Annotated in this window: 48 protein-coding genes (2 of these 48 running past the window's edge); 23 read left to right on the top strand and 25 right to left on the bottom strand. The window is 67.4% G+C overall.

Annotated elements, in window-relative coordinates; genetic code table 11:
• Together dksA and ACG3SL_RS06235 are read right to left on the bottom strand one after the other, a co-directional pair.
• On the bottom strand, nucleotides 1-288 hold the 5' portion of the coding sequence (gene dksA, locus ACG3SL_RS06240; protein WP_448665081.1) for an RNA polymerase-binding protein DksA. 177 nt of this gene lie to the left of the window's left edge; 288 of the gene's 465 nt are visible here — the first part of the coding sequence; the start codon lies at nucleotides 286-288; the stop codon falls past the left edge of the window.
• A gap of 1,457 nt (nucleotides 289-1,745) precedes the next feature.
• Nucleotides 1,746-2,189 (bottom strand): host attachment family protein, encoded by a 444-nt coding sequence (locus ACG3SL_RS06235; protein ID WP_448664274.1) that lies wholly within the window; start codon nucleotides 2,187-2,189, stop codon nucleotides 1,746-1,748.
• A gap of 93 nt (nucleotides 2,190-2,282) precedes the next feature.
• Here ACG3SL_RS06235 and serS point away from each other — a divergent pair, with 93 nt between their 5' ends.
• The 11 genes from serS to ACG3SL_RS06180 all read left to right on the top strand — a co-directional run bounded on the left by serS (nucleotide 2,283) and on the right by ACG3SL_RS06180 (nucleotide 13,958).
• The gene (gene serS, locus ACG3SL_RS06230) at nucleotides 2,283-3,557 is read left to right on the top strand and encodes a serine--tRNA ligase (RefSeq protein WP_448664273.1); all 1,275 of its coding nucleotides are present in this window, start codon (nucleotides 2,283-2,285) and stop codon (nucleotides 3,555-3,557) included.
• A complete protein-coding gene (gene surE / locus ACG3SL_RS06225) occupies nucleotides 3,557-4,321 on the top strand; it encodes a 5'/3'-nucleotidase SurE (RefSeq protein ID WP_448664272.1) in 765 nt (254 codons plus the stop codon). The genes serS and surE overlap by 1 nt, the downstream gene beginning before the upstream one ends.
• A 124-nt stretch (nucleotides 4,322-4,445) precedes the next feature.
• Nucleotides 4,446-5,453 (top strand): peptidoglycan DD-metalloendopeptidase family protein, encoded by a 1,008-nt coding sequence (locus ACG3SL_RS06220; RefSeq protein WP_448664271.1) that lies wholly within the window; start codon nucleotides 4,446-4,448, stop codon nucleotides 5,451-5,453.
• A complete protein-coding gene (locus ACG3SL_RS06215) occupies nucleotides 5,453-6,463 on the top strand; it encodes a potassium channel family protein (protein WP_448664270.1) in 1,011 nt (336 codons plus the stop codon). Before ACG3SL_RS06220 ends, ACG3SL_RS06215 begins: the two co-directional genes overlap by 1 nt.
• Before the next feature lie 30 nt (nucleotides 6,464-6,493).
• Complete coding sequence (locus ACG3SL_RS06210) at nucleotides 6,494-6,856, top strand: DMT family protein (protein ID WP_448664269.1); 363 nt, start codon at nucleotides 6,494-6,496, stop codon at nucleotides 6,854-6,856.
• Between the two features lie 69 nt (nucleotides 6,857-6,925).
• Complete coding sequence (gene rimO, locus ACG3SL_RS06205) at nucleotides 6,926-8,263, top strand: 30S ribosomal protein S12 methylthiotransferase RimO (protein WP_448664268.1); 1,338 nt, start codon at nucleotides 6,926-6,928, stop codon at nucleotides 8,261-8,263.
• Between the two features lie 6 nt (nucleotides 8,264-8,269).
• Nucleotides 8,270-8,608 carry a DUF6481 family protein gene (locus tag ACG3SL_RS06200; RefSeq protein WP_448664267.1) on the top strand — a complete coding sequence of 113 codons (339 nt, stop codon included), beginning with the start codon at nucleotides 8,270-8,272 and terminating at the stop codon, nucleotides 8,606-8,608.
• A 143-nt stretch (nucleotides 8,609-8,751) separates the two neighbouring features.
• Nucleotides 8,752-10,164, top strand: a complete 1,413-nt coding sequence (locus ACG3SL_RS06195; protein WP_448664266.1) for a serine hydrolase domain-containing protein — start codon at nucleotides 8,752-8,754, stop codon at nucleotides 10,162-10,164.
• A 2-nt stretch (nucleotides 10,165-10,166) separates the two neighbouring features.
• The gene (locus ACG3SL_RS06190) at nucleotides 10,167-11,084 is read left to right on the top strand and encodes a hypothetical protein (protein ID WP_448664265.1); all 918 of its coding nucleotides are present in this window, start codon (nucleotides 10,167-10,169) and stop codon (nucleotides 11,082-11,084) included.
• A gap of 86 nt (nucleotides 11,085-11,170) precedes the next feature.
• Nucleotides 11,171-12,565 (top strand): leucyl aminopeptidase family protein, encoded by a 1,395-nt coding sequence (locus ACG3SL_RS06185; protein ID WP_448664264.1) that lies wholly within the window; start codon nucleotides 11,171-11,173, stop codon nucleotides 12,563-12,565.
• Complete coding sequence (locus ACG3SL_RS06180) at nucleotides 12,558-13,958, top strand: MFS transporter (RefSeq protein ID WP_448665080.1); 1,401 nt, start codon at nucleotides 12,558-12,560, stop codon at nucleotides 13,956-13,958. Before ACG3SL_RS06185 ends, ACG3SL_RS06180 begins: the two co-directional genes overlap by 8 nt.
• Here the strand turns inward: ACG3SL_RS06180 and tpiA are convergent.
• Complete coding sequence (gene tpiA / locus ACG3SL_RS06175) at nucleotides 13,927-14,676, bottom strand: triose-phosphate isomerase (protein WP_448664263.1); 750 nt, start codon at nucleotides 14,674-14,676, stop codon at nucleotides 13,927-13,929. The genes ACG3SL_RS06180 and tpiA overlap by 32 nt on opposite strands.
• Before the next feature lie 117 nt (nucleotides 14,677-14,793).
• On the opposite strand from tpiA, the gene ACG3SL_RS06170 reads away from it, so the two are divergent.
• A complete protein-coding gene (locus ACG3SL_RS06170; protein WP_448664262.1) occupies nucleotides 14,794-16,743 on the top strand; it encodes a SurA N-terminal domain-containing protein in 1,950 nt (649 codons plus the stop codon).
• A 2-nt stretch (nucleotides 16,744-16,745) separates the two neighbouring features.
• Nucleotides 16,746-18,251, top strand: coding sequence for an anthranilate synthase component I family protein (locus tag ACG3SL_RS06165; protein WP_448664261.1), 1,506 nt, complete (start codon nucleotides 16,746-16,748; stop codon nucleotides 18,249-18,251).
• A 42-nt stretch (nucleotides 18,252-18,293) separates the two neighbouring features.
• Here ACG3SL_RS06165 and ACG3SL_RS06160 read toward each other — a convergent pair whose 3' ends face one another.
• Complete coding sequence (locus ACG3SL_RS06160) at nucleotides 18,294-18,713, bottom strand: hypothetical protein (RefSeq protein ID WP_448664260.1); 420 nt, start codon at nucleotides 18,711-18,713, stop codon at nucleotides 18,294-18,296.
• A 141-nt stretch (nucleotides 18,714-18,854) separates the two neighbouring features.
• On the opposite strand from ACG3SL_RS06160, the gene ACG3SL_RS06155 reads away from it, so the two are divergent.
• Together ACG3SL_RS06155 and ACG3SL_RS06150 are read left to right on the top strand one after the other, a co-directional pair.
• Nucleotides 18,855-19,439: an anthranilate synthase component II gene (locus ACG3SL_RS06155; protein ID WP_448665079.1), complete on the top strand. Its 585-nt coding sequence runs from the start codon at nucleotides 18,855-18,857 to the stop codon at nucleotides 19,437-19,439.
• A 112-nt stretch (nucleotides 19,440-19,551) separates the two neighbouring features.
• Nucleotides 19,552-20,760 carry an MFS transporter gene (locus ACG3SL_RS06150; RefSeq protein ID WP_448664259.1) on the top strand — a complete coding sequence of 403 codons (1,209 nt, stop codon included), beginning with the start codon at nucleotides 19,552-19,554 and terminating at the stop codon, nucleotides 20,758-20,760.
• 23 nt (nucleotides 20,761-20,783) lie between these two features.
• Here ACG3SL_RS06150 and ACG3SL_RS06145 read toward each other — a convergent pair whose 3' ends face one another.
• Nucleotides 20,784-21,023, bottom strand: a complete 240-nt coding sequence (locus ACG3SL_RS06145) for a hypothetical protein (protein ID WP_448664258.1) — start codon at nucleotides 21,021-21,023, stop codon at nucleotides 20,784-20,786.
• A gap of 124 nt (nucleotides 21,024-21,147) precedes the next feature.
• On the opposite strand from ACG3SL_RS06145, the gene ACG3SL_RS06140 reads away from it, so the two are divergent.
• A complete protein-coding gene (locus ACG3SL_RS06140) occupies nucleotides 21,148-22,308 on the top strand; it encodes an aminotransferase (protein WP_448664257.1) in 1,161 nt (386 codons plus the stop codon).
• On the opposite strand, the gene ACG3SL_RS06135 is transcribed toward ACG3SL_RS06140, so the two are convergent.
• The 6 genes from ACG3SL_RS06135 to ACG3SL_RS06110 form a co-directional block, all read right to left on the bottom strand.
• On the bottom strand, nucleotides 22,305-22,505 hold the full coding sequence (locus ACG3SL_RS06135; RefSeq protein ID WP_448664256.1) for a hypothetical protein: 201 nt from the start codon (nucleotides 22,503-22,505) through the stop codon (nucleotides 22,305-22,307). The two genes, ACG3SL_RS06140 and ACG3SL_RS06135, sit on opposite strands and share 4 nt — an antisense overlap.
• A gap of 73 nt (nucleotides 22,506-22,578) precedes the next feature.
• Nucleotides 22,579-23,628, bottom strand: a complete 1,050-nt coding sequence (gene mtnA, locus ACG3SL_RS06130; RefSeq protein WP_448664255.1) for an S-methyl-5-thioribose-1-phosphate isomerase — start codon at nucleotides 23,626-23,628, stop codon at nucleotides 22,579-22,581.
• The gene (mtnC, locus tag ACG3SL_RS06125) at nucleotides 23,625-24,254 is read right to left on the bottom strand and encodes an acireductone synthase (RefSeq protein WP_448664254.1); all 630 of its coding nucleotides are present in this window, start codon (nucleotides 24,252-24,254) and stop codon (nucleotides 23,625-23,627) included. Before mtnC ends, mtnA begins: the two co-directional genes overlap by 4 nt.
• Nucleotides 24,251-24,808, bottom strand: a complete 558-nt coding sequence (locus ACG3SL_RS06120) for a 1,2-dihydroxy-3-keto-5-methylthiopentene dioxygenase (protein WP_448664253.1) — start codon at nucleotides 24,806-24,808, stop codon at nucleotides 24,251-24,253. Before ACG3SL_RS06120 ends, mtnC begins: the two co-directional genes overlap by 4 nt.
• On the bottom strand, nucleotides 24,805-25,437 hold the full coding sequence (mtnB, locus tag ACG3SL_RS06115; RefSeq protein ID WP_448664252.1) for a methylthioribulose 1-phosphate dehydratase: 633 nt from the start codon (nucleotides 25,435-25,437) through the stop codon (nucleotides 24,805-24,807). Before mtnB ends, ACG3SL_RS06120 begins: the two co-directional genes overlap by 4 nt.
• Before the next feature lie 41 nt (nucleotides 25,438-25,478).
• A complete protein-coding gene (locus ACG3SL_RS06110) occupies nucleotides 25,479-26,237 on the bottom strand; it encodes a L,D-transpeptidase family protein (RefSeq protein ID WP_448664251.1) in 759 nt (252 codons plus the stop codon).
• A 314-nt stretch (nucleotides 26,238-26,551) separates the two neighbouring features.
• Here ACG3SL_RS06110 and ACG3SL_RS06105 point away from each other — a divergent pair, with 314 nt between their 5' ends.
• Complete coding sequence (locus tag ACG3SL_RS06105) at nucleotides 26,552-27,205, top strand: murein L,D-transpeptidase catalytic domain family protein (protein WP_448665078.1); 654 nt, start codon at nucleotides 26,552-26,554, stop codon at nucleotides 27,203-27,205.
• Here ACG3SL_RS06105 and ACG3SL_RS06100 read toward each other — a convergent pair.
• On the bottom strand, nucleotides 27,187-28,722 hold the full coding sequence (locus ACG3SL_RS06100) for a hypothetical protein (RefSeq protein WP_448664250.1): 1,536 nt from the start codon (nucleotides 28,720-28,722) through the stop codon (nucleotides 27,187-27,189). The genes ACG3SL_RS06105 and ACG3SL_RS06100 overlap by 19 nt on opposite strands.
• An 87-nt stretch (nucleotides 28,723-28,809) precedes the next feature.
• Between ACG3SL_RS06100 and ACG3SL_RS06095 the strand changes: the two genes are divergently transcribed.
• A complete protein-coding gene (locus tag ACG3SL_RS06095; protein ID WP_448664249.1) occupies nucleotides 28,810-30,855 on the top strand; it encodes an NAD(+) synthase in 2,046 nt (681 codons plus the stop codon).
• 24 nt (nucleotides 30,856-30,879) lie between these two features.
• Here the strand turns inward: ACG3SL_RS06095 and ACG3SL_RS06090 are convergent, their stop codons facing one another.
• The 3 genes from ACG3SL_RS06090 to ACG3SL_RS06080 all read right to left on the bottom strand — a co-directional run bounded on the left by ACG3SL_RS06090 (nucleotide 30,880) and on the right by ACG3SL_RS06080 (nucleotide 34,424).
• Nucleotides 30,880-32,478 carry a response regulator gene (locus tag ACG3SL_RS06090; RefSeq protein WP_448664248.1) on the bottom strand — a complete coding sequence of 533 codons (1,599 nt, stop codon included), beginning with the start codon at nucleotides 32,476-32,478 and terminating at the stop codon, nucleotides 30,880-30,882.
• Nucleotides 32,479-32,641: 163 nt separating this feature from the next.
• Complete coding sequence (locus ACG3SL_RS06085; protein WP_448664247.1) at nucleotides 32,642-33,664, bottom strand: oxidoreductase; 1,023 nt, start codon at nucleotides 33,662-33,664, stop codon at nucleotides 32,642-32,644.
• 37 nt (nucleotides 33,665-33,701) lie between these two features.
• Complete coding sequence (locus tag ACG3SL_RS06080; RefSeq protein WP_448664246.1) at nucleotides 33,702-34,424, bottom strand: GDSL-type esterase/lipase family protein; 723 nt, start codon at nucleotides 34,422-34,424, stop codon at nucleotides 33,702-33,704.
• Between the two features lie 226 nt (nucleotides 34,425-34,650).
• Between ACG3SL_RS06080 and ACG3SL_RS06075 the strand changes: the two genes are divergently transcribed.
• Nucleotides 34,651-36,102: a L,D-transpeptidase family protein gene (locus ACG3SL_RS06075; protein WP_448664245.1), complete on the top strand. Its 1,452-nt coding sequence runs from the start codon at nucleotides 34,651-34,653 to the stop codon at nucleotides 36,100-36,102.
• Nucleotides 36,103-36,113: 11 nt separating this feature from the next.
• Nucleotides 36,114-36,443: a hypothetical protein gene (locus tag ACG3SL_RS06070; protein ID WP_448664244.1), complete on the top strand. Its 330-nt coding sequence runs from the start codon at nucleotides 36,114-36,116 to the stop codon at nucleotides 36,441-36,443.
• 25 nt (nucleotides 36,444-36,468) lie between these two features.
• On the opposite strand, the gene ACG3SL_RS06065 is transcribed toward ACG3SL_RS06070, so the two are convergent.
• The 4 genes from ACG3SL_RS06065 to ACG3SL_RS06050 form a co-directional block, all read right to left on the bottom strand.
• On the bottom strand, nucleotides 36,469-37,962 hold the full coding sequence (locus tag ACG3SL_RS06065; protein ID WP_448664243.1) for a tryptophan halogenase family protein: 1,494 nt from the start codon (nucleotides 37,960-37,962) through the stop codon (nucleotides 36,469-36,471).
• A complete protein-coding gene (locus ACG3SL_RS06060) occupies nucleotides 37,959-38,996 on the bottom strand; it encodes a cupin-like domain-containing protein (protein WP_448664242.1) in 1,038 nt (345 codons plus the stop codon). The genes ACG3SL_RS06065 and ACG3SL_RS06060 overlap by 4 nt, the downstream gene beginning before the upstream one ends.
• A complete protein-coding gene (locus tag ACG3SL_RS06055; RefSeq protein WP_448664241.1) occupies nucleotides 38,993-39,712 on the bottom strand; it encodes a SapC family protein in 720 nt (239 codons plus the stop codon). Before ACG3SL_RS06055 ends, ACG3SL_RS06060 begins: the two co-directional genes overlap by 4 nt.
• Nucleotides 39,713-39,840: 128 nt before the next feature.
• Entirely contained in the window at nucleotides 39,841-42,978 is a 3,138-nt protein-coding gene (locus ACG3SL_RS06050) for a TonB-dependent receptor (RefSeq protein WP_448664240.1), read from the bottom strand.
• 454 nt (nucleotides 42,979-43,432) lie between these two features.
• Here ACG3SL_RS06050 and ACG3SL_RS06045 point away from each other — a divergent pair, with 454 nt between their 5' ends.
• Nucleotides 43,433-43,630, top strand: coding sequence for a hypothetical protein (locus ACG3SL_RS06045; protein WP_448664239.1), 198 nt, complete (start codon nucleotides 43,433-43,435; stop codon nucleotides 43,628-43,630).
• A gap of 12 nt (nucleotides 43,631-43,642) precedes the next feature.
• Here ACG3SL_RS06045 and ACG3SL_RS06040 read toward each other — a convergent pair whose 3' ends face one another.
• The 6 genes from ACG3SL_RS06040 to ACG3SL_RS06015 form a co-directional block, all read right to left on the bottom strand.
• Entirely contained in the window at nucleotides 43,643-44,299 is a 657-nt protein-coding gene (locus ACG3SL_RS06040) for a peptidylprolyl isomerase (protein ID WP_448664238.1), read from the bottom strand.
• Between the two features lie 121 nt (nucleotides 44,300-44,420).
• A complete protein-coding gene (locus ACG3SL_RS06035) occupies nucleotides 44,421-47,138 on the bottom strand; it encodes a M16 family metallopeptidase (protein WP_448664237.1) in 2,718 nt (905 codons plus the stop codon).
• Nucleotides 47,139-47,211: 73 nt separating this feature from the next.
• Nucleotides 47,212-50,634 carry a TonB-dependent receptor gene (locus ACG3SL_RS06030; protein WP_448664236.1) on the bottom strand — a complete coding sequence of 1,141 codons (3,423 nt, stop codon included), beginning with the start codon at nucleotides 50,632-50,634 and terminating at the stop codon, nucleotides 47,212-47,214.
• Nucleotides 50,635-50,743: 109 nt separating this feature from the next.
• Nucleotides 50,744-51,727 (bottom strand): FecR family protein, encoded by a 984-nt coding sequence (locus ACG3SL_RS06025; protein WP_448664235.1) that lies wholly within the window; start codon nucleotides 51,725-51,727, stop codon nucleotides 50,744-50,746.
• Nucleotides 51,721-52,197: an RNA polymerase sigma factor gene (locus ACG3SL_RS06020; RefSeq protein WP_448664234.1), complete on the bottom strand. Its 477-nt coding sequence runs from the start codon at nucleotides 52,195-52,197 to the stop codon at nucleotides 51,721-51,723. The genes ACG3SL_RS06025 and ACG3SL_RS06020 overlap by 7 nt, the downstream gene beginning before the upstream one ends.
• Before the next feature lie 104 nt (nucleotides 52,198-52,301).
• Complete coding sequence (locus ACG3SL_RS06015; protein WP_448664233.1) at nucleotides 52,302-52,901, bottom strand: TetR/AcrR family transcriptional regulator; 600 nt, start codon at nucleotides 52,899-52,901, stop codon at nucleotides 52,302-52,304.
• A gap of 285 nt (nucleotides 52,902-53,186) precedes the next feature.
• Between ACG3SL_RS06015 and ACG3SL_RS06010 the strand changes: the two genes are divergently transcribed.
• Nucleotides 53,187-54,272 carry an efflux RND transporter periplasmic adaptor subunit gene (locus tag ACG3SL_RS06010; RefSeq protein ID WP_448664232.1) on the top strand — a complete coding sequence of 362 codons (1,086 nt, stop codon included), beginning with the start codon at nucleotides 53,187-53,189 and terminating at the stop codon, nucleotides 54,270-54,272.
• A gap of 10 nt (nucleotides 54,273-54,282) precedes the next feature.
• Nucleotides 54,283-57,375, top strand: the 5' portion of a protein-coding gene (locus ACG3SL_RS06005) for an efflux RND transporter permease subunit (protein WP_448664231.1). Its footprint extends 99 nt past the window's final position; the window shows 3,093 of its 3,192 coding nt (coding positions 1-3,093); it begins with the start codon at nucleotides 54,283-54,285; its stop codon lies off the right edge, out of view.

Genomic DNA, 57,375 nt, shown 5'->3' with positions numbered 1-57,375 from the left:
CTTGCGCTGGCGATCGCGCGTGCGCAGCTCGATCGACCAGTCGGTTTCGCTCGAAGCGCGATCGGTAAGATCGGCCTCGCGCAGCGAATCGGACTGTAGCTGGTTCAGCGTATCTGCCGCTTCGCGATAGATCGCATCTTTCCAGGCAATAAGCTTGTTACGGAAATACTCGGCCTGCCGAGGATTCATGAACGGTTCGTCGTTGCTCGGCCGATAGCCATCGCCGTCAATTGCGGCCGGAGGAACGTCTTTACCAGATTCGTCTACACGATCCAAAACTGTTGCCATCCCACTCTCCACCCGGTCGCCCAGTGGCCAAGCCGCTGAAAGGACCGCTCTGCCCGGGGCGCTATACTTACGCGCGCGTCCATAAACAAGCGCATCAATTGCCCCCAATGCGCTTCTAATATCCCATAAAGAGGGGGAATTTAGTCGAGACCGCACCGAACCGATTGCAACACCGACCGATTGCCGGCGCAGAAACCCCCGCGGGATCGTTACGGGGCCGATATCTGTACCGTTGTCGGACATTAACCATGTCCCCGCGCGCGCCGCCCGTAGAAACCGCCCAATATCAAGGTAAATGGCCGTTAAGACGCTTGCGCTTAATAGTTTGTTTTGCACTTTCACGCATTGAGGGCGCGATAGCTGCTGACGATCCCGTGGGGGGCGCGCGCCAGCAACGGAAGAGTGGGACAACATGTCGGTTCGCATGGCATTGGCCAAACTCTGCGCCTGCACTTGCGGTGGCGCAGTAATCGGCGGCGGGGGCGTATACGTCAGCGAACGCGTGCAGCAGCCGCGCGTCGTGAAGCAGCACATCGTCGCGAAGAAGCGCGTCGTTCGCAAAACCGTGCGCACCACGCGCCCGCGCGTCGTGCGCCGGACCGTGACGACCACGACCCAGGGGCAGCCCCAGGTCGTCGTGCTGACGGCGCAGGGCGCGCCCGTGCCATTGCCGCCGCCCATGGTGGCGTCCAGCGGCGCCGGGGGTGCGGCCGCGGTGATCGGCGGATCGGGTGGCGGCGGCTTTGTCGGCGGGTTCTTTGCAGGCGGGTTCTTCGGCGGATCGAGCGGCTCGGGCAGCAGCGGCAGCTCGGGCACGAGCAGCGGCATCAACATCGAGATTTCATCCACGTCGAGCAGCAGCGGCGGATCGACCAGCACGGGCGGGTCCTCGACCTCGACGGGTGGGTCTTCGACGTCCAGCGGCGCCGTCAGCTCCACGTCCTCCACCGGGGGGTCATCTTCCTCGACATCGAGCGGCGGCTCCAGCGGCGACGTGTCTTCCTCCACCGGCGGATCGTCGTCCTCGACCTCCAGCGGCGGCAGTTCGGGCGATGTGTCGTCGTCCACGTCGAGCGGCGTTTCCTCATCGACGTCTTCCTCGACCTCGTCTTCGTCCTCGACGTCCAGCGGCGTCAGCTCGTCGACATCAACATCGAGCGGAGTCGCGTCGTCCACCTCCAGCTCGTCGAGCGGATCGAGCGGCTGGAGCAATTCCAGCGGGTGGAGCACGTCGAGCGGCTGGGGATCGAGCGGCCACGGTTCGAGCGGGCATCACGGTTCGAGCGGCGGCAGCGGCGGATCGTCGGGCGGCCCCGCCCCCGTCCCCGCCCCGCCGATGATCCTGCTGTTCGGCGGCGCCGCAGCGGCTCTGGTCGCACGCAAGCGGCTTGCGCGCAAAAAGGGCCAGGCGGAAGCAACCGCCTGACCCCAATAGCGACCGACGGGAATCGCCCGGATTACTCGGCCTTCAACAGCGCTTCCTCGATCTGGGGCAGCGTGTGGCCGGTCAGGTCCTTGCTCAGTTCGCCCGCCAGCCGATCGGTGACGGTGACGTGATAGTGTTTACGCAATTCGCCCAGCGTACGGGGCGGCGCGACCACGATCAGCGATTCGAAATCATTGGCGAGCGCGCGCTTGCGCAGGAGATCGGCGGTTTCCGCCGCGAATCGGTCTTCCTCCAGCTGGTGGAAATCGGTTTGCTCATAGGCACTGCGGCCCGGCCCCACGCTGGAGAAGCTGCGCCCCGGCGCATCGGTCGCCTGGTCGCCGGTCGCCGGATTGTCCTGCGTGCGCTTGCGCTCGACCTGGAGATTGGGAAATGCGGCGTCGCCTTCATTGCGCAGCCACAGCATTTTGCGGCCATCGGCCACGACCACCACGGCATCATGCGGAACCTGCATCGTCATTCTCCTCGTTTCTGGTTTGCCCTTCCCCAACGCAGGCACAGGCTCCAGGGTTGCGCGGCTCTCGCGCCCCGGCCATAGGCTGGCGCCATGCATGACATCCGTTCCATCCGGGAAACCCCCGAGGCTTTCGATCGCGGTCTGGCTCGCCGGGGCCTCGCGCCGCAGTCCGCCGCGCTGCTCGCGCTGGACGAGCGCCGCCGCGCGCTGATCACCGAGGCGCAGGCCGTGCAGGCGCGCCGCAACGAAGCGTCGAAGGCGATCGGCGCGGCCAAGGCGCGGCGCGACGACCCGACCGACCTGATGGCCGAGGTTGCCGCGCTCAAGGAGCGGATGCCGCAGATCGACGCCGAGGAGAAGGCCGTCGGCGCCGAGCTGGACGCGATGCTGGCGACGATCCCGAACCTGCCGCTGGCCGACGTGCCGTTCGGCAAGGACGAAGACGACAACGCGCTGGTCCACAGCCATGGCGAACCGCCGGTATTCGCCTTTGCGCCCAAGGAACATGACGCGATCGGCCCCGCGCTGGGGCTGGATTTCGAGACAGGCGCCGCGATGTCGGGCGCACGCTTCACGCTGGTGCGCGGCCAGGCGGCGCGGCTGCACCGCGCGCTGGGGCAGTTCATGCTCGACACGCTGACGCAGCAGCACGGGTTCGAGGAAGTCGCCCCGCCGCTGCTGGTGCGCGACGAGGCATTGTTCGGCACGGGCCAGCTGCCCAAGTTCGCCGAGGATCTGTTCAAGACCACCGATGGCCGCTGGCTGATCCCCACTGCCGAAGTCAGCCTGACCAACATCGTCGCGGGCAAGATCCTGAGCCAGGACGAGCTGCCGCTGCGCTTTGCGGCGCTGACGGCGTGTTTCCGGTCCGAAGCGGGCGCAGCCGGGCGCGACACGCGCGGCTTCATCCGCCAGCACCAGTTCGAGAAGGTCGAGATGGTGTCGATCGTCACGCCCGACGCCTCCGAGGCAGAGCATGAGCGGATGACGCTGTGCGCCGAGGGTATCCTCGACAAACTGGGGCTCGCCTATCGCCGGATGAAGCTGTGCACCGGCGACATGGGGTTCACCGCCGCACGCACCTATGACCTGGAGGTCTGGCTGCCCGGACAGGACCGGTATCGCGAGATTTCGAGCTGCTCGACCTGCGGCGATTTCCAGGCGCGGCGAATGAGCGCGCGCTATCGCCCCGAGGGCGAGAAGGGCACGCGGTTCCTCCACACGCTCAACGGCTCCGGCCTCGCGGTCGGGCGCACGCTGGTGGCGGTGCTGGAGAATTACCAGCAGGAGAATGGCGCGGTCGCGGTGCCGGACGTGCTCCAGCCCTATCTGGACGGACAGACACTGCTCGAGCCCGCACGCTGATGCGCATCCTCCTCACCAACGACGACGGCTATCACGCCAGGGGGTTGGCGGTGCTGGAGCGGATCGCGCGGACGATCTCGGACGACATCACCGTCGTGGCACCGGCGGAGGAGCAATCGGGCAAGGGGCGTTCGCTGACGCTGACCGAGCCGTTTCGCGTGCGCCGTCACGGCGAAAATCGCTATGCGGTGCGCGGGACGCCCACCGATTGCGTGATGTTCGCGCTGGCCGAAGTGATGAAGGACGCCAAGCCCGACCTGATCCTGTCGGGCGTCAATCGCGGCGGCAACCTGGCCGAGGATGTGAGCTATTCGGGCACCGTCTCGGCGGCGATGGAAGGCGCGCTGGCGGGAATCCGCTCGGTCGCGCTCAGCCAGCGCTATGAAGCGAGCGGCATGGGCGACAAGGTGCCGTTCGACACTGCCGAAGCGTGGGGCGAGCGGGTGCTGCGCCCGCTGCTCGACATGGATTGGGCGCCCCGCACGCTGGTGAACATCAACTTCCCGCCCGTGGCCGCAGACGCGGTGCAGGGCATTCGCGTGGTGCGCCAGGGGCTGCGCGATTATGGCCGCGTGGGGCTGGATCAGCGCACTGATCCCAGGGGATTTACCTACTACTGGCTCGCAATGGGACGATTGCCCATGGTAGCTTTGCCGGATACTGACCTGGAATCTATAGAAAAAGGGTTCGTAACGGTCACGCCGCTGCACCTCGACCTGACCCATCTCGACTCTCTCGAAAGGCTCAAATCCGTTTATAGTTAAGCGGATGAGTATAATCGGGGTGGGCTGCCGCAGGGTTGCGGCGGCGATGTTGCTTGGCGCCTTGCTGCCAGGCTGCATTCCAAATTCAGTGCATCGCGGCACGTCGGAATATGATCCGCCGGCGATGGGAACGCGCGACCAGCCGCCCGTGCCGGCCCACGCGTCATATGAGCGACCGCCGCAGGACCAGGGATTCGAGCGGCGTTCGCTCGACCAGGACGTCCGCGCCCTGCCCGCGCCGCGCCCGGCATGGGAGATGCGCGACGTCACCGCCGATGCGCGCCAGGTGCCCGCCGGCAGCTACACCGTCCAGCCCGGCGACTCGCTGCGGTCGATAACGGTGAAGACCGGCGCGGGTTCCGAAGCGATTGCGCGCGCGAACAATCTTCCCAAGCCCTTCACGATCCGTCCGGGCCAGAAGCTGGTGATCCCCGCCGGGCGCTATCACCTGGTCCGCACCGGCGAGACCGGCATAGCGATCGCGCGCGCCTATGGCGTGTCGTGGTCGCGCGTGGTGGCGACCAACGCGCTGGAGGAGCCGTATGTCCTGCGCACCGGGCAACGGCTGCTGATCCCCGATACGGGACCGGAGACGCGCGAACAGCGGGCGGCGCGCTTTCACATCGACATCGACGACATCCTGACCGGCGGCGAGCCCGCGCTGGCAACGACCGCGGCGCCGGCACGCCCCACCGCGTCGTCGGCGCGCGTGCTGCCCGCCACCGCCGCCGTTTCGGCGCCCGTGCGGCTGACCGGGCAGTTCGCGTGGCCGGTGCGCGGCGCGATCGTCAAGCGCTTCGGCCCCGGCGCGAGCGGCGAACGCAATGACGGGGTCAAGATCGGCGTTCCGCTCGACACGCCGATCCTCGCCTCGGCCGATGGCGTCGTCGCCTATGTCGGCAGCGATGTGCCCGCGCTGGGCGGGCTGGTGATCCTGAAGCACGGCAATGGCTGGACCACGGTGTACGGCCATGCAAGCCAGCTGCTTGTCCAACGCGGCCAAGCGGTTAAGAAGGGCCAGATGATCGCGCTTTCGGGCAATTCCGGTTTTGCAGACCGCCCCGAGCTCCATTTCGAGCTGCGCCAGGGCCGTACCCCCGTCGATCCGGTACCGCGCCTGCCCGCGCGCTGATGGCGGCCCCCGCGCCGGCGACGCTCAAGCGCAAGTCCCGCATCCCGGTGTGGGCGGCGATCGGATGGCGAGTCGCCGCAGTGCTGGGGCTGCTCGCGCTGGCGATCGGCGTCCACTGGCTGGAGCGCGAGGGATTGAAGGACACGGCGGACGGCCATGTCAGCTTCCTCGACATCCTGTATTTCACATCGATCTCGATCACCACGACCGGCTATGGCGACATCGTGCCGGTGAGCACCAGCGCGCGGATGTTCGACGCGTTGGTGGTGACGCCGATCCGCATTTTCGTGGTGCTGATCTTCCTGGGCACTGCGTATAATTTCGTGCTCAAACGCAGCTGGGACAAATGGCGCATGGTAGGAATTCAGCGCAACCTGCACGGGCACATCCTGATCGCCGGATATGGCAAGACCGGATCGGAGGCCGTGGCGGAACTGCTCGCGCGCGGGACCGATCCCGCGACCTTCGTGGTCGTCGATACCGATCCCACCGCGATCGAGCGCGCCCATGCCTGTGGCTGCACCGTGCTGCTCGGCGATGCGACGCGCGACGCGGTGCTGCAGGACGTGCGGATCGATCGCGCGTCGGCGCTGATCGTGGCGGGCGGGCGCGACGACACGTCGATCCTCATAACCCTCACCGCCCGGCACCTGGCGCCCGAGCTGCCGATCAGCGTCATCGTCCGCGCCGAAGACAATGAACTGCCCGCCCGCGCGGCGGGGGCGACCACCGTAATCAACCCGGTCAGCTTTGCCGGGCTGCTGCTCGCGAGCTCGTGCACCGGCCCGCACCTGACCGAGTATCTGATGGACCTCGCCTCGATCCACGGGCGAGTCGCGCTGGCCGAACGCGCCGTCGCCCCGGATGAAGTGGGCCTTCCGCTGCGCGCCATCGCGACCGGACTGGGCGTGCGGCTGTATCGGGACGGCAGGCCCTACAGCTTTGCCGAGCCCGAGGCGCAGGCGCTGATGGCCGGGGACCAGATCGTCGAGATCGTCGGCCATGCTTGACGGGGCGATGCACCGGCGCTTTGTGGCGCGATGAGCAGCGCCCTTCTCGCCCGCATCCTGCCCGTGCTGATGCTGGTCGTGTCCAACATCTTCATGACCTTCGCCTGGTACGGGCACCTCAAGTTCAAGCAGACCCCGCTGCTGATCGTCATTCTCGCGAGCTGGGGCATCGCGCTGTTCGAATATTGCCTGGCCGTGCCCGCGAACCGCCTGGGCAGCACCGTCTATTCGGCGGCGCAGCTGAAGGGGATGCAGGAAGTCATCACGCTGAGCGTGTTCGCGATCTTTTCGGTGCTGTATCTGGGCCAGAAGCTGACGGTGAACCACGCCATCGGCTTTGCGCTGATCGCGGCGGGGGCATGGTTTCTGTTCCGCACGCCAGCGGCGGCGTGAAAGTCTTGCCGCCCCCGAAACAGCCCTGACTGGCAATTTCTCCAGAAATCCTTATGTGCGGCGCCAATCATGGCAACCAAACTTCCCGAGGCGCCCCGTGTGGGCATGGTTTCGCTCGGCTGTCCCAAGAACCTGGTGGACAGCGAGCGCATCCTGACCAAGCTGCGCAGCGACGGCTATGCGATGTCGCCCGACTATGCCGGCGCCGACGTCGTGCTGGTCAACACCTGTGGCTTTCTCGACAGCGCCAAGGAAGAATCGCTGGAAGCGATCGGCGAGGCGATTGCCGAGAACGGGCGCGTGATCGTGACCGGGTGCATGGGCAAGGAAGCCGATGTGATCCGCGCGCGTTTCCCCAACGTGCTGGCCGTCACCGGCGCGCATCAATATGAGGAAGTCGTCGGCGCAGTGCACGAAGCCGCGCCGATGCCGCCCAGCGCGTTCCTCAACCTGGTGCCCGACAGCGGGCTGAAGCTGACGCCGCGGCACTACAGCTATCTCAAGATTTCCGAGGGCTGCAACCACCGTTGCTCCTTCTGCATCATCCCGTCGATCCGGGGCGACCTCGTGTCGCGCCGCCCCGACGCGATCCTGCGCGAGGCGGAAAAGCTGGTCGAGGCGGGGACCAAGGAACTGCTGGTCATCAGCCAGGATACCTCCGCATACGGAATCGACATCCGCAAGGAACCGCGGATGTGGAAGGGGCAGGAAGTCGTTCCCCACATGACCGACCTCGCCCGCGAACTGGGCAGGATCGCGCCGTGGGTGCGGCTCCACTATGTCTATCCCTATCCGCATGTGGATCAGGTGATCCCGCTGATGGCCGAGGGGCTGGTGCTGCCGTATCTGGACATTCCGTTCCAGCACGCCTCCCCCCGCGTGCTGCGCACGATGAAGCGCCCCGCCAACGACGCCAAGGTGCTCGAGCGGCTGGCGGCGTGGCGCGCGATCTGCCCCGACATCACGATCCGCAGCTCGTTCGTCGTCGGCTTCCCCGGCGAGACCGAAGAGGATTTCCAGTATCTGCTCGACTGGCTGGACGAGGCGCAGCTCGACCGCGTCGGCGCCTTCCGGTTCGAGCCGGTCGAGGGCGCTGCCGCCAACGACCTGCCGGGCGCGGTGCCCGAAGCGGTCAAGGAAGAGCGCTATGCCCGCATCATGGAGCGCACCGCCGCGATCTCCGCCGCCAAGCTCCAGGCGAAGATCGGTCGCACGCTCGAAGTCCTGATCGACGAAGTCGGTGAGGACGGCGCGACCGGCCGCAGCCAGGCGGATGCACCCGAAATCGACGGCCAGGTGTTCCTGCGGGACGCCGGCCATCTCCGCCAGGGCGACATCGTCCCGGTGGAAATCGAAGACGCCGACGAGCATGATCTGTATGGCGTTCCCCTGTCCCCCCAAATGTGAGTTTGCATGAGCTATAAAATCCCGACATTCCAGGACCGCGCCGCACTGTCTGCCGAGGCCAAGAAAAAGGCCCTCGAAAAGCTGCGCGCGAAGGCGCCGATGGACCCGGCAGTAGTCGCCGAGCGCCGCGCCGCGCAGGAAGCCCGCGACGCCGAGATCGCCGCGAAGAGCGCTGCCAAGAAGGCCGCGATCGAAGAGGCCAAGGCCGCGAAGAAGGCCGCAGCCGAGGAAAAGGCCGCCAAGGAAGCCGCGCGCGCCGCCGCCCGCATCCCGCCGACCGCCGCCGAGCTGAAGGCGATCCGCGACGCCCGCTACGCCGCCCGCAAGGCGCGCGCGCAGGGCTGATCCCACGCGGACCCGTCCCGTGCCCCCTGCACATGCGGGGGCGCGGGGCCAAACGGTCCGTTGGCACGGGTATAACCAGCGTCTAAGTCCGGGGTGACGCAACCGGGAGCACCTCCTAAGCTCCCGACAATCCCGGAGACGCCATGTTCCGCCCTGCCCCGCTCGCGGCAATCGCCGCCCTTCTGCTCGCCACTCCCGCCGCCGCGCAACAGCTGACGGCGGAACAGACCGCCAAGGTCGATGCGATCGTCGCCGATGCACTGAAGGGCACCGGCGTGCCCAGCGCGTCGATCGCGATCGTGCGCGACGGCAAGATCGTCTATACCAAGGCCTATGGCGACCAGGGCCCCGGCATCGCCAAGGGGCCGAGCGTCGACGCGAAATATCCGATCGCGTCGATTTCCAAGCAGTTCACGGCCGCCGCGCTGCTGCTGCTCGAAAATGAGGGCAAGCTCAGCCTAGACGACAAGGTCGCGAAGTTCCTGCCCGATGTGTCGGGCGCCGACAGGATCACGATCCGCCAGCTGCTGAGCCACACCGCCGGCCTCCAGGATTACTGGCCGCAGGACTATAGCTTTGCCGCGATGGAAAAGCCGGTGACGCCGCAGGAGATCGTCGATCGCTGGGGCAAGAAGCCGCTCGATTTCGTGCCGGGCACCGCCTGGCAGTACAGCAATACCGGCTATGTCGTCGCGGGGATGATCGCGGAAAAGGCGTCGGGCATGTCGCTGCTCGGCTATCTGGACGCGCGCGTGTTCAAGCCGCTGGGGATGAAGCCGGTCGACCAGGATCTGGCGATCGGCAAGGGCTATCCGCTGCCGACGCATCGCTTCGCGCTGGGCCCGGTGCGCCCGGCCAAGCCCGCCGCGCATGGCTGGCTGTGGGCGGCGGGCGAGCTGGCGATGACCGCGAGCGACCTGGCGAAATGGGACATCGCCCGCATCGACCGCGCGATCCTGCCGCCCGAGGACTGGAAGACGCAGGAGACCGAAGTCCACCTGATCGACGGCGGCGCCACGCATTACGGGCTGGGCGTGTCGCTCGGGATGCATGGCGACACGCCCGAAGTGTCGCATGGCGGCGAGGCCGTGGGCTTCCTGTCCTCGAACGTCGTGCTGCCGGAAAAGCGCTTTGCCGTGGTCGCGCTGGTCAATGCCGATTTCGGCGGCGCACAGGACGCGATCACCGAGGAAGTGACCGCGCTGTTCCACCCGGTGCGCAATGTCGCACCCGCGCCGTCGATCGACCAGATCCGCAACGCAGTGGCGCGCAAGGTCTATGACCAGCTGCGCAGCGGCACGCTGGACCGCAGCCTGCTGACCGAGGACGCGAACTACTATTTCGATGCGACGGCGACCGGCGATTATCGCACCAGCCTGTCCGCGCTGGGCGAGCCGATGGCATTCACGCCTCTGGGCAAGGCGCGGCTGCGCGGCGGGTTCGTCAACCGCAACTACGCCATCCAGTACAAGGGCACGCGGCTGATCGCGATCACCTATGCCGAGCCGGGTGCCGACGGGAAGTTCGAACAGTTCATCGTGATGCCGGGAGAATAAGCATGCGGATCGCTCGCCTTGCCGCCGGAGCCCTGTGGCTCGCGCTCAGCGGGGCGAGCGATCCCGACCGGCCCACGATCACCCCGGTCAACCCACTGACCGTGCAGGACGACGATTTCGCCCGGCATCGTGATCCGGCGGAATGGAAGGGCCTGAAGGTCAGCCGCATCGCCTTTCGCGAGGAGCGGGGCGACTGGCGGATGTGGCGCATCGTCAACACCGCCCGCCCGCGCGGGCCGCTATGGTTCGTTCCGCACGATAACGAGAATGCCGGGTTCGAGGCGGCGCTGGTTTCCGTCCGCAACTATGGCGGCACGATCATAGCGGTCGATTCGGGCATATCGCCCGGCGACGACGGCGTGCGGCTGAACAACGCGGTCGCCTATGGCAAGCCGATCGACCCCAATCGCAATTTCGACAGCGCGCTGCCCGGCTATGCCCGCAACGTGCTGGCCAGCCTGAAGGGCGAGGGTCCGATCATCGCGCTGCACACCAACGCGCCGGGCTTTGACCCCACCGACTCCAAATGCCATCGCGACGATCCCAAAAGCACGGGGGTGATCTCGATCCGCTTCTGCGACGACACGCTGATCCCCAGCGCGTCGCAAGGCCGCGCCTGGCCGTTCGACGACGACGACAGCGTGGCATTCGCGACATTCCTCGCCAAGGGCACGCCCAGCGACGCCTTCTGCCGCGACCAGATGGTCGCCGCCGACTTCAACGTGGTGCAGGAGCGCGTGCTGACCAGCGACGGTTCGCTGTCCAACTATGCGGTGCTGCACGGGCTGAAATATCTGAACTTCGAGACTCAGGAACGCGGGCTCGACCCGGCGGCGCTCGCGGGCGCGCGCGACCGGCTGGTATTCATGATCGACCGCGCGCTGGCGATGTGTGCGCCGTGGGTGAAGGCTGCGCGCTAGGCATCGCCCAAAACCGGCACGGCTTTTCGCGCATTGTGGGGGCATGCGGACTAGCGGTGGCCCGCGCGGCGCCCTAGATCGGTGGCATGCCTGATCTCACCACGCTGTTGCAGCTCGATCGCGGTCAAACCGCGCGTACCATCCACCTGATCGACGCCAAGGGGTTCGACGCCTGGCTGAACGCACAGCCGCCGCGCCACCGCGCCGCCGCCGCCGCGCAGAAGCTGGCGCCGACCGGCTATGCCAGCGCGATCCTGCCCGGCGAAGGGCCGGAGGACTGGTCGGTCGTCAGCGTCGTCGCCAATGTCGAGCGGATGAGCCCGTGGTGCCTGGCCAAGCTGGCCGAGACGCTGCCCGAGGGGACCTATCGCGTCGAAGAGCGCGAGCCCGGCAAGGCGCTGTATGGATGGGTCGCCGCGCAGTACAAGTTCGACCGCTACAAGAAAAAGGACGACAAGGCGCAGGGCCCGCGTGTGCTGCTGAGCACCGATCCGGTCAAGGTCGAAGAGGCGCTGCGCATGGCCGGCGTCACCTTCAAGCTGCGCGACCGGATCAACACCGGCGCCAACGATATGGGCCCGGCGGACCTTGAAGCCGCCGCCACCGATCTCGCCAAGGCCTATGGCGCGACGCTGAACGTCGTGAAGGGCGATGCGATCGAACAGGGCTATGGCCTGCTCTGGGCCGTCGGCAAGGCCGCCGGCAAGGGCCGCGAGCCGCGCCTCATCGAAATCGAATGGGGCAACCCCGAGCATCCGCGCATCGCGATCATCGGCAAGGGCGTGTGCTTCGATACCGGCGGGCTCGACATCAAGCCGGCAGCGGGCATGCGGCTGATGAAGAAGGACATGGGCGGCGCGGCGCACGCGCTGGCACTGGCCGAACTGGTGATGCAGAACCGCCTGCCCGTGCGGCTGCACATGCTGGTCCCGGCGGTCGAGAATTCGATCAACGGCGAAGCGACGCGCCCCGGCGACGTGATGATTTCGCGCAAGGGGATCACGGTCGAGAACAGCAACACCGATGCCGAAGGGCGGCTGATCCTGGCCGATGCGCTGACCAAGGCGGCGGAGGGCAATCCCGAGCTGGTGTTCGACTTCGCGACGCTGACCGGCGCGGCACGCGTCGCGCTGGGCGCCGATCTCCAGGCGCTGTTCGCCAATGACGACACGCTTGCATCGGACCTGATGGCGGCGGCGGAGACCGAATCGGACCCGATGTGGCGTCTGCCGCTGTACGATCCGTACAAGGACATGCTGAAGTCCGACGTGGCCGATCTGGTCAATGCGGCAGAGGCACCGTTCGGCGGCGCGCTGACCGCTGCGCTGTTCCTCAAGGAATTCGTGCCCGAAAAGGCGCAGTGGGCACATCTCGACATCTTCTGCTGGAACGGCAGCGCCAAGCCGGGCCGCCCCAAGGGCGCCGAGGCGGTCAGCCTGCGCGCGACGTGGAAGGTGCTGAAGGACCGCTACGCTGGCTGATCCGCTCGCCCCTGCCCTGGCCTCCAGGCAGGGGCGGCATCCCCGGCTGACGCTGGTCGCGTGTATCCTCGCGTCCAGCCTGGCGTTCATCGACGGATCGGTCACCAACGTCGCGCTGCCCGCGATCGGCGCGGACCTGCACGCGACGCCCGCCGAGCTGCAATGGACGATCAACGCCTATCTGCTGCCGCTTTCGGCGCTGTTGCTGATCGGCGGCGCGGCGGGGGATCATTTCGGGCGGCGGCGGCTGTTGATCGGCGGGATCGCGCTGTTTGCGCTCGCATCCGTCGCCTGTGCGCTGGCATCGGACCTGACGCTGCTGCTCGCGGCACGCGCAGTGCAGGGCGTGGGCGCGGCGATCCTGCTGCCCAACAGCCTGGCGACGCTGGGCAATGCGTTCAACGGCGAAGCGCGCGGCAAGGCGATCGGCACCTGGGCCGCAGCGGGCGCCATTGCCGGGGCGGTCGGGCCGCCGCTGGGCGGGTGGCTGGTCGATGCGGTCGGGTGGCGGGCGATCTTCTTCGTCAACGTGCCGCTCGCGGCCGCCGCGATTTTTATCGCCTGGCGCTATGTCGACGAGAGCATCGAGGGGACGTTGCCGCTCGACTGGCCGGGTGCGGCGGCCGCGACGCTGGCGCTGGCGGCGGTCACTTGGGGGCTTACTCTCTGGTCCAGCCATGGCGCGCTGGATAGCGTGGCCGCCATCGCGCTGGTCGCCGGCATCGCGCTGACCGCGCTGTTCCTGTGGATCGAGCGGCAGCGCGGCGAGCGGGCGATGATGCCCTTTGCCTTGTTCGGGTCGCGTGCCTTTGCGGGGCTCACCCTGCTCACTTTCCTGCTCTATGGCGCGCTGGGCGGGGTGTTGCTGTTGCTGCCCTATGTGCTGATCCAGGCGGGCGGATATTCGGCGCTGGCGGCGGGGCTGGCGTTACTGCCCCTGCCGCTGGGGATCGGCATTGCATCGCGGCTGGCGGGCAAGGCCACCGCGAAGCTGGGACCGCGCATCCCGCTGTCGGTTGGGCCGGTGATCGTCGGGGCCGGATTCGCGTTGCTGCTGCTGGTCGCGCCTGGCGCTCCCTACTGGACCAGCGTGTTTCCCGGCGTGGCGCTGATCGCGCTGGGCATGGCGTGCGTCGCCGCGCCGCTGACCACCGCCGTGCTGGCGACGGTGGACGATCGCCACACCGGCACCGCATCGGGATTCAACAGCGCCGTGGCGCGCACCGGCGGGCTGATCGCGACTGCCATCGCCGGTGCCGTGATCGCCGCCGCAGGCGCCGCGCTGATCGCCGCCTTCCACGCCGCCGCACTGGTCGGCGCGGCGATGGCGTTGCTGTCGGGCCTGGTCGCCTGGGCGACGCTCAGCGGGAAAGCGCTGCCGCCGCCGCGATGATCGGCACGAACTTGGCGGCGGTCAGGCTGGCGCCGCCGACCAGTGCGCCGTCGACATTGTCGACCGCGAGGATGGTGGCGGCGTTCGCGCCGGTCACCGATCCGCCGTACAGGATGCGGATGCCATCCGCCGCGTCACCCACCATCATCCGCAGCTTGGCGCGGGCGATGGCGTGGATCGCGGCGATATCGTCCAGCGTCGGGGTGCGCCCGGTGCCGATCGCCCAGCGCGGTTCATAGGCAAGCGTCAGCCAGTCGCCCGATGCCGCCTCGGGCAGCGATTTCTCGATCTGGGACTGGACGATCCGCTCGGCCCGGCCCGCGTCGCGCTCCGCCTCGGTCTCGCCGCAGCACAGAATCACCTTCAGCCCGCTGCGGTGCGCGGCCATTGCCTTTGCCCAGGCGTCGTGGCTGGTTTCGTGCTGGTCCGCCCTGCGCTCCGAATGGCCGACGATGGTCAGCACCGCCCCCGCCTCGCGCAGCATCGCGCCGGAAATGCAGCCGGTGTGCGCGCCCTGATCGCCCTCGTGCACGTCCTGCGCGCCGATCGGCAGCGCGCCCGCGACCGCCGCCGCCGGCGCGATCAGCGTGGCGGGCAGGCACAGCGCGGTATCTACCGCCGGATTCGCCGCCGCTGCCGCCGCGATCGCCTCCACTTCGCCCAGGTCGGCCCGCAGGCCGTGCATCTTCCAGTTACCAGCCACCAGTTTGCGGCGCATAGGCTTGCTCTCCCTCTGTGCCGACCGCGATAGCAAGCTGTGCCGACTGCACAAGCTTGAAGGGCGCGTCCGACCGCCCTAAAGCACCCCCGAACATCCTCGAACGAACGGCCCTTCATGCTCAAATTCTTCCGGAACTTCACCAAGTCGCGCTACGGCCTGATTGCGGTGTTCGTGTTCCTCGGACTTATCGCAGTGACCTTTGCGGTCGGCGACGTGATGGGCGTCCGCTCGGGCGCCACGGGACCGACCGGCGGCGTGATCGCCAAGGTCGGTGACACCCAGTTGACCGAAGCGGAAGTGCGCGACCGGATCGATCGCTTCATCCGCAACCTGCAACAGCAGGGCCAGACCGTGACGATGGAGCAGTTCCTGGCGCAGGGCGGGCTCGACCTGGCGATCGACGAAATGATCAGCGGGGCCGCGCTGGTCGAGTTCGCCAAGAAATCGGGGATGGAAGTCAGCAAGAAGCTGATCGATGGCGAAATCGCCAGCAACCCGTCGTTCCTGGGCTTCGACGGCAAGTTCAGCCAGAAGACCTATGAGGACCTGCTCGCGCAGAACCGGATTTCGCCGATCGCGTTCCGCCAGAGCCTGATCAGCGAGCGCTATGCCAACTGGCTTGTGAACCGCGCCACGATCGGGACGCAGATCCCCGATGGCGTCGTGCTGCCCTATGCCTCGCTGTTGCTCGAACGGCGGACCGGCATCGTCGGGCTGGTCTCGACCATCGCGATGGACCCCGGCGCCGCCCCGGACGACAAGGCGCTGACCGCATACTACACCGCCAACCGCACGCGCTATCTGGTGCCGCAGCGCCGCGTGGTGCGCTATGCGATCGTCAAGCCCGACGCCCTGCGCGCCGGCGCCGCCGCGACCGAGGCCGAGATTGCCGACGCCTATAAGAAGAACGCGGCGAAATATGCTGCCACCGAAAAGCGCACCGTGCGCCAGCTGGTGCTGCTCGATCAGGCGACGGCGAACCGCGTCGCGGCCGAAGTGAAGGGCGGCAAGACCATCGCCGCCGCCGCTGCCGCCGCCGGGCTGGAGCCCACGGCCTTTACCGGCGTGGAAAAGGCCGAACTGGCCCGCCAGACTGCTCCCGCCATCGCCGACGCCGCCTTTGCCGCTGCGCAGGGCGCGGTGCTGGGCCCGATCCGCTCGCCGCTGGGCTGGAACGTGCTGCAGGTGGAAAAGGTCGAGAAGGTCGCTGCCCGCACGCTGGACCAGGTGCGCACCGAGCTTGCCGACGAAGTCACTCAGCGCAAGACCGCCGAGGCGCTCGGCACGATCCGCCAGTCGATCGAGGACGGCATCGGCGACGACAAGACCTTCGACGAAGTCATTCGCGACGCCAAACTGACCGCCGCCGTCACCCCCGCGCTGACCGCCGCCGGGCTGAACCCGGATGACGCCGCCGCCCAGCCCGATCCCGCGCTGGCGCTGGTCGTCCGCGCCGGCTTTGCGATGGAAAGCGCCGACGATGATCCCCAGGTGGTGCCCGCCGGCCCGGACGGCAGCTTCGCGCTGGTCAAGGTCGACCGCATCGTGGCCGCCGCCCCCCGCCCGCTCGCCAGCATCCGCGATCAGGTGAAGCAGGACTATCTGGTCGACAAGGCGCTGCAAAAGGCACGCGCCGCCGCTGCGGTGGTGATCGCCAAGCTCGAAAAGGGCGTGCCGATGCAGCAGGCGCTGACCGAGGCCGGCGTGACCAAGGGCCCGCCGCCCAAGCCCTTCGACTTCAAGCGCGCCCAGATCCTGGGCCAGCAGATCGCGCCGTCGATCCAGAGGGCGTTCAGCATGGCCCCCAAAAAGGCCAAGCTGGTCGAGGCGGAGAACCGCGCGGGCTATTATGTCGTCTATCTCGACACGATTGAGGAGCACAGCGCCGCCGGTGATCGCGCCGCGATCGACCGCGTCCGCAACGACATCACGCCGCAGATCGGCGGCGAATATGCCCGCCAGTTCATCCAGTCGCTGCGGTCGGACATCAAGGTGACCCGCAACGAACAGGCGATCGCGGCACTGCGCGCGCAGTTGACCCGCCAGGGCACGGCGGCACGCTGACCGTGACCGAAGGCGCCGAAGCCGCCCGCGCGGCGCTGGCCGCCGGGCGGCCCGCCTTGCTGTGGCGCCGCCAGGTGGCGGACACCGAAACGCCGGTGGCCGCCGCGCTGAAGCTCATCGAGCCCGGGCGCGGCGACTTCCTGCTCGAATCGGTCGAGGGGGGCGCAACGCGCGGGCGCCACAGCCTGATCGGGCTGGCCCCCGATCTGGTGTTCCGCGCGACCGCCGGCGACGCAGCGATCAACCCGGCATGGCTGACCGATCGCGAAGCCTTTGCCCCGTGCGACGCGCCGGCGCTCGGCGCGCTGCGCAGCCTTGTGGCGGCGTGCCGGATGGACGTGCCCGCCGAACTGCCGCGCGCGCTGGCATGCCTGGTCGGCTATTTCAGCTACGAGACGATCGGGCTGGTCGAAAAACTACCGCGCCCGGCGGCCAATCCGATTGACGTGCCCGACATGATGTTCGTGCGCCCGACCGTGATCCTGATCTTCGACCGGCTGACCGACGCACTGTTCCTCGTCGCGCCGGTATGGCCCGACGCGGCGCGCGATCCGAAGGCGCTGGTCGACGCCGCCGCCGAGCGGATCGAGGCGACCGCTGCACGGCTCGCCACCGCAGCCCTGCCCGCCCCCGTCCGCGCCGCCCCGGCGGAGATCGTGCCGCAGCCCGTGCTCGCCCCCGGCCGCTATGGCGAGATGGTGGCGCGCGCGAAGGACTATATCGCGGCGGGCGACATATTTCAGGTCGTGCTCGCGCAGCGCTTCACCACGCCCTTCCCGCTGCCGCCTTTCGAGCTCTACCGCTCGCTGCGGCGCGTGAACCCGTCGCCGTTCCTCTACCATCTCGACCTGCCGGGCTTTGCCCTGACCGGATCGAGCCCCGAAATCCTGGTCCGCGCCCGCGACGGCGAAGTCACGATCCGCCCGATCGCCGGCACCCGCCCGCGCGGCAAGACCGCCGCCGAGGACGAGGCGAACCGCACAAGCCTGCTGGCCGATCCCAAGGAGCGCGCCGAGCATCTGATGCTGCTCGATCTGGGCCGCAACGATGTGGGCCGCGCCTCCGCCGCCGGCAGCGTGAAGGTGACCGACAGCTACACGGTCGAGTTCTACAGCCATGTCATGCACATCGTGTCGAACGTGGTCGGCCGGCTGAAGCCCGGCAGCGACGCGATCGACGCGCTGTTCGCCGGCTTCCCCGCCGGGACGGTGAGCGGCGCGCCCAAGGTGCGGGCTTGCCAGGTCATCGCCGAGCTGGAGCCCGAGACGCGCGGGCCCTATGCCGGCGGCGTCGGCTATTTCTCGCCCGACGGATCGATGGACAGCTGCATCGTGCTGCGCACCGCGCTGGTCAAGGATGGGGTGATGCACGTCCAGTCGGGCGCGGGCATCGTCGCCGATTCGGACCCGGCCTATGAACAGCGCGAGTGCGAGGCCAAGGCTGGCGCGCTGTTCGCCGCTGCGCGCGAAGCGGTGGCGCGGGCAGCCGAGGCGGGCTTCGGGCAATAACCCCTGCGCCCCGCGACGCGGGACACAGGGGCGTTTGCGCGATCAGTTATCGTCGGGCGTGCTGGTCTGGGCGCGGGCCTTTGCCTCGCGGTCCAGCTTGTCCTGCGCCCATTGCTGGATCATCTGGCGCGTGCATCCGGTCTGGCCGCCGATGCCGACCGGCGAGCAGCTGTTGGGCAGCCCGGAGCGGCTGACTTCCTCCACCACTTCCATCCGGCGCGTCCATGCCTGGCCGGTCGGCCCTTCCTTTGGCTGGTCGCGGAAGCGCTTGGGAATGCGATACGGCGAATCGCCGGCGGTCGCGCAGACCACGATTTCGTCCGGGTCGGTCGTCTTGGGGCAGGGATCGTCGCCGAACAGCAGCACCGATCGCACGCGCTTGGGCGGCGAATCGGGCGCGGGCTTGTCCTGTGCCATCGCAGGCGTGGCCAGCACCGCGGCGGCAATCAGCATCTTAATCATGGTAACTCCTGAACTCGGAATACAAGCCTCTGTCCGCACACCGTTGCCGCCCATCATGGCAAGGGGAAGGCAGCCGCGCGCCGCAGCAATAGAGCGGCCAAGGCGATTGTGGGAATGCGCGAAAGCCCTTACCTCGGCGCCATGATCCTCGTCATCGACAATTACGACAGCTTCACCTGGAACCTGGTCCATTATCTGATGGAGCTGGGCACCGACGTGCAGGTCGTCCGCAACGACGCGCTGACTGCGCGCGACGCCATCGCGAGCAACGCACAGGCTTTCCTGATCTCGCCCGGCCCCTGCACGCCCAACGAAGCGGGGATCAGCCTGGACCTGGTCGCGGCATGCGCCGATCTGAAGAAGCCGTTGCTCGGCGTTTGCCTGGGCCATCAGGCGATCGGCCAGCATTTCGGCGGCAGCGTGGTGCGCGGCGGGCTGATGCACGGCAAGACATCGCCAGTGGAGCATGACGGCACCGGATTGTTCCGGGACCTGCCCTCCCCCTTCACCGCGACGCGCTACCACTCGCTGATCGTCACCGACATTCCCGAGGCGCTGGTGGTCAACGCCACCGCTACCGACGGTTCGGTGATGGGGTTCCGCCACTGCGACTTGCCGATCCATGGCGTCCAGTTTCACCCGGAAAGCATCGCCACCGAACATGGCCATGCGATGCTGGCGAATTTCCTGACACTGGCCGGACTGGAAGCGAAGGCGCTCGCCTGACCGCGCCGGGGGCCGACGGGATCATATCTTGGGATGATAACGCCGCAGGCCCACGCTCCCTATCTATAGCCGGCGGCGCGGTCTGCGTGCGCGGTCCGATGCGAGGTGGGAAATGACGACAACGGCAACCGACACGGGCGCGGCACCCGCCCCGCTGGGCAAGGGGCTGACCTTTGCCATGGCCGCAGCCGCCGGCATTGCGGTGGCGAACATCTATTACAACCAGCCGATGCTGGGCATCATGGAACGCGACCTGCCGGGAACCGCGACGACGCTGGTGCCTACCGCGACGCAGCTTGGCTATGCGGCGGGGCTGTTCCTGCTCGTGCCGCTGGGCGACCTGATCGAGCGCCGGATGCTGATCGCCGTGCAGTTCGCCGGGCTTGCCGCCGCAGCGGCGCTGGCGGCGGTGGCGCCCAGTGCGGGGCTGCTGATTATCGCCTCGCTCCTGCTCGGCGTCCTCGCGACCGTGGCGCAGCAGATCGTGCCCTTTGCCGCGCATCTGGCCACGCCCGAGCGGCGCGGCGCGACGGTGGGCACGGTGATGGCGGGATTGCTGTGCGGCATTTTGCTCAGCCGCACGCTCGCCGGATTCGTCGCGACGCATGCCGGGTGGCGCGAAATGTTCTGGCTGGGCGTGCCGCTGGCGATCGGCGCGGGCGCGGTGATGGCGACTCGCCTGCCGCACAGCGCGCCGGACACGGACCTCAGCTATCCCCGGTTGCTGGGTTCGCTCGCCGGGCTGTGGCGCGAGTTCGGCGCACTGCGCAAGGCGGCGGTGACGCAGGCGCTGCTGTTCGGAGGCTTCAGTGCATTCTGGACGATCCTGGCGCTGCACCTGCAGGAGCCGCGCTTCGGATTGGGCGCGGACGTCGCAGGGCTGTTCGGCGTCGTCGGCGCCGTCGGAGTGCTGGCCGCGCCTATCGCCGGGCGGATTGCCGACCGCCGGGGGCCGCATCTGGTGATCCTGCTCGGCGCGGCGATCACCTTGGCGGCATGGGGCGTGATCGCGCTATGGGCCTCGGTCGCGGGGCTGGTCGTCGGCGTGATCCTGCTCGATTTCGGCATCCAGAGCGCGCTCGTGTCGAACCAGCACCTTGTCTATGCCCTGCGCCCCGAGGCGCGGGCGCGGCTCAACACGATTTTCATGGGCGCGATGTTCCTGGGCGGCGCGGCCGGATCGGCGGCGGCGACCTGGGCCTGGTCGATCAGCGGGTGGACGGCGGTGACGATCCTGGGCGCCGGTGCCTCGGCAATCGCCGTGCTGATCCAGCTGCGCGGTTTCCACCACCATCGCCGGGGCGGCGCCGCGCTGGGATAATCGCGACGGCCCCGGCGGGGATGCTATTTGCGGTCCTTGCGGCCGCCGCGCCAGTAGAGCAGCCCGGCGACGATCGCGGCGGAGCCGACGCCCACTGCGGCGCCCAGCCCGATCTGTTGCTTGGACGGCGACCAGCGCTTCTTCGCCTCGGCGATTTCCTTGGCCACGGCGATGGCCTCGCCGCCTTGATGGCCGGTGTGCGGGGCTTCCTCGACCGGATAGGGCGACTTGTTCTCGGCGGGAACGGGCGGGGTCTTGCTCATGCTGGTCCTTTGATTACGCAGACACTCAACGCCCCTGTAAATCGGCGGTTGCATGTCGTTTCGCAACCGTGATTCTGCGCATTTGCCGCTTTCCACCGGCCCGCCACCGGGGCAAAGCGGCGACATGAACCCGCTATACGCCGAAATGGGCACCACGATATTCGAGGCCATGTCGGCGCGCGCCCGCGCTACGGGTGCGATCAATCTGGGCCAGGGCTTTGCCGACGGGCAGGGCCCGCGCGCAGTGCTGGAGGCGTCGGCAGCGGCGCTGCTGGAGAAATCGAACCAGTATCCGCCGATGATCGGCCTGCCCGAACTCCGCCGGGCAGTCGCGGATCATTATGCGCGGCATCAGGGACTGAACCTTGACCCGGAGGAAGTCGTCGTAACCTCGGGCGCGACGGAGGCGCTGGCGGCATCTTTGTTCGCGCTGATCGCGCCGGGCGACGAAGTGTTGTGCTTCCAGCCGCTGTACGACGCCTATGTTCCGCTGATCCGCCAGGCAGGCGGCGTGCCGCGCTTCATCCGGCTGGAGCCGCCGCACTGGCACATCGACATGGCAGCGCTGGAGGCCGCGGTCACGCCGCGCACGCGCCTGTTGCTGCTCAACAATCCGCTGAACCCCGCCGCGACGATGGCGAGCGCAGAGGATCTCGCGGCGCTCGCCGATTTCTGTGTCGCGCACGATCTGATCGCCGTGTGCGACGAGGTGTGGGAGCATGTCACCTTCGACGGCGCGCGCCATCTGCCGCTGATCGGCTTTCCCGGCATGCGCGAGCGGACGGTGAAGATCGGATCGGCGGGCAAGATCTTCGCGCTGACGGGGTTCAAGGTCGGGTGGATGTGCGCCGCGCCGCAACTGGCGCGGGTGCTGGCCAAGGCGCACCAGTTCCTCACCTTCACCACGCCGCCGAACCTGCAATGGGGCGTGGCACAGGGGCTGGCGACACAGGACGCATGGGTGCAGGAGGCGCGGCTCCGATTCCAGCAAGAGCGCGACCGGTTGCGCGCGGGGCTGGAGGCGGCGGGGTTCGTCACGCTGCCCAGCGCGGCGACCTATTTCCTGTCGGTGGACCTGCGCGCGTCGGGCATCGCCATCGACGATGTGGCGTTCTGCAACCGGCTGATCGACGAAGCCGGCGTTGCGGCGATCCCGGTGTCGGCGTTCTACGCGGAACATCCGGTGCGCAACGTCGTGCGCTTCTGCTTCGTGAAGGAGGACGCGACGCTCGACGCCGCGATCGCGCGGATCGCCGACGCGCGCGACCGGCTGGCCCGCGCCTAGCCGAGCGGCAGCGGCGCAGCGGCGAGCGCGGCCATCACTTCCTCGACGGTCGAGCTCACCACGAGTTCATGGCTCTTGTCGAAGCTGATGATACCCATTTCCGTACCGGCAAGGTCGACCGACGCGACGGTGCGTACCGCCTCTACATTCACGAGGACCGGCTCGCCATTGATCGACTTCAAGGAAATGAACCGCACACAAGGCTCCTGCGCATGATGATCCCTTATTATAGCGGGCACTGCGCGCGAAGCGGTCGGCAAGCGGGCGTTTCTATCCTGCGATCTGATCCAGGACGCCGCGTTCGGTGATATAGCCGGTGACGAGCCGCGCCGGCGTGACGTCGAACGCCGGGTTGGCGGCGGGCGAATCGGTCACGCGGACCGTGACGATCCCCTGCTCCGAAGGCCCGGTGAAGCGCGTGACTTCCTCGGCGCTGCGTTCCTCGATCGGGATGTCGGCACCCGTCGCGGTCGCCGGATCGAACGTCGTATAGGGCAGCGCGACATAGAACGGCACGTCATTGTCGCGCGCCGCCAGTGCCTTCAAATAGGTGCCGATCTTGTTGCACACATCGCCGTTCGCCGTCACCCGATCGGTGCCGACGACCACGGCGTCCACCATGCCCCGCATCATCAGCAGCCCGCCGGCATTGTCGGTAATGACCGTGTGCGGGACCCCGTGGTTGCGCAGCTCGAACGCTGTCAGCAATGCGCCCTGGTTGCGCGGGCGGGTTTCGTCCACCCAGACATGGATCGGGATTCCCGCGTCATGCGCGAGATAGATCGGCGCGGTGGCAGTGCCGTAATCCACCGTCGCGAGCCAGCCGGCGTTGCAATGGGTCAGGATGTTGAGCGGCCGATCGGGGTGCGCGGCGTGCAGGCGGCGGAACAGCGCCAGCCCATGCTCGCCGATTGCGCGGCATAGTTCGGCATCCTCGTCGCAGATCGCGTCGGCGCGGGCAAAGGCGGCGGCGGCGCGCTGGGCCGGCGGCAGGGCCGCGACGGCGCTGCGCACCGCATCCAGCGCCCAGCGCAGGTTGATCGCGGTGGGCCGCGTCTCGACCAGCATCGCATAGCCCGCCGCCAGCGCCGCGTCCGACGGATCGACCGCCAGCGCCATGGCAAGGCCATAGGCCGCCGTGGCACCGATCATCGGCGCGCCGCGCGTCCACATCTCGCGGATCGCCACGGCCGCCTGATCGGCGCTGCGCAGTTCGACCCAGCGGATTTCCCAGGGGAGCTGGCGCTGGTCGAGGATGCGGATGCCGGCGCCATCGTCGGTGCGGCGGATCGAGCGGGTCGGCTGGCCTTCGAGGATCATGGCAAAAGCTCTGCAAAGCTGTGGAGGTCGCCGGCCACGCCGATGCGGTCGATCAGCAGCGCCTGGAGCCCGGCCGCGCGCGCGGCATCGACTTCGGCCTGGACGTCGGACACGAACAGGATGTCGGCGGGGACAAGCGCCAGCGCATCGGCGATCCGCGCATAGGACCCCGCCTCGCGCTTTGGCCCGGTGGTCGTGTCGAAATAGCCGCTGAGATAGCTGGTCAGGTCACCGGCGATGCTGTGGCCGAAGATCAGCTTTTGCGCGGCGACCGAGCCGGAGGAATAGATGTGTACGGCGATCCCCGCCGCCGTCCAGCGGCGCAGCGCTTCGGGCGTGTCCGCATAGACGTGCCCCGCAAGCTCGCCCGCGGCATAGCCATCGGCCCAGATCATCCCCTGGAGCGTCTTGAGCGGGGTTTCCTTGCGGTCCTCATCGATCCAGCGGAGCAAGGTCGCGACCGGATCGTCGCCGGGCACCTGCGCCAGGATCGGGGCCACTTCCTCAGCATGGCGCGCAACATATTCCGCCAAATGCTTGCGGGCATAGGGAAACAGCCGGTCGGCGACGAACGAGATGCTGCTCGTCGTGCCCTCTATGTCGAGCAGGATCGCGCGGGGCTTCACGCCTGCGCGCCCATGGGTTCGTGGCGGGGAAAGCGATCGGCGATCGTGTCGCCGGTGAACTGCGCCACCCAGCCGTCGGGATTGGTGAACAGCCGGATCGCAGTGAAGCGCGGCGCCGGCCCCATGTCGAACCAGTGCCGCACGCCCGCAGGCACCGAGATCAGGTCGCCGGCGCTGCACAGCACTGCATAGACGCGATCCTCGACACGCAACGTGAACAGCCCCTCCCCCTCGACGAAGAAACGGACCTCGTCCTCGGCGTGGCGATGTTCGGACAGGAATTTGGTGCGCAGCGTGGCGCGGTCGGGATGATCGGGCACCATGCGGATCACGTCGACCGAGCGATAGCCCTGCGCCGCCTTCAGCCGATCGACTTCCGGGGCAAAGGCCTGAAGCACCGCGTCCTGATCCGCCCCCTCGGGCAGCGGGCGCAGCGGCCACTGTTCGAAGCGCACGCCCAGCGGCGCCAGCGCGTCCGCGATCCGCGCGGGATCGTCCAGCGCAAGCACCGGCGCACCGGCATCGGCGACATCGTACACGCTGAGGTAAGTCATTGCGCGAACGCCCTTCTGAAGCCCGCCTCGGCCAGTTCGGCGGCGATCATCCATTCGGTGCCCTCCAGCACCCGCTCCGCCTCGGCCACGTCCTTGCCCCAGGCATAGAGGCCGTGGCTGCGGATCAGATAGGCGGGCACCGCGTCGCGCGCGAGCAGCGCGGGGCGGACCGCCGCCTCGATCTCACGCATGTCCTGGCTGTTGTCGACGATGGGCAGGTGCAGTTCGGTGTCGTGCGTGCCGATGCCGGGAAAGACCTTGAGCATCTCATGCCCGCGAAACACCCATTCGGTCGCCTGCGGCAAGGCGCGGCTGAGCCCGACCGACTCGGGCGAATGGCCGTGCAGCACGGCATTGGCTTCGGGGAACATGCGATAGACCGCGAGGTGGAGCGCCGTCTCGGCAGAGGGCTTGCCGGGGGTCAGGCCCCTGCCCTCCGCATCGACGCGCATGATCCCCTCGATCGACAGCCGCCCCTTGTGCCAGCCCGATATGGTGACGGCGAAGCTGCCATCGTCCAGCCGCGCGGAGTAATTGCCCGCCGTGGCCGGCGCCCAGCCGCGCGAATCGAGCCGGCGCCCGGTTTCCACCAGGGCAAAGGCCGCGTCTTCGAAAGACAATGTCGTCATGGCCCCGCCCTTTAGCGCATCGCGCGCGCAGGGCATCCCACTTAGTTGGTCCGGCCGTCGATCGGCTGGACGATTTCGCGCGCGGGGCCGAGCGTGAAGGACGCAGGCGTCGTCGGCGGCGGCCCCTCGCCGCCCAGCGTCAGGACGTCATAGGCCGCACCACCCAGGTTGCGCGGCTCCGCAACGAGCAGCGGCGCCGATGCGACGGGCGGCTGCTTGCGAGGCGTGACATGCATCGCGCCACCCAGATCGCGCGTATCCGCCACCAGCAACGGCGCAGCGGGCGCCTCCGGCACCGGCGCCTTCACCGGCCCGCGCACCACGGCAACCGCGCCACCAAGCTCGGTAAGCGCATAGAGCTGCTCCGCAAACGCCGCGGGCAACCGGATACAGCCATGCGACGCGGGATAGCCCGGCAAATGCCCGGCGTGGAGCGCGATCCCGCCCCAGGTCAGCCGCTGCATGAACGGCATCGGCGCATTGCTGTACAGGTTCGATCGGTGAAACGGCTTTTTCTGGAGGATCGTGAATTCGCCCACCGGCGTCTCACGCCCGCGCGATCCCGTGGAGACGGTGCTGACGCCGATCAGCCTGCCCGATTGGTACACATAGGCGCGCTGGTCGGCGATGCTGACGACGATCGCCACCGGCGCGCCCTGCGTCACGCTGAGGCGCACCCGCTGCGGCGGATCGAACCACTGATAGTCCCCGGCACGCAGCGGCACGGGAGCATCCAGCGGCGCGGCAATTGTGGGCGCGATAGGGCACAGCGCGGCGGCAACAAGGACGATGGCCGCCAACCTCCCTCTGTGCATCGCCCGCGTCCTTCCGAATCCGTTACCGCCGATTAACCGAAACCCGCGCCGCTGCCGATCCGCGATGCGGCATGCGGTTTTCGCATTTTGGGACGGTTGGGCGGCGAACTGGGCACAAGACGCGGCGAGTGGCCGTTACGGAGGCGCTTGTTTAGGACACGAGCAGGAACCAATCTGATATAAGACTGAATAGCGGGGTAATTTTTGAGCGGGCAATCAGTAGAGTGACGGATATCATCCAAAACCATACGCACGATTTCGCACAGACGCGGCGCGGCCTGATCCGCTCTGCGCTGATCATGGCAGGCGGTGCGGCGGCTTCGGCCTGTGTGTCCAAGACGATGACCATCGCCGCAGCCCCCGCACCGGTGCCGGCCCCCGTCGCACCGCCCCCCATTCCGAAGGCGCCCGAAGTCGCGGCGCGCGCGTCGAGCGCACCCGCCGGCATCCGCCCGGAACTGTTCAAACGCGCAGTCGCATCGCTCAACCGCCATTCGATGCGCATCCCGTCGCACGATCGCATCGCCATCGCCGATTTCACCAGCCCCTCGGCGCGCCCGCGCTTCTTCCTCGTCAACATGGGCACCGGACAGGTCGAAAGCTTCCTGGTGTCGCACGGCATCGGCTCCGACCCCGAGCATACCGGGCTGCTCCACCGCTTCTCGAACGAGATCAATTCCGAGGCGACGTGCGAGGGCGCGTTCCTGACCGCCGATTATTATGTCGGCAAGCATGGCGATTCGCAGCGACTGCTGGGCCTCGATCCGACCAACAACAACGCCTATGACCGCGCGATCGTCGTCCATTCGGCCTGGTATGCGAACCCCGACATGATCGGCAAGCACGGCAAGCTGGGCCGCAGCCAGGGCTGCTTCGCGGTGGGCGAGCGCCAGCTCGCCCAGGTGTTCGAGCGGCTGGGGCCGGGCCGGATGCTCTATTCCGCCAAGGTCTGAACGCACGCGGCGGGGACGATCCAGCACGGAACCCCGACGCCGAGCGTCCAGTCATAGCGCCCACGGGGCGCGCGCGGCCATGCGCCGCCCATTGTGACATCGCGCACCGGAGCGCCGTGCGGCCACAGGGCGGCATCGTCCGCCACCCTTCTCCGCCACGCCTCGTCCCCGGCAAAGCGACGCTTGAGCGCCACCGCGACGACCCGCCCATCAGGCCGCTGGATCTGGTGATAGTCGAAAATGTTGCGCTGGACGCCGCGCCGATCGGCGATCGTCGCGCGCGCGGCATAGATGTCGGCCCAGAGCGCAGGCGCCGCGTCGAACACCAGCGCCTTGGCCGGCGCGTCGGCGGCAACCGGCACCGGAACCGCGCGCAGGCAGGTGGGGAGCAGCACGGCCACCAACGCCGCCACCGCGCCCAGCGGCGCCCGCGCGCCCTCGCGCACCAGCAGCACCGCGCCGAGCCCGAACAGCGGCAGCAGCCACTTGAAATAATGGACGTTGTTGAAGCGCCACATGCCGCTGGGCAACAGATCGACATAAGCAAACAGCGTCACGCAATAGACCAGCGCGGCGGCGCACAGCCACGCGGCCAGCATTCGCGCCTCTCCCCGTAGCCGCACAAGGGCAAGCACCAGCCCCGCCGCCCCGGGGACCAGCCACGGCATCGCCCGCAACAACCCGACCTCCCCGGGAAACCAGGGCGCGGGATCGAGCAACAGCACTTGAAGCTTCCAGCCGAGGTCGCCGATGTTGAGGCCATAGGCCTGCGACAACAGCATATAGTCGCTGGCGCGCGGGCCATAGATCGACACGTGCAGCGCGCCATAGACGGCGACGATCGCCACGCCCCCGCCCAGAACGGGCAACAGCAACCGCCGGCGCAGCACGGGGCCAAGCGCGAACAGCGCGACAAGCGCGCCGACCACGACATCGGCGGGCCGCACCAGCGGGATCGCCGCAAGCGCCAGCCCCAGAACCAGCGCGCGGCGACGATCGAAGCCGGCGCCACTCCGCAAGTCCGCAACCAGACCGAACGCGAGCCAGAGCAGCGCGGCGGACGGCGTGGTGGTCCACGGCTCAACCCACAGCTTGGCGATGCGCGGGTCGAGCAATGTCGTCGCGAGAAACAAGAGCGCCGCCGTCCGCGCGCCGACCCCGAGCGCCGCGCAAACCCGGCTGAACCCGTAAAAAGCGATGCCGAAGCACGCAATGTCGACCGGCACAAACGGCGCCGCCAGCCACGCCGCAAAGGGCGCGCCCGTCAGCGGATAGACCAGCGGATACCAGTGCCGGGCCGCGCTGAAGTCCAGCCCCGCAAAGGCGCGGGCGGAGTCGAGATAGGCGCGCTGGTCCGCCCAGCCGCGCCACCACGGCCCGCCGGCCGCGAACAGCTTCACATTGACGAGCGCCAGCGTGAACAGCGCCCCCGCGATCAGGACCGTGCGCACCGGATGCGTGTCGAGCGCGCGCCACACATATGCCGGCGCCGCACGCCAGGAGCCGGGGATCTGCATCCCGCCCGCCTATCGCCAGCGCCGCGCCGGGTCCAGCGGATTGCCCGCGACGTTGCGGCGACCCGCCACAGCCCGTAGGACAGGGCCATGACCCATCCCTTCTTCTCGCTCCATCGCCAGGGCATGCTCCGCGTCGGCGTCTGCACGCCGGTAGGCACGGCGGGCGATCCCGCAGCCAACACGCGGGCGACGATCGCGCTGGCGAAACATGGCGATACACAGGGCGCGGACCTGCTGGTGTTTCCGGAGCTGAACGTCACTTCCTATGCGATCGACGACCTGCATCTCCAGGACACGATCCTCGACGCGACCGAAGCCGGCATCGCCGCGATCGTCGAGGCCAGTGCCGCGCTCAAGCCCGTGCTGCTGGTCGGCGCGGCGCTGCGGCGTGCGGGCCGGGTGTATAATTGCGCGGTGGCGATCGCGCGCGGGCGCATCCTGGGCGTGGTGCCCAAGAGCTACCTGCCCAATTACCGCGAATTCTATGAGAAGCGCTGGTTCGCGTCGGGCGCCGGGCTGGCGGGGCTGGACATCGCGGTCGCGGGGCACACTGCGCCGTTCGGCACCGATCTGGTCTTCGCGGCGGAGGATCTGGCCGACTTCGTCTTTCATATCGAGATCTGCGAGGATTTCTGGGCCCCCGCCCCGCCCTCGACCGCGGGCGCGCTGGCCGGGGCGCTGGTGCTGTGTAACCTTTCCGCGTCGAACATCGTCGTGGGCAAGGCCCGCCAGCGCGCGCTGCTATGCGCTTCACAGTCCGAGCGTGCCGTCGCCGCCTATGTCTTTTCCGCTGCCGGCCCCGGCGAGAGCACGACCGACCTCGCCTGGGACGGCCAGGGGATGATCCACGAGCTGGGCGAATTGCTCGCCGAAAGCGCGCGCTTCGACCTCGCCACCGAAATCACCTGCGCCGATATCGACCTGGAGCGCATCCGGCTCGAACGCGCGCGGACGGGGACGTTCAACGATTGTGCGGCAGCGGCAGGCCATCCCGAGACGCGCTTTCGCCGCATCGCCTTTGCCCACCAGCCCGACTTCGCCGATCGCGGACTGCAGCGGCCGCTTCGTCGCTTTCCGTTCGTGCCGAACACGCCGGCCAAGCTGGAGGAGGATTGCTACGAAGCCTTCAACATCCAGGTCGAGGGGCTGCGCAAGCGGCTTAGCGCGACCGGAGCCAGGCATCTGGTCCTCGGCATTTCTGGCGGGCTCGACTCCACTCATGCGCTCATCGTCGCGTGCAAGGCGATGGAGCGGCTGGGCCGTCCGGCATCGGACATCCTCGGCTATACCATGCCCGGCTTCGCGACGGGCGATGCGACCAAGGCAAATGCCTGGGCGCTGATGCGCGCACTGGGCGTGACCGGCGCCGAGATCGACATCCGCCCGACCGCGCGCCAGATGCTGGCCGATATCGGCCACCCCTTTGCCGGGGGCGAGCCGGTGTACGACGTGACGTTCGAGAATGTGCAGGCCGGGTTGCGGACCGACTACCTGTTCCGCCTCGCCAACCAGAACAACGGCTTCGTCGTGGGCACCGGCGATCTGTCCGAGCTGGCGCTCGGGTGGTCGACCTATGGCGTCGGCGACCAGATGAGCCATTACGGCGTCAATGCCGGCGTGCCCAAGACGCTGATCCAGTATCTGATCCGCTGGACCGTGCAGACCGGCCAGTTCACCGGGGCTGCAGCCGACGTGCTGCTGGCGATCCTCGATACCGAAATCTCGCCCGAGCTGGTCCCCGCCGATGCCGATGGCAAGATGCAGAGCACGCAGGACCGGATCGGCCCCTATGCGCTGCACGACTTCTTCCTGCACCATATCGCGCGCTATGGGCTGCGCCCGTCCAAGGTGGCGTTCCTCGCCTGGCACGCATGGCGCGATTGCGAGGCGGGCGAATGGCCGATCGGTTTCCCGGAGGCGGATCGCAGCGCCTATGACCTGCCGACCATCGCCAAATGGCTCGAAGGCTTCCTGTTCCGCTTCTTCCAGACCAGCCAGTTCAAGCGTTCCGCGCTCCCGAATGGGCCAAAGGTGCTGGGCGGTGGTGCGCTGAGCCCACGCGGCGACTGGCGCGCGCCTTCGGACGGCGTGGCCTCGCCGTGGATCGACGAATTGCGGGGAGCCCTGCCCTGACCGTTGCGGGTCAGGGTGCTCTCCTCAATGCGCGAGCATCACCCGCACCCGCCGCAGGAACTCCTGCGACTCAAACGGCTTTTTCAGGATATGGACGTTGGGCGCGGCGATCGCGTCCAGGCTGGCCGATTGCGCGAAGCCCGTGACGACGAGCACCGGCAGCCGGATATTGTCCCCCCGCAGCATCGTCGCGACTTCGGCGCCGTTCATCCCCGGCATCGCGAAATCCACGACCAGCAGGTCCGGCCGCTGCGCCCGCACGAGCTCGACGCCCTCGACGCCGCTTCCTGCCTCGAACACTTCGGCCCCGGCCTGTTCCAGCGTCTCGGCAAGCGAGGCGCGCACCTGCGGATCGTCATCGACCAGCGCGATCCGCCGGCCGCTAAGATCGATGCGCTGGTCGCCAAGGTCGTCCAGCTGGACCACGCGAGGCGGCTGCGCGGCGGCGAGGCGCAGATAGAGCTTGATAGTCGTGCCCTCGCCGGGCGTGCTGTCGACCACGAGCGCGCCGCCCGATTGCTGGAGCACCCCGAACGCCATCGCCAGGCCCATGCCCGTGCCCTTGCCCACGCCCTTGGTCGTGAAGAACGGCTCGACTGCGCGGGCCGCGGTTTCGGCGTCCATGCCGGTGCCGGTGTCCGTGACCGACAGGACGATGTAATCGCCGGGCGCAAGATCGGCGACCGGACCGCGCTGCATCTCTGCGCCGATGCTGAGCGTCCCGCCCGTGGGCATGGCGTCGCGCGCATTGAACGCCAGGTTGAGGATCACCAGCTCAAGCTGGAGCGGATCCACTTCGACGTTCCAGCCCGGATCGATCGGCTGGACTTCGACGCGGCTGAGCGGCGCCACGGCGCGCTCGACCAGGTCGCGCACGCCGCCGATCAGCTCCGCCAGCCGCACCGATGTCATGTCGAGCCGCTGGTGCCGCGAAAAGGCGAGCAGTTGCCCAGTGAGCGAGCGCCCGCGCTCGACGGCATCCAGCGCGCTGGCGCTCCACCGGACGACGCGGTCCGCATCGTCGGGCTTTCGCGCGATCAGTTCCAGGTTGCCGGCGACAGCCTGGAGCAGGTTGTTGAAATCATGCGCGATCCCGCCGGTCAGTTGGCCCACCGCCTCCAGCTTCTGCGACTGGAGCAGCGCGGCCTCCGCCTGCTTGCGCTGACCGATCTGCCCGCGCAGTTCCGCCAGCGCAGCGTCGCGCTCTTCGACCAGCGCGGCAAGCTCGGCATTGGCGGCCTGGAGCCGCGCCGACGAGGGCAGCGCCATCGCCTTGGGCAATAGCGGCCACAGCAGCACCGCAGTCGCGAGCGAGGCAATGGCGGTGATGATCTTGACCACCGCCTCCAGCCCATAGACCGGCTGGTACAGCGTCCATATCGCCATGACATGGGTCAGCCCGCACGCCAGGATGAACGTCGCGAAGCACCAGAACACCCAGCCGAATTCGAGCTCGGACCGGCGGCGGACGAGCATCACGAGCGCGATGGGGATCGAGAAATAGGCGATCGCGATGATCGAATCGGACAGGATATGCGTCCAGATAAGCGCCGGCTGCCACAACAGGCAGAAGCCGTGCGGTGCGTAACTGCTGCCCCAAAATGCGCCCAGGAGGCTCTGCATCCCTACTCCCTCGATGTCGCGGCCAACTGCGATTCCGACGCATTTACATGACAGTGAGGGGGGCCGAAACCTAAGGGAAACAACTGGTATCAGCTGAAACTTGCAATATTGTTCCGCAATGGGATGAGTCTGGGCCACGCGGGCGGCGCGCCGACGTACCTGCTCAGAAAGCTACTCTTTTTCCGCTATCGGCGCTCTCGCGCAGCTGCTCGATCAGGCGCAGCCCCGCCACGGCATCGGCGGCGGACACGGGCGCCGGGCCGCCATGGAGGATGGCCTCCGCCAGCCCCTGATAGAATCGGCGATAGTCGCCCGGTTCGGACGGAATCGTCGTGCTGGTGCCATCCGGCAGCGTCAGCACGCCGTGGATTGTCGGGTCCTCGACTCCATAGTCCTGATCGTCGGGCCGACCGCCGCCGCGCAGCACCGCTTCCTGCGGATCGAGCCCGTATTTGACGAAGCTGCCCTGCCGCCCATGCAGCGCAAAGCGGGGGCGCGGCGCCGCAATCATGCGCGACGACGACAGTACTACCCGTCGATCGCCATAGTGCAGCGTCGCCTCGAAATAATCGTCCACCTGCGATCCTTCGCGCTGGGACGCCAAGTCTCCGGTCACCGCATCCGGCGCCCCGAACAGCAGCAGCGCCTGATCGAGCATGTGCGGCCCCAGATCGGACAGTTGCCCGCCCCCCGCCTCCGGCGATTCCTTCCATGGCTGCGCAAGCGCAGGGCGGAAGCGGTCCCAATGGGCTTCGAACAAGACTATCTCGCCCAGCCTACCGCTCTCCACCAACGCGCGTACGGTCACGAAATCGCTGTCCCAGCGCCGGTTATGGAAGGCAGACAACACCAGCCCGCGCGCCTCGGCTGCGGCCTGGAGCGCTTCCGCCTGCGCGACCGACGTCGCGAACGGCTTGTCGATCACGACATGCTTTCCCGCCTCCAGCGCGGCCATGGCGAGCGGAAAATGGGTGTCGTTCGGCGTGGAGATCGCCACCAGCGCAATGCCCGGATCGGAGATCAGCGCGTCCGGCGTCATCACTGCGGCATCGGGATAGGCGGCGTGGACGGCGTCCGCACGCGACGTGGCGATCGCGGCGAGCTCCAGCGCGGGCACCGCCTGAATCAACGGGGCATGAAACGCCGTCCCGCCCAGGCCAAAGCCGATTATGCCCGCGCGTATCATTCCATATTCCTTCTTCTCGCGGCAGCCCGCCGGAGCTTCACACGCCCTGCTTGCGCAGGAACGGCTCGATCACGGTCGCCATCCGGTCATAGCCTTCGACCGTAGGGTGGACGCCGTCGCTCGCCAGGCCCGGCAACATCGCGCCCGACGCGTCGCCCAGCACCGGCGTGTAATCGATCCAGGTCGCGCCAGACGCGGCGGCATAATCGCGCAGCCACGCATTCATCGCGCGGATCGGCTTCACCGTCTCAAGCCCCGGGCGCCACGGAAACCCGTTGGCCGGCGGCACCGATGCGATCAGCACGCGGATACGGTTCGCCTGCGCCAGCTGAACCATCATCCGGAAATTGTCGAAGCTCTGCTCGGGGGTCATCGGCCCGGTATTGCCGGCGACGTCGTTCGTGCCGGCCATGATGTGCACGAAGCGCGGTTTGAGCGCGATGACGTCGGCCATCATTCGCAGCACCATCTGGGGCGTCGTCTGGCCGCTGATGCCACGCCCGACACGCCCGGCGCGGAAGAAGTCGGGCCGCTTGCTGCGCCAGCCCTCGGTGATCGAATCGCCCATGAAGACGATGCCGGTCTTGGCCCCCGCCTTGTGCAGCGCTTCGTTTTCCGCGCGATACCGGCCGAGATACGGCCAGTCCTCCCGCCGCAACCGGGCCTGTTTCTGCTCCCAGGTCTCTGTCTCCTGCGCGCCGGCGGCGAACGGGAGCAGCAATCCCGTGGCAAGCAGGGCGCGGCGGACGGTGTCGGTCATGGTCGAACTCTCCTGTTTTTTTGCCATGGTGCGCGAGCGCAGGCGCCTAGGCCAGCGCGAAAACGCCTGCCAGGGCCCTCGTCACCGAAAATCCGGCGTGCATGGGACAATCGGCCTCGCTCTTTCGTTCAGACTTCGCCTAATAGGAGGCGATTTCGTTCGCACGGGCGTTGTGCGGACCGGTGGGAGTAAGTGTGTGACGGTGCAAGGCAATCCTGGGACAACATTGGCGCGAGGCGTAGCCTGGGCAGCGCTTGCGGCATTGACGGCGGCGCCGCTCGCCGCGCAGCAGGTTCCCGCACCCGCCACGCCCGCGATCGTACAGGCCGTGCCGGCGCCCGCGCCGGTCGTGCCGCTGCCGGTGCTGAGCCCCAGCCAGGCGGCACAGCTGTCGCAGATGATCGCGGAGGCGAGCTTTGCGCACGGCCTGCGGCACGACGGCGCCGTTCCCCCGCGTCCCCAGGGCAATGATGCGCTGGTCCGCACGGCATTGGATTTCGCGCGCGCGGTGCATTCGGGCCGGCTGGACACCAGCGATTTCCAGGAAGACTGGGGCCTGCGTCCCGCGCCCTACGATCCGCTGCCCGGCTTTGCCGATGCCGTGAAGCGCGACCGGATCGCCGCGTGGATCCGCGCGCTGCCCCCGCCCTATGCCGGGTACGACGCCTTGCAGAAGGGGCTCGCCATCTATCGCGCGATCGAGGCAAAGGGCGGCTGGAGCAGCGTCCCCGCCGGGCCCGATCTCAGCATCGGCGCCACGGGCGCCCGTGTGCTAGCGCTGCGCAAGCGTCTGGCCGTGGAGGACAGCGAGGTCGCGCTCACGGGCAACAGCTTCGACGCCGCACTCCAGGCGGCGGTCAAGCGCGCGCAGGGCCGCTATGGCCTCAACCCCACCGGCACCGTGTCCACCCAGACGCTGGCCGCGCTCAACGTCACGGCGGGCAATCGCGTGCGCCAGATCATGGCGAACATGGAACGCTGGCGCTGGCTGCCTGAACAGCTTCCTGCCAAGCGAATCCAGGTGAACATCGCCGATGCCCGGCTTGCGGTGTTCGAAGGCGACGCGCCGATCGCGTCGATGAAGGCCGTCACCGGCCGCCCCGGCAACGAAACGCCGATGCTCCAGTCCGAAATCCACTCGGTCGTGCTCAATCCGCCCTGGAACGTGCCCGCCGGCATCGCCGCCAAGGAGCTGTGGCCCAAGGGTGCGGCCTATCTGGCGCGCAACAACTACAAGGTGATCGGCACGGGCCCCAACAAGCGACTGCAGCAACAGGCCGGGCCCCACAGCGCGCTGGGCCGCTACAAGTTCGATTTCGAAAACCCCTATGCCGTGTACCTGCACGACACGCCGTCGCAATCGACCTTCGCCAGCTTCAGCCGGCTCGCCAGCCATGGCTGTGTTCGGCTGGAAAAGCCGGCGATGCTCGCACAGCTGCTGTTCCGCAACGACCCCGCCTGGCAGCCCGATCAGATCGATGCGACGATCGCCGGGGGCAAGACCGTGCGCGCGCCGTTGCAGCCGCAGGACCGCGTAGCCGTGTACCTGCTCTATTGGACCGCGTTCGCGAAGAGCGACGGCCAGATGAGCTTCCGCGCCGACCCCTATGGCTGGGACAAGACGCTGGCCGCCAAGATCGAAAACCGTTCGGCGATCACCGCCGCCGCTGCACTCTGATGGGAGCTACCATGAACCTTCGTCGCATTGCCCTGTTCACCGCCGCCGCCGCGAGCGCGCTGGCGATCGCCGCCTGCTCGGGCGGCAACAACGACGAGGCGCCGACGCCCGACACCAATATGGAAGCGCTGCCCGAGGATATGGGCAACGCCAGCACCGTGCCCGAAGAAACCCCGGCGCCCTTGCCCGCCGAGAACGTCACGACCGAAGCGCCCAGCGCCGCGCCGCTTCCCGACATGAGCGCGGATGAGCAGACGCAGGACGATGCCGACGCCGCCGGCATGACCGCACGGGTATCGCGCGACGAAGGCGGCAACAGCGCGGGCCAGCCCGCGAACTGAGCATTACCGGCGCCGCGGCGGGCGTTCAGCCTTCCGTGGCGCCGCAATAGGTCTTCAGGAACGCCGCATGCGCGGGCATCTTTGCCACGCGCGCGGCAATCCCTGCTTTCAGTTCGTCCAGCCCCTTGCGCAGCTGCCCCGCCGGCATCATCCGCGCCAGTTCATGGTGCCGTTGCGGCTCCAGCCCCTGGCCGCGCAGCACCTGCACCCAGGAATCGATCCGGAACAGCTCTTCGCTCGCCTGATAGGCATGCCCCGCCTCGCGGAACAACGCCATGCGCTGGGTCAGCGTGTCGGGCACCGCCATGTCGCGGCACCGCTTCCAGAAGTCCGAATCCTGCCGCTGGTTCAAGTGATAGTGCAGGATGATGAAGTCGCGGACATGCTCCATTTCCTGGCGTGATACCGCGTTGAAGCGCTCGACCTGCGCCTCGGTGATCCCCGCAAAGGGGAAGGACTGGATCAGCCGGGTCACCGCGATCTTGACGAAATGGATGCTGGTGGACTCCAGCGGCTCGATGAACCCGCTCGCCAGCCCCAGCGCGATGACGTTGCGGCTCCACACCTTGCGCCGGCGCCCGGTGCGATAGCGGATCAGCCGGGGTTCGGTCAGCACCTCGCCCTCCACCTCGGCGAGCAGCTGGGCGCGCGCCGCATCGTCGGACAGGTCCTCGCTGCGATAGACGATCCCGTTGCCCACCCGGTGCTGCAACGGAATCCGCCAGCGCCACCCCGCCTGATGCGCGATCGCGCGGGTATAGGGCACCGCCGGCCCGGTCGATCGCGTCTGCACCGCGATGGCGCTGTCGCTGGTCAGCCAGTGGGTCCAGTCCTCATACCCCGTCTGGAGCGTCTGTTCGATCAGCAGCCCGCGAAAACCGGTGCAATCGAGGAACAGGTCCCCCTCGATCCGGGCGCCGTTTTCCAGCGCCAGCGCAGTCACGTCTCCGCTCTCCGGGTCCTGTTCGACCCGCGCGATCTTGCCCTCGACGCGCCTCACCCCGGCGGGCTCGCTCAGCGCGCGCAGGAAGCGGGCATAGAGGGTCGCGTCGAGGTGATAGGCATAGCTGATCCCCGGCTCCGCATCCTTGCCGAAGCGCTCGGCATTGGCCGCCTGCAACTCGAAGCAATAGTCGGCCAGGTCGCCGCCAAAGCCCTGCGCCCGCGCCTCCAGCCAGAAATGGTGGAAATCTGCCATCCATGTCGCGGGCTGGCCGATGGTGCCGAAGCTGTGGACATAACGCTCGCCGGGTTTGCCCCAATTCTCGAACGCGATGCCCAGCTTGAAGGTCGCCTGGGTCGCGCGCATGAACGCCGGCTCGTCGATCGTCAGCAGCTCGTGGAATTTGCGCGACGTGGGTATGGTGGATTCGCCGACCCCGACCGTGCCGATTTCGTCGGACTCGACCAGCGTGATGTCGAGCAGCGCGCCCAATTGCTTGACCAGTGCCGCCGCCGCGACCCAGCCGGCGGTGCCCCCGCCGGCGATGACGACACGAGTGATGCGCTTCTGGGTCATCGGTTCAACCTGTTGACGATCTGGCCGCGCAGCCGGCGCGCCGCGGTTTCATCGAGCGGGCCCAGCGGGCCGCGCGCGTTGGCGGGAAGATGCGCGGCGGCCTGATCGGCAGCACCGAACACATAATAATCGAACAGCGCGCGCCACCCCGCCTTCTCGGTCTCGGGACGGTCGCGCAGGCTGAGCAGCGCGTGGAGCAAGGTAGTCTGGGGATTGTCGAGGAACGCAGGGCTCGTGTTCCACCAATAGTTTATCATGACGTTGAACGGCGCCACCGCCTCCACCTGATGCCACCACAGGGCGGGGTAGAACAGGATGTCGCCCGGCTCGAGATCGGCGACCTGCGCCGCCGCCAGCGCCTCGGCAAAGCGGGGGAAGCGATCGAAATCGGGGTTGCGGAAATCGACCATGGTCAGCACCTGCCCGCCCGGCGTCGGCTCCAACGGGCCGGGATAGAGGTTCGCGACCTGATCGGGGGGGAACAGGATGAAGCGTCGCCGGCCGACCATGCAGCAGGCGATGTTGTTCGACATGTCGTAATGCGCCGCCGCGATCGTGCGGTTGCCGATCCAGATGCTGGCGAGCGGCGGATGAGCGGCGAACATCGGATCGTTCAGGACCAGATCGTTGGCGTCGCGAAGGCCGGGCAGATAGGCGTCCAGGTCGGTCGAGCCGATATACACGCTCCGGCCTGCGGGGTCGTCCAGATGCGCGGTGATACGGGCAAGCATCTCGCCCAGCGGCGCGCGGCCCCCTTCGAAATTGAAGCCCGAGACATCGGCATTATACGCAAAGCGCCCGCCAATCTCCGCCGCGCCGGTAAAGGCGACGACGGGCCGCCCCGCGTCGAACCCGGCAAGATAGGCCATCGCGTCCTGCGCCGACCGCAAGCCCGCCTGAACCAGCGGCCAATCGCGCGCGACGCCGCGCAGGATCGTCGGCACCTGTTCCGCCATCAGCGCGGCATAGGGAATGGCGTCGGGCGCGACGCCTTCGATCACGCGCGTGCGGCGCTCGATCGCGATGCTGCTCATACCGCCGCCAGCGCATTCTTGCGGGCGATCAGTGCGCCGATATTGGCAAGCGACGCCGCCACCAGAAAGGCGGGCGCCAGATAGCCTGCCGCGTTCAGTCGTTCGAGCGCAGCGCCCGGCAGCGCCGCGAGCCGTTCGCGGTCGATGCCGACATAGCCGGCGATGCGAACGCTGCGCTCGTCATCCAGCGCCACGTCGAGGTCGAGCGGCCGAAGCAGCCCTTCCGCGTCCCATGCGGCGAACATCGGCCCCGCAGCCTCCACACCGCCCCGGATCAACTGGAGCAACCGGGTGACGTGGTCGAGATACAGGCTGTTTCCGCCACGCGGCAGGAACAGCGGCACGCCGTCCTCCGCGCCGACGCGGCTGTCGTCGAAGTCGACATGCACCAGCGGTGCCGCATCACCTCCGCCGATCGCCGGTGCGACGCCCAGCGAAAACGGGCCGCGCTGGACCAGCGCGGGAATGTGCCGGCTCTGCCAGCGGTCGCCCACCAGGAACAAATTCTCGTCCCGCTGCAGCCCGAGCAGCACCACGGCCTGCAAGCCTTCGACGGGATCGTTCCGCAGCAGAATCGGAAAGTCGCGCTGTGCCTCTTCATATTCGAACGGGAAGATCGGCATCAGGTTCACCGCGTCGCCATAGGCGGCCCCGTGGCGGATCGCGACGGTCAGGTCGTGATGGTCGATATTGTTGAGCAGGACCGGATTGGTCATCGTTATGGTTCAAACTCGCATGCAGCCGCCCGGCGCAGCATGGCGCAAAGCGATCGCGGTCTCAATCGACGAGAAAGGGCCGCTGCATCCGCAACGGCCCCTCCCCTTGTTCAACGATGGTTCCGCATTCAGAACTTGAAGCGTGCACCGAGCAGGAAGCGGCGATCCAGTTCCTGGGCGAACCACAGTTCCTTCTCGTCGCGGGCATAGGTCCGCACGCTGGTTTCAGTCAGGTTGATACCTTCCAGCGTGACGGCGATGTTCGGCGTGATCTCATAGCTGAGCGTCGCGTCGAGCTGGCCGAACGGTGCAGTGAACTCGGGGTTGCGCGAGCCCTGGCGGTTGATCCCCGAGAGGAACTTGTCGCGCCAGTTATATGCCACGCGGGCCGAGATGCCGTTCTTTTCATAGATCAGCGTGCCGCTGATCGTGTCGCTGAGCCCCAGCAGCGCGAACTGGTCCTCCGACGGGCTGGCGCCGATGTTGAAGCCCACGTCGCCGCGCACCAGCGTATATGCCGCAGCCACACCGAAGCCGGTGGAGCCGAGGAAATACTGGCCGGCAAGCTCGACACCATAGATTTCCGCGTCCTTGTTGTTGATCGGGCGCGTCACCTGGAACTGGTAGAGCGGATCGGTGCTCTGGCCGGTCAGGTCATAGGTGCTGTTGATCAGCTTGACATAATCGTCGCTGAGCGAACGCGTCGCGGTGTTGTAGTTCGCGCTGAACTGCGACGTCGCGGTAGCGATCGATCCGGTCGACTGGAGCAGCGCCGTCATCACGAACAAGTTGACGTCGCTGATGTCGGCACCAAGGCCGGTCAGTGCCGCCTTGGCCGTGCCCGAGCGGCTGCCGGCCGCGCCCGAGCTGGGATCACGCAGACCGAACAGGTCCGACGTGAACTGGCCGTTGCCGATGAAGTTACGCACGCGCTTGTCGAAGAACGCGACCGACACATAGCTGTCCGGCTTGAAATACCATTCCAGCGAGGCGTCGAAATTGTCCGAGATCAGCGGCTTCAGGCGGGCGTTGCCCGTCGTGCCGGTGGCGATGCCGCCATTGTTGATCGGACGCGGCGGGCCGCCCACCGTGGTTGCGGTGAACAGATTGCCATAGTTCGGGCGGGCGATCGTCTTGCTGTACGACAGGCGACCGATCACGTTCGGCAGGAATTCGACCTGGAAATCGATCTGCGGCAGGATGTTGTCATAGCTGCCGCCGTCGGTGACGAACTGCGTGCGGTTCGAGATCGAAACGGTGAAGTCGTTGTCCGAGACCCAGGCGATACCCGCCGGGATGGCTTCCAGCGACGTCGTCGTCGACTTGGTGCGCTCATAGCGAACGCCGGCGACAAGGCGGGTCGGCGCGCCGCCCAGTTCGCCCTTCCAGGTAACCTGGCCATATGCGGCCCAGATCTCTTCCTTGACCCGATTGTCCTGGCTGCCGGTCACGGCCACCGCGTTGCCGCGGCCTGCATAATAGGGCGAGAGGATCGAGTAGATTGCAGCTGCATTGCCGCGATACGCGGTCTGCGACTCCGGATCGCCGCCCGGATTGAACTTGTCGAACTTGCATTCGAGGCAGAACGCCTGAAGCGCGCCCGGCGCAAGCCGCTGCACATCGCCCGGATTGGTGATGCCCCAGTCGCCCAGCGTCTGCTGCGTCGAGACGAAGGTCTGGTGCATGTCGGTCTTGCGGTAGTTGCCGCCGAACTCGAACTTGCTGCCCTCGCCCAGATCCCAGCCGAAATCGGCGCGGAATTCCTTGACGGTCTGCTCCTGGGTAGAGGTGTTGGAGCGGCCCATCTGCGAGCCGACATCGTTCACGTCGAGCGGGCCGCTGGCGCCCAGCGTGATGTCCTGCTGCGGGATGCCGTTGCTGTAGTCCACCGAGTGCGCGGCCACGACATTGGCGCCCATGCCGACCAGCGTCGAGCTGAAGCCATTGGGGTTGTCCGGGCGGCTGGACGACTTGCTGTAATGGCCGTCGAGCACCAGCGAGAGGTTGCTCGCCAGTTCCCAGTTCGCGTTCAGGCCGAAATCCTGCAGCTTGCTCTTCTGGGCACGCGACTGGGCTTCGAAGCCTTCGTCCTTCTGGCCGTTGATCGTCTCGTGCAGATAGGTGGCGGTAGCGACCGTGGGATTGCCGTCGAACGTCACCACGTCGAACGGGCGGCTGAACCAGTTGGACAGATCCGAACGCTCTTCGCGCTGCTTGTTCTGGGCATAGAGCGCATCGGCGGTCAGCGTCAGCGTGTCGGTCGGCTTGAACTGCACCACGGCCTGGCCGTTGATGCGCTCGCGGCTGCCCTCTGCATAGTGATAGCGGCTGTCGTTCGGGATCGCGACGAGCTGGTTCGGGTTGGTCGGCGCGTTGTTGACCACGGTGCAGGTCGGCGTGGGCGTAGTCCCTGCGCACGCCCCGCCGCTGCGGGCGAAGCCGCCGGTCAGGAAGGTGCTGTAGGGGATGATGTTCCAGTCGTTGGACGTGGCCGCGATCGACGTGAAATTACGCTTCTGATAGCTGCCGAACAGCGAAACGCCGAAGCGCTGGGTCGGATCGCTCCAGCTGACGACGCCCGAGAATTCCGGCGTGATCTTGGAACCGCAATCGAGGCAGCCGTTGACGCTGGTGTCGTACACGGCCTTTGCGCCGATGCTGCCGTTCAGGCCCGATTCGTTGCTGTCGAGCGGGCGACGAGTCACGACGTTGATCGTCGCGCCGATACCGCCCGAGGGGACTGCCGCACGGCCGGTCTTGTACACTTCCAGCGTACGCACGCCTTCGGTGGCGAGGTTCGAGAAGTCGAACGAGCGGCTGGTGCCCTGTGCGCCGTCGGCGTTCTGGTCGCCGCCGACGACCGAGACGTTCGACGTAGCGAGCTGGCGCCCGTTCAGCGTGACCATGTTGTAGGTCGGGCCGAAGCCGCGAACGGTGACCTGCGATCCTTCGCCGTTCGTGCGGTTGATCGACACGCCCGGAATACGCTGCAGCGATTCGGCCAGGTTGGTGTCGGGGAACTTGCCGATGTCTTCGGCCGAAATCGCGTCGACGATGCCGGGCGCATCGCGCTTGATCTGGATCGCGCGCTCAAGGCTGGCGCGGATGCCGGTAACGACGATCTCGTCGCCGCTCTGCGCGTCTTCCGCCTGTGCGGGCGCGGCCGCGTCCTGCGCGGAAGCAATTCCAGGAACCATGAAGCACGCCGCAATCGCGATCGCGGAAGCCGAGCGCGCGAGCGTCGGCGAGAGCTTAAAGCTAGTCATCCACCCCTCCTTATCGGCATGCCAGGATGGCTGCCGAGTTGTTGTTATTTAGGACTGCCGAACCGGCCGTCTGATGTTAACGCTATCACATTGTCCTACGTTGTCAACGAGTCGCCAAGCGTCGGCGCGATGGAATTACTCGCTTATCTTCATGACCTTAGTTTTTTTGGTGCGTTTAGTTAGCGAGTGTTGCAAAACATCCACACCCAGCCCCTCGGCGGCTCCGGTGCTTTGTGCAGCGCAACAAGAAACCACTCTGTTTCGGCACGGGCCGCGATAAGATCGCGCGGCGGCAATGCGGGCATTGCGCCACTGTTGGCGCAGTCCTCCGCTTTGTCTTGCGCGACAGCCACTATCACCTGCGGGCTTCTGCCCGGATGCACTCACGCTCCGTAGAGTTCCGCGTTGCCAGCGCCCGGAACGAGGATCAGGATCGCCCCTACAGGAGACCGACATGGCCGACCGCGACTCGCAAACAGACCTCGCCGTGGCGCTGGCAGCGCAGTGGCCGCTGGTGATGATGACGCATTGGTGGACGGCGGTACTCGCGCCCTGGTGCCCCCCGCCCGCGCCTCTGACGGCGGACGACGATCACACGCTGCCGGTGCCGGAGCCGATCGAGCGCGACGGCGAACACGCGCTGTTCGCCTGACGCCGCCCGCGCTCAGCGGCGCGGAAGACCCAGCAGCCAGGGCTTGGGTCGCCCGGAGGGTTTGGGCGCACCGTCCAGCCGCTCCGCCCGGATAATCCTGACGGGCGGCTGGATCATCTGCCCGCGCATCACGCCGCGCCCGCCGCCGGTGGGCTTGGCCAGGATGCGGCGGACCACGTCCATCCCCGACACGACATGCCCGAATGCGGCATAGCCGCCGGTCGGGCCGCGTGCGTCGAGCGACGGATTGTCGCCGACCATGATCGAGAAATTGCCGTTGCCCGAATTGGGATCGGCGCCGTGCGCAAGCGAGACGGTGCCATCGGTATGGCGCAGCCCGGTCCTGCTCGTCGGCTCCAGCGGCACCGCGTCGAGCATCCGGCGGGCATCGGTGGCGATCCCACCCTGGACGAACCCGAGCTTCGGGTTGCCCGTCCGGCGGGACGACCGATAGAATTCGGTATCGTCCAGCCGCCCGTCATCGACATAGGCCAGGAAATTGGCGGTGGTGCGCGGCGCCCGCCGTGCATCGAGCGCCAGCACGATCGCGCCTTCGGACGTGACCAGCCGCACCCGCACCTCGCCCGGCGCAGCGCGCGGCTGGGCGAGCACAGGCGTGGGAATGGCGAGAAGCAAGAGCGCGACGGCGCGCAACATCAGGAAACGCATGGGCTTTCGGTAGCGCAGGCGACGCGGATTCGCGAGGGGGCATCGGTGCAGCCTCCCCGCCGGATGCCCCTTTCGAGAGCCCCGGCGGGGAGACCTATCGCCAGCGGGAGCACCGTATCCGCTAGCGAATCCTGTGGCCCTCCGCGTCCCACACCTCGACCGCGCCGAGCTTGCGGTCGCGCACCTTCTGCTCGATCTTGGTCAGGTCGCCGACGACGACCCAGGTCATCGCGTCGGGATGCAGCAGCCGCGCCGCCCCGGCGATCGTCGCGGGCGTCAGCGCGGCGTAGCGGGCAGGCAGCGTCGTGACATAGTCATAGGGCCGGCCGAACCGGTTCACTTGCTGCAGATAGCCGACCATCGCAGTATTGGTCTCGAACTGGCCGGGAAGCGCCAGCACGGCGCCCTTGGTCAACAGGTCCAGCTCGGCCTGCGTCGCCGGCTTGTCGGCAACGATGCCGCGCAGTTCCTTGTCGATCTCGCCCAGTGCCTCCGCCGTCTTGTCGGTCTGCACGCTGGTCGCGACGCCGAACGCCTGCGGCCCGCGCGCATCGGCGACATAGCTGTTGGCGCCATAGGTCCACCCCTTGCCTTCGCGCAGGTTCATGTTGAGCCGCGACGTGAAGTTGCCGCCCAGCACGTCGTTCATCGCGTTGATGTCGAAATCGCGCGGGTCGGCGGCGCTGGGCAGCAGCTGCCCGACGCGGATCACCGACTGGATCGCGCCGGGCTTATCGATCAGCACGATGCGCGGTGCGGTCTGTGCCGGGGGTGTCTCCAGCGTCTTGGTGCCGATCGGGCGCGCCGGGGCCTTCCAATCGCCGAATGCCTTTTCCAGCGCGGCGACCAACACCGGCAGCGTGGTGTCGCCGGCCGCGTAGATCACGGCGTTGTCCGGGCGTATCCAGCTTTCGTGGAACGCGACGAGATCGTCGCGGGTGATGGATTTGAGCGTATCGGCCCGGCCGGCCAACTGGGTGCCATAGGCATGGTCCTTGCCATAGAGCAGGTTGCCGAACGCGCGCTGGGCCAGGTCGCCGGGATCGGCCAGCGATTGCGACAGGCCGGCCAGATGCAGCGCGCGGTCGCGCTCCAGGTCCGCCGGACGGAAGGCCGGGTTGCGGATGTAATCGGCCCACAGCGCGAGCGATTCGGGCAGCGCCGTCTTGAGCGCGGAAAGCGCGAAGTCGGTCGTGTCGCTGTCGCTATAGGCATAGGCGCGCGCGCCCAGCATCGCCTGCCGCTCGGCCAACTGCTGCGACGACAGCGTCCGCGTGCCTTCGTCCATCATCCCCAGCGTAAGGCCCTGGAGCCCGCGCTTCATATGCTGTTCGGCGGCCTGCCCCGCGTCGAACACCATCGCCATGTCCACCGTCGGCGTGCCCGGACGTTCGGACAGCAGCACGCGGATGCCGTTCGACAGCCGCGCCTCGCGCAGCACGGGCAACGTCAGCGCCGGCGACGGCCCGAGCGGCGGGATCTTCGTCCGGTCGGCGGCATCCGCCACGCTCTTGGGCTTGCCATAGGGCAGCACGGTCAGCGTGTAGGACGGCTTGGTCAGCCACGCGCTCGAATCGGTGCGGACCTGCGCCGCCGTGGTCGCAACCAGCCGGGCCTCGTCCTTGGCATAATGACCGGGATCGTCGTGGAACAGCGCGCCCGAAGACAGCGCCATCGCCTTGACGAACAGCGATTCCATCGCCCGGGCATTGTCGGCGACGGCGGTGGTTTTGGTGCGTTTCAGCTCCGCTTCGGTCGGCCCGGTCGCAAGGAAGTCGCGCAGCACCGCCTGGACGGCCGCCTTCGCCTTTTCGCGATCGACGCCGGCGTTCAACCGCACTTCGATGGTGAAGGTGCCCGCGACCGAGAAGCTGTCATAGCTGGCCGACGCCGAACTCGCGATCTGCTGGTCGCGCACCAGCGCCTGATACAGGCGCGCGGTCTTGCCCCGGCCCAGGATCTGCGACGCGAGCCGCAGCGCGGGCGCCTCCGCCGCATTGCCGCCCGGCACTGGCCAGGTCCAGGCGATCGCGGTCTGCGGAACATCGTCCTGCAGCACTTCGGTACGCTCGCGCTCCAGCACGGGCACCCATGCGGTCACGCGCCCCGTGGGCGGCCCCGCCGGTACGCTGCCGAAATATTTCTCCGCCAGCGCCTTTGCCTGCGCCAGGGTGACATCGCCCGAAAGCGTGACGACCGCGTTCGACGCGCCATAATAGCGGCGGAACCAGTCCTTCACATCCTCGAGCGAGGCGGCGTTCAGGTCCTCCATCGACCCGATGATGCTGTGGTAATAGGGGTGGTTCACCGGAAACACGCCCGCCATCTGGCGATCGCTCATCGCCGAATAGGGCATGTTCTCGCGCGTGCGCTTCTCGTTCTGGACGACCTTGCGCTGCTCGTCGAGCTTGGCCTGAGTCACCGCACCGAGCAGATAGCCCATCCGATCCGATTCCAGCCACAGCACCCGCTCCAGCCCGCCGGTCGGCACGACTTCGTAATAATAGGTCTGGTCGAACGCCGTCGCGCCATTGACCGCCGACACGCCAACTTCCTGAAGCGGCGGCATATATTCCTTGTCGTGATGTTCGGAGCCGTTGAACATCAGATGCTCGAACAGATGCGCGAAGCCCGACTTGCCCTGGGGCTCGTTCATCGAGCCCACCCGATACCAGACCGCGACCGCGACCTTGGGCGTCTTGTGATCCTCATGCACGACGACGCGCAGCCCGTTGGCGAGCGTGAACTGCTGATAGGGTACGGCCTCCTGAGACCGGGCGGGCGCGGCGGCGCTGAGTGCGAGCGCAGTGGCCGCGAGAAGCAGTCGGGTGGCCTTCATGGCGAAGCAAATCCTTGGGAACGAGAACAAGACCGGCGCCCGCCGGGGCGGACGCCAGCCGGAAGGGACGCGATCAGAACGTGGTCGAGACGCCCAGCTTGAACTTGCGCCCGCCCAGATAGGTGGCGCGGGTGTAGAATTTGGGCGTGGTGCCGGTGCCGCCGAAGGTCTCCTGCACATCGGGCGTCGACGTGCCCTTGAGCAGGTCCGACGCCTCGACATAGACCCGGATCTTGCCGAAGCTCGGGCGCAGATAATATTCGGCGCGGAAGTCGAGCGTCTGCACGCCTTCGCTGTAGACGCTCAGCCCGCGCGGGCGGAACATCGACATGGCACGCGACTGGAAGCCATAGGCCAGCGTCGCGTCGATGCCGTATTTGTTATACGTCAGCGCCGCCGTTCCCGAATGCTTGGGCTGCTGGCTGAAGGGGATCGACAGGAACTCGAACACCGACTGGCCGGTGGCGCCATAGGCCCAGGAATAGCGCTCCGCGCGCGAGCTTTTGGTAAAGGTGTAGTTGGCAAAGATGCCGAGCCCGTTCCACGCGCCGGGCAGGAAATCGAACTGCCGCTCCACCTGGGTCTCGATGCCCCAGATCGTGGCGACATGATCGCTGTTGGCAGGCGTCGTGCCGGTGATCATCGCATTTTCGGGGTGCGCCGGGTCGAAATAGGGCGCGCCCTGGAAATAGGGATGGTTGGGCAGCGTCACCGCCGTCAGGTTCGCCGGGCCGTTGGTGACGTTGGCCTGGAGCAGATTGTCGATCCGCTTGTAGAAGCCGCTGAGCTTCATCACGCCGATCTTGTGGTAATATTCCACGCTCAGGTCGAAATTCTGCGTCGTCGCGGGCTTCAGGTTCGGGTTGCCGGTGTTGATCTGGAGGATCGGCTTGGGACCCTCCGGCCCGGGGATCGGGATGTTGATGAAGCTGATCCGCGTCTGGGTGGAAAGCTGCCCGATCTGGGGCCGCGCGACCGACATGAAATAGCCGCCGCGGAAGATCAGGTTGTCGCTTTCCCGATAGTTGAACAGCACGCGCGGCAGGAAATCGGCCGCGGTCGCCTTTTCCGTCACCAGTCGCGAAAAGGCGTTCTGGAACACCAGGTCGTTGCCGAACCCGCCGCCGTTCGCCGGCAGGATCGGGCCGATATAGCTGGGGAAGATCAGGTTGCGCGCATTGAGTTCGGTGTGGTTGTAGCGCACCCCGCCGATCACTTCGAGCTTGCCGAAATCGAGCCGCGTCTGGACATAGGCGGCGATGGTCTGTTCCATCGTCCGCTGGTTGTCCTGATCGGGGTTGGGCACGATCGGGGTCAGGGTGAAGCCGGTCGGCCCGCCGGCATATTGCGCGATATTGCCCACGAAATTGCGCAGCGACCGCTCGCTCACCACCGAGAAGCCGGCGCCGGTCATGCCGATCTGGCTGAGGTCGGACGGCCCGAATTCCAGCGGCAGTGCCGAGGCCAGTACCCCGCCGCCAAGCTGTGACCGCACAAGGTTGCTGCGAAACTCGGTCCGCTCCAGATAGGCGCCCGCCTCGATGTAATTCACCGGGCCCCAGTCGGCGAGGTACTTGGCGCTGTAGCTGGCGGTATAGCGATCGTTCTTGCCCGTGGTGGTGTCGATCTGGCCGCTGGCGTTCTCGATCCGGAAATTGGCCGGATTGTTGACGAAGCTCCACCCCGCCGCGCTCAGATAGGGAAGCGGGATGTCGCTGCCGTGGCGCGGGCCCCAGGGGGTGATGATATAGCCGCCGGTGGCGTCGGTCGCCTCGGGTGCGAACATCGCGGCGGTCGCATCGACATTGGGCATCCGCAACTGGGTGGTGAAGCTGGCCGGATGCGTCTCGGTGCCATGCGCGAAGCCGAGCAGATAGGTCAGTTCGACCTTGCCGAGCGTGGTCTTGCCGTTGAAGCTGTAGGTATCGGTGATCGTCTTGGCGTCGCGGTCATAGGCATAGCTCTGGTCGCGCGAAATCGCCGCATTGCCGGGCGCCAGGCTCAGGTTCAGTTCGGCCAGCGCCGCGCCGCCGGGGCGATCGGTATATTTGCTCGCCGCGCCGAATGCGTCCTGGAGCGAATAGGTCGTCCGGTTCGCTTCGGAATGCTGGATGTCCAGCTTCAGGTTGGTGTGATCCCCGATCCGCCACTCGGCCGAAAAGGTGCCCGCCAGCGTCGATTGGTCGACATGGTTGAAATTGGTCTCCAGCCGCGTCGGATAGGCGTCCACGGCCCCTTCCACGAACGGGAAGATCGTCAGCGGGTTGACCTGCTCGAACGTCAGGATCGTCGGGCGCCCATTGGCATCCAGCGGCAGGCTGCGGCCATATTGGAGCACATTGTTGTACGAAATCGTCCGCGCGCTCACGTCGCGATACTGGACCGACGCGCTCAGGCCAAGATTGCCGAACGTGCCCGCGACCGTGCCCGAAACCAGGAAATCCTTGTTGAAATCCTTCGCGCTCTTGCCCCCTTCGATCAGGAAATTGGCGTAGCGGCGGGGCCGGTTGAGCGGCGACAGCGTCTCGATCTCGACCAGACCGCCGGTGCCGGCGCTGTCCTGGCTCGGCAGCAGCGACTTGCTGATCGTGATCTTGCTCACCGAATCCGCCAGCAGGTTGCTCAGGTCCGCCGAACGCCCGGTGCCGTTGCCCACCGGCAGGTTGAGCCCGTTGAGCTTGACCGCGTTCATGTCCGGCTCGAGCCCGCGCACGACCACGTTCGTCCCGTCGCCGGTCAGCGTGTCGCGCTGGAACGACACGCCCGGCGCGCGGCGCAGTGCGTCGGAAAAGGTTGTGCCGGTGAAATTGCCCAGGTCGTCGGCGGAAATGACATCGGCGCTGTTTTCGGCGGTGCGCTGGAGATTGAGCGCGTTGGCGCGGGCGCTGCGCGATCCATAGACGACGATCTCCGCCGCGCGGGTCCCGCCCTCGCCCATTGCGAACTCCAGCGGCGGCTGGGCAGTGCCGTCCACGGTCACGCTCTGGGTGATCGTCGGAAAGCCCAGGAACGAAATCTCGATCGTGTAGGTGCCCGGCGCGATGCCGGGAAAGCGAAAGCCGCCCAGATCGTCGGCGGTCGTCGTCTGCCCCGTCTCGACGATCCGCACCAGCGCACCCGCGACATTGCGGTTGCCGTCTGCCTCGACGATATGGCCGGTGATCGTGCCCGGCGCGCGATCCCCGGTCTGCGGGCCGGTGACCACGAACGAGCCCCCGCTCGTCACCCCCAGCGACAGCCCCGACCCTTGCAGCAGCGCGCGATAGGCGGCGGCGGGCGTGAACGTGCCCGACAAGCGCGGCGCCTGCTTGCCCTGCACCGTGGCACCGGAAAACACGATGTTGGTGCCGGTTCGCGTCGCCACGGCGCGCAACGCGCGCTCCAGCGGCTGCGCCGGCAGGTCGAACGCGAAATTTGCCTGTGCCTGCGCCGCGACGGGCGCCCCCAGCACCCAGGCGATAGCGGCCACCGCCGAAAGCGTCTTGTCAGAAACCATCGATTCCCCCCGTCGGGACCCGCAAAGCCGGCGAGGCCCTCAAGAGGCTAGACGATGCTGCGTTGCAAAACCGACATGGTCTCGCAATAAAAATGTCGCCGGGAGAGGTTTAGCGCACGATCTTTAGGCTTTGCCCTCCCCTTTCGACACGAAGGCCATGCAGCGCAGCGATCGCGGCGGCGAACTCGGCGGTGTCGTTGGTCGCGAATACGCCCGACACCCGCAGCGCCGCGACGCGGGGATCGTCCACCGTCACGCGCGGCCCGCCATAGCGATTGATCTCGGCCACCGCCTGCGCCAGCGGCAGGTCGTTGAACACGGCCTGCCCCCGCCGCCATGCCGTGGCGCTCTCGATCGAGGGCTGATCGACGACCGAGGGCGCGTCCTCGGTCGCGGTCAACCGCTCGCCGGGGGCGAGGATCGTCGGCGGCAACGGCGACGCGCGCCGGGCGCCGGTATCGGTGATCGCCACCTTGCCCTGGATCAGCGTCACCACGACGCCCTGCGCCGTGCGCCGGACGATGAAGCTGGTGCCGACGGCGCGCACCTGTTTGTCGCCCGCGCTGACGATGAACGGGCGGGCGGGATTGGGCGCGACTTCGAACATCGCCTCGCCGCGTTCCAGCCGCACCCGGCGTTCGTCGGGATGGTAGGCGACTTCGACTTCGGAATCGGTGTTGAGCGCAATGCGGGTGCCGTCGGACAGCGTCGTAACCTTCTGTTCGCCGATCCGCGTCGCATACTCGACGGGCCGGTCGAACACGTATGTCCGCACGCCCAGGCTCACAGCCAGCAGCAACGACGCGGCGATCGCGGCAGCGGCAAACCGGCCGCGCGTAGACTGCGGAATCGCCCGGCGCGACCGCAGTCGCGCGGCGGGGCGGCTGCGCTCGGCATCGGCGCAATAGAGCGCCGCGCCGGGCAGGATCGCCCAGATCTCGGTCGCCCGCTCGAAGGCGTCGCGATGCGCGGCATCGGCGTGCAGCCACCCCTTGAGCGCCGCATCGGTCGCGGTGTTGCGGTCCGGCGCGCTCAGCCGCGCGACCCAGGCGGCGGCCTCGGCATCGATGGCCCGGTTGCGACGGCTCACCATTCCGCCATCCAGTGCATCAGTTGCAGCGTCGCCCGCGCGACCTGCTTCTCGACCGCCGCGAGGGACATGCCCTCACGCGCGGCGATATCGGCATAGCTGAGATTGTCGAGACGCCGGGCCAGCAGGATGCGGCGCGTCCGCTCGGGCAGGCGCTCCAGCCCCGCCGCCGCATGGCGCAGCCGCGCCTGTTGCTCGACAATCTGCGAAGGATCGGGCGTATGATCCGCAATCGACTGGAAATCATCGATATCGACAAACGGCGAACGCGCACGGCGGCGCGACCGATCGATCGACAGATTGACGGCGGCGGTGACCAGCAGCGCCTCTTTCGAGCGCGCGTCATGGGTGCGCTCATAGCGTTCGATTTTCAGGAAAGCATCCTGCACAAGCTCGTCCGCATCCTCTTCGGAAACCCCGCGCCGCATCACCGCGCGTCTGGCTTTTGCCAGCATGTCTGCCAGGGTTGGCATTAGTGTTTCGGGTCTCCTTCCTGACCTTTAGACGCGCGGCAGCCCAAAACCAGACAAATAAAATTCGGCGAATAGTTGCGCTCTACTGCACCTGTCCTTTGGTGCTACTCGCCATCGGGGCAGGACGCGAGCGCCCCCTCGAACAGCGCGACAAGTCGTTTGCGCAACTGGCCATCGTCGACGGCACATAGCGGATCGTTGGCCATCGCGGTGCGCAGAATCGCCACGCCCACCAGCACCGCAAAGCTAAGGCTTGCGCGCATATCGGCGTCGGGCCCGTCCAGTACGGCGGCGATCGGCCCCAGAATGTCCTCGCTGATGGTATCGCGGATGATCGACGACGCCTTGGGCGAGGACGCGGAGCGCAACAGGATCAGCAGGCGATCGATATGCTGATCGGCCTCCTCCGGGTTCTCTTCGTCGTCCAGCAGCAGCGCGGTCAGGTATTCGGCGACGCCTTCACGGCCCACGCCCTTCATCATATCCTCGTCGCCACCGCGCACGCATTCGGTGAACAACTGCTCCTTGCTGCCGAAATACCGGCTCACCAGCGCGGGATCGACGCCGACCTCGCCGGCGATTTCGCGCAAGCCGACATTCTCGTAACTGTCTCGGGCAAAATGGCGGCGCGCGGACGCCAGCATCGCGTCCCTGGTGGCAGCGGCATTCCGGGTGCGTGACGAACCCTTAGTTGGCGGAATCATCCGTGTCTCCTATCATGTACCCGATCGAGGTCAACGCGCCTGGCGACGATAAGTCTACAACCGTTGACAAAGATTCGAGACACGCTTAGCGCCTCATCCTGTCGGGGAACCATCCGTAGAGAGACGGTCCCTTTAGAGAGGATGCCGGCAAAGCCGGATCAGGAACGCAAACTCATGTTTTCGAACAAATCTCAGATGCTTGCAGCCACCGCTATCGCAGTGGCACTCGCCCTAACCGGCTGCGGTAAAGGCGCCGACTCGGGGCCGCCCCAGGGCAACCCTCCCGTGACCGTGGCCGCACCGCTGGTGCAGGACGTGTCCGACTGGGACGAATTCGTGGGCCGCTTCGAAGCGATCCAGAACGTCGAGGTGCGCCCACGCGCCTCCGGCTATGTCGATGGCATCCATTTCACTGATGGCCAGATGGTCAAGAAGGGCCAGTTGCTCTTCACGATCGATCCGCGCCAGGCGGAGGCCGCGCTGGCGCAGGCCGTAGCGCAGGTCGCGCAGGCAGAGGCCACGCTGGTCAACGCGCGCACCGAACTCGCCCGCTCGCAGGCGCTGGTGTCGCAGCGCGCGGCCAGCCAGGAAGAAGTCGAGCAGCGCAACGCGGCGGTCCGTTCGGGCGCGGCGCAGGTTGCCGCAGCGCAGGCGACCGTACGCGCGCGCCGGCTGGACGTCGGCTTCACGCGCGTGACGGCCCCGATCAGCGGCCGGATTTCCGAGCGCAAGGTCGATGCCGGCAACTCGGTCACTGCAGACAGCACCGTGCTGACCACGATCGTTTCGGTCGATCCGCTGCATTTCGTGTTCAACGGCTCCGAAGCGCTGCTGCTCAAATATGAGCGGCAGGACGCCGGCGTCCGTCCCGGCACCCCGGTTCGCGTCAAGCTGAGCGACGAATCCGACTTCGTGCATGCGGGCAAGCTCGATTTCATCGACAACGCGCTCGATGCCGGCGCCGGCACGATCCGCGCCCGCGCGATCATCGACAATCCCGGCGGCCTGCTGAAGCCGGGCATGTTCGGTTCGCTGCGGCTGGAATCCTCGCGCACCTATCCGGCGATGCTGGTCCCCGACAGCGCGGTGATGGCGGATTCCGCGCGCCAGATCGTCTATGTCGTGGACAAGAGCGGCACGCTGGTCGCCCGGCCGGTGCAGACCGGGCCGATGCGCGGCGACCTGCGCGTGATCCGCAGCGGCATCAACCGCGACGATCGCGTCGTGATCGGCGGCGCCCAGCGCGCCCGTCCGGGGCAGAAGGTCACGGCCCAGCCCGGCAAGATCACGCAAGGCCCGGCACCGCAGGCGGCAGCGCCATCCAGCAACGCCCTCCCCGCGTCGACGGCTCTGCCCGCCGGCGGCCGTTGAGGCCAGCGCCATGAACATTTCGAGCTTCTTCATCGAGCGCCCGATCTTTGCGGGCGTCATCGCGGTCTTCATCACGCTGATCGGCGCGTTCTGCTATCCGCTGCTGCCGCTGTCGCAATATCCGGAGATCGCCCCGCCGACCATCGCGGTCACCGCGGCCTATGCCGGCGCGCCGGCGGAGACGATCGCAGACACGGTCGCCGCCCCGCTGGAACAGGAGATCAACGGCGTCGAGGGCATGCTCTACATGAGCTCCTCGTCGACCCAGGGCGCCGCAACCATCACCGTCACCTTCGCGCCGGGCACCGACCTGAACGCCGCGCAGGTGCTGGTGCAGAACCGCGTCAACCTGGCCGAACCGCGCCTGCCCCAGCAGGTCCGCCAGATCGGCGTGACCGTCAGCAAGCAGGAATCGGGCTTCCTGATGATCGTGGCGCTCACCTCGCCCGATGGCAGCCTGAACACCGATTATATCGGCAACTATGCCAACACCTCGATCCGCGACCGCCTGTTGCGGCTCAAGGGCGTGGGCGGCGTCAGCGTGTTCGGCGGCGGCAATTACTCGATGCGCGTCTGGATCGACCCGGACAAGGCTGCCGCGCGCAACCTGACCGCGGGCGAGATCGTCACCGCGCTGCAGGGACAAAACGTCCAGGTCGCGGGCGGCGCCGTGGGCCAGTCGCCTGCGGGCGCGGGCAATCCGTCGTTCGAGGTTCCTGTCGACGTGCAGGGCCGCCTCCAGACGCCTGAGCAGTTCAAGAACATCACGATCAAGGCCGACCCTGCGGGCGGTGCGATCACGCGGCTGGGCGACGTGGCCCGTGTCGAGCTGGGCAGCCAGGATTATTCGATCCGCGGCTCGATCGGCGGCGCGCGTGGTATCGCGCTGGCCATCGTCCAGCAGCCGGGTGCGAACTCGCTGAACGCAGCCGACCTGGTGCTCAAGGAAATGGAGACGATCTCCAAGGACTTCCCCCAGGGTCTGAAATACTCGATCCCCTACAATCCGACCGAATATGTCTCCGCATCGGTCGAGGCCGTGGAGCACACGCTGTTCGAGGCGGTGATCCTGGTCGTGATCGTCGTGATGGTGTTCCTCCAGACATGGCGCGCGGCGGTCATCCCGATCATCGCGATCCCGATCGCCCTGATCGGCACCTTCGCGGTGCAGCTGGCGCTGGGCTATTCGATCAACTCGCTGTCGCTGTTCGCACTCGTGCTGGCGGTGGGCATCGTGGTCGACGACGCGATCGTCGTGGTCGAGGCCGTCGAGAAGCACATCCGCGACGGGCTGTCTCCGCGTGAGGCCGCACACCGGACGATGAAGGAAGTGTCGGGCGCGCTGATCGCCATCAGCCTGGTGCTGATCGCGGTGTTCGTTCCGACGGCGATGATCTCGGGCATTCCCGGCATCTTCTATCGCCAGTTCGCGGTCACGATCGCCGCATCGACCGCCATCTCGCTCATCGTGTCGCTCACGCTGTCGCCGGCGATGGCCGCGCTGCTGCTCAAGCCGCACGTCGAGCACGGCGTCGACGAGGGCCCGCGCTGGCTGCGTCCGGTCCGCGTGGCGGGGCACAAGTTCAACCAGGCGTTCGACTGGCTGTCGGATCGCTATGGCAAGCTCACCTCGCGGTTGATCCGCATGGGGCTTATCATGGCGATCGTTTATGCTGGCCTGCTCGCGCTGACCGGCTGGCGCCTCACGGCTACCCCAACCGGGTTCATCCCCGAACAGGATCAGGGCTTCCTGATCGGCGTCATCCAGTTGCCGCCGGGCGCGTCGCTCGACCGCACCAGCGCGATCGTCGACAAGGCCTATGCGATCGCCAGCAAGAACGAGAACGTGATCGACGGCGTCGCCTTTGCCGGCCTGGATGGCGCAAGCTTCAGCCAGGCGTCCAACTCGGGCGTGGTGTTCCTGAAGCTGCGCGACTGGTCGGAGCGCGGGTCCAAGGCGAGTGCCGCGGCACTTGCGGGCGAGCTTACCGGCGCGCTGGCCGGGCAGATCGACGGCGCCAGCATCTTTATGATCTCGCCGCCGGCGGTCCAGGGCCTGGGCAATGGCAGTGGCTTCGTGATGATGCTCCAGGACCGCTCGGCCAATGCCGGCTATCGCGGGCTGGAGGGCGTGACCGGCGCGATGATGGGTGCGGCGATGCAGCAGCCCAAGGTCAACCAGGTCTTCTCGCTGTTCAACACCTCGGTTCCGCGCATCCGCGCCGACATCGATCGCGACAAGGCGCAGTTGCTCGGCGTCCAGCCCAGCCAGGTGTTCGACGCGATCGGCACTTATATCGGCTCGACCTATGTCAACGACTTCAACCTGCTCGGCCGCACCTTCCGCGTGACCGCACAGGCGGATGCCGGGTCGCGCGACGACGTAAGCGATGTCGGCCGCCTGCAGGTGCGATCCAGCTCGGGCCAGATGGTGCCGATCTCGTCGGTCGCGACCTTCCACCGCGATTCGGGCGCGGCGCGCGTCGTGCGCTACAACCTGTTGCCCGCCGTCGAGCTTCAGGGTCAGGCGGCACCCGGTGTGTCGTCGGGCGAAGCGCTGGCGACGATGGAGCAGATGGCCGGACAGGTGCTGCCGCCGGGGTATACGTTCGAATGGACGGGGCTGGCGTATCAGCAGAAGGAGGCAGGCAGCAGCACGCTGATCTTCGTCCTTGCCGTGGTGTTCGTGTTCCTGGTGCTGGCGGCACAATATGAATCGATCACGCTGCCGCTGGCGGTGATCCTGATCGTGCCGATGTGCATCCTGGCGGCAATGCTGGGCGTCAACGTCCGGGGAATGGACAACAACATCCTGACGCAGGTCGGCCTGGTGGTGCTGATCGCACTGGCGGCGAAGAACGCGATCCTGATCGTGGAGTTCGCCAAACAGGGTGAAGAAGAGGGCATGAATCGGTTCGAGGCGGCGGCCCATGCGGCACGCTCGCGGCTTCGCCCGATCCTCATGACCAGCTTCGCGTTCCTGTTCGGCGTTATCCCGCTCGCGATCGCGACGGGGCCGGGCCAGGAAATGCGCCAGTCGCTGGGCACCGCCGTGTCGTTCGGCATGCTGGGCGTGACCATCTTCGGCCTGATCTTCACGCCG

Source organism: Sphingomonas degradans (genome assembly GCF_053502645.1).
The sequence above is the reverse complement of the archived record's forward strand: the minus strand, read 5'-3'. Positions and strand labels throughout refer to the sequence as shown.

Excerpts from the sequence above, each read along its gene's own strand:
- ACG3SL_RS06020 (WP_448664234.1), bottom strand. The coding sequence starts at position 52,197 with ATGCCAACCCTGGCAGACATGCTGGCAAAAGCCAGACGCGCGGTGATG.
- ACG3SL_RS06085 (WP_448664247.1), bottom strand. The coding sequence starts at position 33,664 with ATGATACGCGCGGGCATAATCGGCTTTGGCCTGGGCGGGACGGCGTTT.
- ACG3SL_RS06045 (WP_448664239.1), top strand. The coding sequence starts at position 43,433 with ATGGCCGACCGCGACTCGCAAACAGACCTCGCCGTGGCGCTGGCAGCG.
- rimO (WP_448664268.1), top strand. The coding sequence starts at position 6,926 with ATGGCAACCAAACTTCCCGAGGCGCCCCGTGTGGGCATGGTTTCGCTC.
- ACG3SL_RS06235 (WP_448664274.1), bottom strand. The coding sequence starts at position 2,189 with ATGCAGGTTCCGCATGATGCCGTGGTGGTCGTGGCCGATGGCCGCAAA.
- ACG3SL_RS06200 (WP_448664267.1), top strand. The coding sequence starts at position 8,270 with ATGAGCTATAAAATCCCGACATTCCAGGACCGCGCCGCACTGTCTGCC.
- ACG3SL_RS06150 (WP_448664259.1), top strand. The coding sequence starts at position 19,552 with ATGACGACAACGGCAACCGACACGGGCGCGGCACCCGCCCCGCTGGGC.
- ACG3SL_RS06220 (WP_448664271.1), top strand. The coding sequence starts at position 4,446 with ATGGGAACGCGCGACCAGCCGCCCGTGCCGGCCCACGCGTCATATGAG.
- mtnB (WP_448664252.1), bottom strand. The coding sequence starts at position 25,437 with ATGACGACATTGTCTTTCGAAGACGCGGCCTTTGCCCTGGTGGAAACC.
- ACG3SL_RS06015 (WP_448664233.1), bottom strand. The coding sequence starts at position 52,901 with ATGATTCCGCCAACTAAGGGTTCGTCACGCACCCGGAATGCCGCTGCC.
- ACG3SL_RS06030 (WP_448664236.1), bottom strand. The coding sequence starts at position 50,634 with ATGGTTTCTGACAAGACGCTTTCGGCGGTGGCCGCTATCGCCTGGGTG.
- ACG3SL_RS06210 (WP_448664269.1), top strand. The coding sequence starts at position 6,494 with ATGAGCAGCGCCCTTCTCGCCCGCATCCTGCCCGTGCTGATGCTGGTC.
- ACG3SL_RS06160 (WP_448664260.1), bottom strand. The coding sequence starts at position 18,713 with ATGATTAAGATGCTGATTGCCGCCGCGGTGCTGGCCACGCCTGCGATG.
- ACG3SL_RS06080 (WP_448664246.1), bottom strand. The coding sequence starts at position 34,424 with ATGACCGACACCGTCCGCCGCGCCCTGCTTGCCACGGGATTGCTGCTC.
- tpiA (WP_448664263.1), bottom strand. The coding sequence starts at position 14,676 with ATGCGCCGCAAACTGGTGGCTGGTAACTGGAAGATGCACGGCCTGCGG.
- ACG3SL_RS06105 (WP_448665078.1), top strand. The coding sequence starts at position 26,552 with ATGGCAGGCGGTGCGGCGGCTTCGGCCTGTGTGTCCAAGACGATGACC.
- ACG3SL_RS06060 (WP_448664242.1), bottom strand. The coding sequence starts at position 38,996 with ATGAGCAGCATCGCGATCGAGCGCCGCACGCGCGTGATCGAAGGCGTC.
- serS (WP_448664273.1), top strand. The coding sequence starts at position 2,283 with ATGCATGACATCCGTTCCATCCGGGAAACCCCCGAGGCTTTCGATCGC.
- ACG3SL_RS06055 (WP_448664241.1), bottom strand. The coding sequence starts at position 39,712 with ATGACCAATCCGGTCCTGCTCAACAATATCGACCATCACGACCTGACC.
- ACG3SL_RS06050 (WP_448664240.1), bottom strand. The coding sequence starts at position 42,978 with ATGACTAGCTTTAAGCTCTCGCCGACGCTCGCGCGCTCGGCTTCCGCG.
- ACG3SL_RS06070 (WP_448664244.1), top strand. The coding sequence starts at position 36,114 with ATGAACCTTCGTCGCATTGCCCTGTTCACCGCCGCCGCCGCGAGCGCG.
- mtnA (WP_448664255.1), bottom strand. The coding sequence starts at position 23,628 with ATGATCCTCGAAGGCCAGCCGACCCGCTCGATCCGCCGCACCGACGAT.
- ACG3SL_RS06215 (WP_448664270.1), top strand. The coding sequence starts at position 5,453 with ATGGCGGCCCCCGCGCCGGCGACGCTCAAGCGCAAGTCCCGCATCCCG.
- ACG3SL_RS06040 (WP_448664238.1), bottom strand. The coding sequence starts at position 44,299 with ATGCGTTTCCTGATGTTGCGCGCCGTCGCGCTCTTGCTTCTCGCCATT.
- ACG3SL_RS06065 (WP_448664243.1), bottom strand. The coding sequence starts at position 37,962 with ATGACCCAGAAGCGCATCACTCGTGTCGTCATCGCCGGCGGGGGCACC.
- ACG3SL_RS06145 (WP_448664258.1), bottom strand. The coding sequence starts at position 21,023 with ATGAGCAAGACCCCGCCCGTTCCCGCCGAGAACAAGTCGCCCTATCCG.
- ACG3SL_RS06170 (WP_448664262.1), top strand. The coding sequence starts at position 14,794 with ATGCTCAAATTCTTCCGGAACTTCACCAAGTCGCGCTACGGCCTGATT.
- ACG3SL_RS06035 (WP_448664237.1), bottom strand. The coding sequence starts at position 47,138 with ATGAAGGCCACCCGACTGCTTCTCGCGGCCACTGCGCTCGCACTCAGC.
- ACG3SL_RS06100 (WP_448664250.1), bottom strand. The coding sequence starts at position 28,722 with ATGCAGATCCCCGGCTCCTGGCGTGCGGCGCCGGCATATGTGTGGCGC.
- surE (WP_448664272.1), top strand. The coding sequence starts at position 3,557 with ATGCGCATCCTCCTCACCAACGACGACGGCTATCACGCCAGGGGGTTG.
- ACG3SL_RS06155 (WP_448665079.1), top strand. The coding sequence starts at position 18,855 with ATGATCCTCGTCATCGACAATTACGACAGCTTCACCTGGAACCTGGTC.
- ACG3SL_RS06025 (WP_448664235.1), bottom strand. The coding sequence starts at position 51,727 with ATGGTGAGCCGTCGCAACCGGGCCATCGATGCCGAGGCCGCCGCCTGG.
- ACG3SL_RS06140 (WP_448664257.1), top strand. The coding sequence starts at position 21,148 with ATGAACCCGCTATACGCCGAAATGGGCACCACGATATTCGAGGCCATG.
- ACG3SL_RS06090 (WP_448664248.1), bottom strand. The coding sequence starts at position 32,478 with ATGCAGAGCCTCCTGGGCGCATTTTGGGGCAGCAGTTACGCACCGCAC.
- ACG3SL_RS06185 (WP_448664264.1), top strand. The coding sequence starts at position 11,171 with ATGCCTGATCTCACCACGCTGTTGCAGCTCGATCGCGGTCAAACCGCG.
- ACG3SL_RS06190 (WP_448664265.1), top strand. The coding sequence starts at position 10,167 with ATGCGGATCGCTCGCCTTGCCGCCGGAGCCCTGTGGCTCGCGCTCAGC.
- ACG3SL_RS06095 (WP_448664249.1), top strand. The coding sequence starts at position 28,810 with ATGACCCATCCCTTCTTCTCGCTCCATCGCCAGGGCATGCTCCGCGTC.
- ACG3SL_RS06120 (WP_448664253.1), bottom strand. The coding sequence starts at position 24,808 with ATGACTTACCTCAGCGTGTACGATGTCGCCGATGCCGGTGCGCCGGTG.
- ACG3SL_RS06195 (WP_448664266.1), top strand. The coding sequence starts at position 8,752 with ATGTTCCGCCCTGCCCCGCTCGCGGCAATCGCCGCCCTTCTGCTCGCC.